This is a genomic window from Blattabacteriaceae bacterium (assembly GCA_036390115.1).
Classification (GTDB): Bacteria; Bacteroidota; Bacteroidia; order Flavobacteriales; family Blattabacteriaceae; genus DASQPV01.
In genome coordinates, this window is sequence record DASWCM010000006.1 from 1 (window position 1) to 57,671 (window position 57,671).

General features: G+C 30.7%; 44 protein-coding genes, 12 tRNA genes and 1 other RNA gene (1 of these 57 running past the window's edge). 17 read left to right on the forward strand and 40 right to left on the reverse strand.

All coding sequences use genetic code 11. From position 1 onward, the window contains the following. Window positions 1–177: 177 nt before the first annotated feature. Window positions 178–1,215, forward strand: coding sequence for a ketol-acid reductoisomerase (gene ilvC, locus VF849_01595; GenBank protein HEX9232721.1), 1,038 nt, complete (start codon window positions 178–180; stop codon window positions 1,213–1,215). Here ilvC and rpoC read toward each other — a convergent pair. The 12 genes from rpoC to VF849_01655 all read right to left on the reverse strand — a co-directional run bounded on the left by rpoC (window position 1,212) and on the right by VF849_01655 (window position 12,999). Then, entirely contained in the window at window positions 1,212–5,387 is a 4,176-nt protein-coding gene (gene rpoC / locus VF849_01600) for a DNA-directed RNA polymerase subunit beta' (protein HEX9232722.1), read from the reverse strand. The genes ilvC and rpoC overlap by 4 nt on opposite strands. Then, window positions 5,374–9,210: a DNA-directed RNA polymerase subunit beta gene (gene rpoB, locus VF849_01605; protein HEX9232723.1), complete on the reverse strand. Its 3,837-nt coding sequence runs from the start codon at window positions 9,208–9,210 to the stop codon at window positions 5,374–5,376. The genes rpoC and rpoB overlap by 14 nt, the downstream gene beginning before the upstream one ends. A gap of 2 nt (window positions 9,211–9,212) precedes the next feature. Beyond that, window positions 9,213–9,590, reverse strand: a complete 378-nt coding sequence (gene rplL, locus VF849_01610; GenBank protein ID HEX9232724.1) for a 50S ribosomal protein L7/L12 — start codon at window positions 9,588–9,590, stop codon at window positions 9,213–9,215. A gap of 3 nt (window positions 9,591–9,593) precedes the next feature. Further along, window positions 9,594–10,097, reverse strand: a complete 504-nt coding sequence (gene rplJ / locus VF849_01615; protein ID HEX9232725.1) for a 50S ribosomal protein L10 — start codon at window positions 10,095–10,097, stop codon at window positions 9,594–9,596. Further along, the gene (gene rplA, locus VF849_01620; GenBank protein HEX9232726.1) at window positions 10,097–10,765 is read right to left on the reverse strand and encodes a 50S ribosomal protein L1; all 669 of its coding nucleotides are present in this window, start codon (window positions 10,763–10,765) and stop codon (window positions 10,097–10,099) included. Before rplA ends, rplJ begins: the two co-directional genes overlap by 1 nt. A 3-nt stretch (window positions 10,766–10,768) precedes the next feature. Further along, entirely contained in the window at window positions 10,769–11,197 is a 429-nt protein-coding gene (gene rplK, locus VF849_01625; protein ID HEX9232727.1) for a 50S ribosomal protein L11, read from the reverse strand. A 205-nt stretch (window positions 11,198–11,402) separates the two neighbouring features. After that, window positions 11,403–11,475: transfer RNA gene (locus VF849_01630), tRNA-Trp, on the reverse strand. Window positions 11,476–11,481: 6 nt separating this feature from the next. Next, window positions 11,482–12,669, reverse strand: a complete 1,188-nt coding sequence (tuf, locus tag VF849_01635) for an elongation factor Tu (protein HEX9232728.1) — start codon at window positions 12,667–12,669, stop codon at window positions 11,482–11,484. A 16-nt stretch (window positions 12,670–12,685) separates the two neighbouring features. Then, window positions 12,686–12,758 (reverse strand) — tRNA-Thr (locus VF849_01640). Between the two features lie 7 nt (window positions 12,759–12,765). Then, window positions 12,766–12,838: transfer RNA gene (locus tag VF849_01645), tRNA-Gly, on the reverse strand. 1 nt (window position 12,839) lies between these two features. Beyond that, a tRNA-Tyr gene (locus VF849_01650) sits at window positions 12,840–12,921 on the reverse strand. 5 nt (window positions 12,922–12,926) lie between these two features. Then, window positions 12,927–12,999 (reverse strand) — tRNA-Thr (locus VF849_01655). 139 nt (window positions 13,000–13,138) lie between these two features. Here VF849_01655 and VF849_01660 point away from each other — a divergent pair. Both VF849_01660 and pheT read left to right on the forward strand, forming a co-directional pair. After that, a tRNA-Met gene (locus tag VF849_01660) sits at window positions 13,139–13,211 on the forward strand. Window positions 13,212–13,527: 316 nt separating this feature from the next. Beyond that, window positions 13,528–15,537 carry a phenylalanine--tRNA ligase subunit beta gene (gene pheT / locus VF849_01665; protein HEX9232729.1) on the forward strand — a complete coding sequence of 670 codons (2,010 nt, stop codon included), beginning with the start codon at window positions 13,528–13,530 and terminating at the stop codon, window positions 15,535–15,537. Between the two features lie 165 nt (window positions 15,538–15,702). Here the strand turns inward: pheT and secD are convergent, their stop codons facing one another. Genes secD through VF849_01680 form a run of 3 tightly spaced genes read right to left on the reverse strand, consistent with a single transcriptional unit; the run spans window position 15,703 to window position 20,839 of the window. Beyond that, the gene (secD, locus tag VF849_01670; GenBank protein HEX9232730.1) at window positions 15,703–18,339 is read right to left on the reverse strand and encodes a protein translocase subunit SecD; all 2,637 of its coding nucleotides are present in this window, start codon (window positions 18,337–18,339) and stop codon (window positions 15,703–15,705) included. 12 nt (window positions 18,340–18,351) lie between these two features. Further along, a complete protein-coding gene (locus VF849_01675) occupies window positions 18,352–19,662 on the reverse strand; it encodes a peptidylprolyl isomerase (GenBank protein ID HEX9232731.1) in 1,311 nt (436 codons plus the stop codon). Then, the gene (locus tag VF849_01680; protein HEX9232732.1) at window positions 19,649–20,839 is read right to left on the reverse strand and encodes a pyridoxal phosphate-dependent aminotransferase; all 1,191 of its coding nucleotides are present in this window, start codon (window positions 20,837–20,839) and stop codon (window positions 19,649–19,651) included. The genes VF849_01675 and VF849_01680 overlap by 14 nt, the downstream gene beginning before the upstream one ends. A gap of 12 nt (window positions 20,840–20,851) precedes the next feature. Between VF849_01680 and rsmG the strand changes: the two genes are divergently transcribed. Genes rsmG through truB form a run of 3 tightly spaced genes read left to right on the forward strand, consistent with a single transcriptional unit; the run spans window position 20,852 to window position 24,100 of the window. After that, a complete protein-coding gene (gene rsmG / locus VF849_01685; protein HEX9232733.1) occupies window positions 20,852–21,481 on the forward strand; it encodes a 16S rRNA (guanine(527)-N(7))-methyltransferase RsmG in 630 nt (209 codons plus the stop codon). 10 nt (window positions 21,482–21,491) lie between these two features. Next, window positions 21,492–23,396: a DNA topoisomerase subunit B gene (locus tag VF849_01690; GenBank protein HEX9232734.1), complete on the forward strand. Its 1,905-nt coding sequence runs from the start codon at window positions 21,492–21,494 to the stop codon at window positions 23,394–23,396. Further along, window positions 23,396–24,100: a tRNA pseudouridine(55) synthase TruB gene (truB, locus tag VF849_01695; GenBank protein ID HEX9232735.1), complete on the forward strand. Its 705-nt coding sequence runs from the start codon at window positions 23,396–23,398 to the stop codon at window positions 24,098–24,100. The genes VF849_01690 and truB overlap by 1 nt, the downstream gene beginning before the upstream one ends. Here the strand turns inward: truB and rpsP are convergent. Then, window positions 24,084–24,419 (reverse strand): 30S ribosomal protein S16, encoded by a 336-nt coding sequence (gene rpsP, locus VF849_01700; GenBank protein ID HEX9232736.1) that lies wholly within the window; start codon window positions 24,417–24,419, stop codon window positions 24,084–24,086. The genes truB and rpsP overlap by 17 nt on opposite strands. Window positions 24,420–24,525: 106 nt before the next feature. On the opposite strand from rpsP, the gene VF849_01705 reads away from it, so the two are divergent. From VF849_01705 to VF849_01730, 6 genes are all read left to right on the forward strand, one after another. Continuing rightward, window positions 24,526–24,596, forward strand: a tRNA-Gln gene (locus tag VF849_01705). Between the two features lie 18 nt (window positions 24,597–24,614). Next, entirely contained in the window at window positions 24,615–25,769 is a 1,155-nt protein-coding gene (locus tag VF849_01710; GenBank protein HEX9232737.1) for a cysteine desulfurase family protein, read from the forward strand. Window positions 25,770–25,802: 33 nt separating this feature from the next. Continuing rightward, window positions 25,803–26,144 (forward strand): 30S ribosomal protein S6, encoded by a 342-nt coding sequence (rpsF, locus tag VF849_01715; GenBank protein ID HEX9232738.1) that lies wholly within the window; start codon window positions 25,803–25,805, stop codon window positions 26,142–26,144. A 5-nt stretch (window positions 26,145–26,149) separates the two neighbouring features. Next, window positions 26,150–26,440: a 30S ribosomal protein S18 gene (rpsR, locus tag VF849_01720; protein HEX9232739.1), complete on the forward strand. Its 291-nt coding sequence runs from the start codon at window positions 26,150–26,152 to the stop codon at window positions 26,438–26,440. Between the two features lie 18 nt (window positions 26,441–26,458). Then, the gene (gene rplI, locus VF849_01725) at window positions 26,459–26,887 is read left to right on the forward strand and encodes a 50S ribosomal protein L9 (protein ID HEX9232740.1); all 429 of its coding nucleotides are present in this window, start codon (window positions 26,459–26,461) and stop codon (window positions 26,885–26,887) included. Next, window positions 26,871–28,397 (forward strand): glycine--tRNA ligase, encoded by a 1,527-nt coding sequence (locus tag VF849_01730; protein ID HEX9232741.1) that lies wholly within the window; start codon window positions 26,871–26,873, stop codon window positions 28,395–28,397. Before rplI ends, VF849_01730 begins: the two co-directional genes overlap by 17 nt. 2 nt (window positions 28,398–28,399) lie before the next feature. On the opposite strand, the gene VF849_01735 is transcribed toward VF849_01730, so the two are convergent. Together VF849_01735 and rnpB are read right to left on the reverse strand one after the other, a co-directional pair. Then, a tRNA-Ile gene (locus tag VF849_01735) sits at window positions 28,400–28,473 on the reverse strand. Beyond that, window positions 28,469–28,763: RNase P RNA component class A (rnpB, locus tag VF849_01740), an RNA gene on the reverse strand. The genes VF849_01735 and rnpB overlap by 5 nt, the downstream gene beginning before the upstream one ends. Window positions 28,764–28,857: 94 nt before the next feature. Here rnpB and VF849_01745 point away from each other — a divergent pair. Then, a complete protein-coding gene (locus VF849_01745; protein ID HEX9232742.1) occupies window positions 28,858–31,413 on the forward strand; it encodes a valine--tRNA ligase in 2,556 nt (851 codons plus the stop codon). On the opposite strand, the gene VF849_01750 is transcribed toward VF849_01745, so the two are convergent. Then, window positions 31,379–31,792, reverse strand: coding sequence for a nucleoside-diphosphate kinase (locus tag VF849_01750; protein ID HEX9232743.1), 414 nt, complete (start codon window positions 31,790–31,792; stop codon window positions 31,379–31,381). The genes VF849_01745 and VF849_01750 overlap by 35 nt on opposite strands. 17 nt (window positions 31,793–31,809) lie before the next feature. On the opposite strand from VF849_01750, the gene rsmH reads away from it, so the two are divergent. After that, window positions 31,810–32,709, forward strand: a complete 900-nt coding sequence (gene rsmH, locus VF849_01755) for a 16S rRNA (cytosine(1402)-N(4))-methyltransferase RsmH (protein ID HEX9232744.1) — start codon at window positions 31,810–31,812, stop codon at window positions 32,707–32,709. 207 nt (window positions 32,710–32,916) lie between these two features. On the opposite strand, the gene VF849_01760 is transcribed toward rsmH, so the two are convergent. Both VF849_01760 and gltX read right to left on the reverse strand, forming a co-directional pair. Beyond that, a complete protein-coding gene (locus tag VF849_01760; protein ID HEX9232745.1) occupies window positions 32,917–33,090 on the reverse strand; it encodes a hypothetical protein in 174 nt (57 codons plus the stop codon). Between the two features lie 1,027 nt (window positions 33,091–34,117). After that, window positions 34,118–35,647: a glutamate--tRNA ligase gene (gltX, locus tag VF849_01765; GenBank protein HEX9232746.1), complete on the reverse strand. Its 1,530-nt coding sequence runs from the start codon at window positions 35,645–35,647 to the stop codon at window positions 34,118–34,120. Between the two features lie 44 nt (window positions 35,648–35,691). Here gltX and VF849_01770 point away from each other — a divergent pair. After that, window positions 35,692–35,777 (forward strand) — tRNA-Leu (locus VF849_01770). 23 nt (window positions 35,778–35,800) lie between these two features. On the opposite strand, the gene VF849_01775 is transcribed toward VF849_01770, so the two are convergent. From VF849_01775 to proS, 12 genes are all read right to left on the reverse strand, one after another. Then, window positions 35,801–35,874 (reverse strand) — tRNA-Asp (locus VF849_01775). A gap of 6 nt (window positions 35,875–35,880) precedes the next feature. Beyond that, on the reverse strand, window positions 35,881–36,204 hold the full coding sequence (gene trxA, locus VF849_01780; protein ID HEX9232747.1) for a thioredoxin: 324 nt from the start codon (window positions 36,202–36,204) through the stop codon (window positions 35,881–35,883). Next, window positions 36,161–36,988 (reverse strand): acetylglutamate kinase, encoded by an 828-nt coding sequence (argB, locus tag VF849_01785; protein HEX9232748.1) that lies wholly within the window; start codon window positions 36,986–36,988, stop codon window positions 36,161–36,163. The genes trxA and argB overlap by 44 nt, the downstream gene beginning before the upstream one ends. Then, on the reverse strand, window positions 36,948–37,943 hold the full coding sequence (locus VF849_01790; GenBank protein HEX9232749.1) for an N-acetylornithine carbamoyltransferase: 996 nt from the start codon (window positions 37,941–37,943) through the stop codon (window positions 36,948–36,950). Before VF849_01790 ends, argB begins: the two co-directional genes overlap by 41 nt. Then, the gene (gene carB, locus VF849_01795; protein ID HEX9232750.1) at window positions 37,891–41,088 is read right to left on the reverse strand and encodes a carbamoyl-phosphate synthase (glutamine-hydrolyzing) large subunit; all 3,198 of its coding nucleotides are present in this window, start codon (window positions 41,086–41,088) and stop codon (window positions 37,891–37,893) included. Before carB ends, VF849_01790 begins: the two co-directional genes overlap by 53 nt. Continuing rightward, window positions 41,078–42,154: a glutamine-hydrolyzing carbamoyl-phosphate synthase small subunit gene (gene carA / locus VF849_01800; GenBank protein ID HEX9232751.1), complete on the reverse strand. Its 1,077-nt coding sequence runs from the start codon at window positions 42,152–42,154 to the stop codon at window positions 41,078–41,080. The genes carB and carA overlap by 11 nt, the downstream gene beginning before the upstream one ends. Before the next feature lies 1 nt (window position 42,155). After that, entirely contained in the window at window positions 42,156–43,295 is a 1,140-nt protein-coding gene (locus VF849_01805) for an aminotransferase class III-fold pyridoxal phosphate-dependent enzyme (GenBank protein ID HEX9232752.1), read from the reverse strand. A gap of 3 nt (window positions 43,296–43,298) precedes the next feature. Next, complete coding sequence (gene argC / locus VF849_01810; protein HEX9232753.1) at window positions 43,299–44,270, reverse strand: N-acetyl-gamma-glutamyl-phosphate reductase; 972 nt, start codon at window positions 44,268–44,270, stop codon at window positions 43,299–43,301. After that, the gene (locus VF849_01815) at window positions 44,267–45,982 is read right to left on the reverse strand and encodes an argininosuccinate synthase domain-containing protein (GenBank protein HEX9232754.1); all 1,716 of its coding nucleotides are present in this window, start codon (window positions 45,980–45,982) and stop codon (window positions 44,267–44,269) included. Before VF849_01815 ends, argC begins: the two co-directional genes overlap by 4 nt. A gap of 125 nt (window positions 45,983–46,107) precedes the next feature. Then, window positions 46,108–46,308, reverse strand: coding sequence for a hypothetical protein (locus VF849_01820; protein HEX9232755.1), 201 nt, complete (start codon window positions 46,306–46,308; stop codon window positions 46,108–46,110). A gap of 468 nt (window positions 46,309–46,776) precedes the next feature. Further along, entirely contained in the window at window positions 46,777–47,283 is a 507-nt protein-coding gene (ruvC, locus tag VF849_01825; GenBank protein ID HEX9232756.1) for a crossover junction endodeoxyribonuclease RuvC, read from the reverse strand. Beyond that, window positions 47,280–48,749, reverse strand: a complete 1,470-nt coding sequence (gene proS, locus VF849_01830) for a proline--tRNA ligase (protein HEX9232757.1) — start codon at window positions 48,747–48,749, stop codon at window positions 47,280–47,282. The genes ruvC and proS overlap by 4 nt, the downstream gene beginning before the upstream one ends. A gap of 35 nt (window positions 48,750–48,784) precedes the next feature. On the opposite strand from proS, the gene cysS reads away from it, so the two are divergent. Further along, entirely contained in the window at window positions 48,785–50,230 is a 1,446-nt protein-coding gene (cysS, locus tag VF849_01835) for a cysteine--tRNA ligase (GenBank protein HEX9232758.1), read from the forward strand. Between the two features lie 9 nt (window positions 50,231–50,239). Here cysS and dnaE read toward each other — a convergent pair whose 3' ends face one another. The 3 genes from dnaE to VF849_01850 all read right to left on the reverse strand — a co-directional run bounded on the left by dnaE (window position 50,240) and on the right by VF849_01850 (window position 55,005). After that, complete coding sequence (gene dnaE, locus VF849_01840; protein ID HEX9232759.1) at window positions 50,240–54,334, reverse strand: DNA polymerase III subunit alpha; 4,095 nt, start codon at window positions 54,332–54,334, stop codon at window positions 50,240–50,242. Between the two features lie 17 nt (window positions 54,335–54,351). Continuing rightward, window positions 54,352–54,425: transfer RNA gene (locus VF849_01845), tRNA-Val, on the reverse strand. A gap of 16 nt (window positions 54,426–54,441) precedes the next feature. Further along, a complete protein-coding gene (locus VF849_01850; GenBank protein ID HEX9232760.1) occupies window positions 54,442–55,005 on the reverse strand; it encodes a hypothetical protein in 564 nt (187 codons plus the stop codon). 16 nt (window positions 55,006–55,021) lie between these two features. Between VF849_01850 and smpB the strand changes: the two genes are divergently transcribed. Then, window positions 55,022–55,465, forward strand: a complete 444-nt coding sequence (gene smpB, locus VF849_01855) for an SsrA-binding protein SmpB (GenBank protein ID HEX9232761.1) — start codon at window positions 55,022–55,024, stop codon at window positions 55,463–55,465. A gap of 611 nt (window positions 55,466–56,076) precedes the next feature. Here smpB and greA read toward each other — a convergent pair. The 4 genes from greA to VF849_01875 form a co-directional block, all read right to left on the reverse strand. Next, entirely contained in the window at window positions 56,077–56,532 is a 456-nt protein-coding gene (greA, locus tag VF849_01860; protein ID HEX9232762.1) for a transcription elongation factor GreA, read from the reverse strand. After that, complete coding sequence (gene rpsT / locus VF849_01865) at window positions 56,513–56,770, reverse strand: 30S ribosomal protein S20 (protein HEX9232763.1); 258 nt, start codon at window positions 56,768–56,770, stop codon at window positions 56,513–56,515. Before rpsT ends, greA begins: the two co-directional genes overlap by 20 nt. Window positions 56,771–56,788: 18 nt before the next feature. Next, window positions 56,789–56,860, reverse strand: a tRNA-Glu gene (locus tag VF849_01870). A 5-nt stretch (window positions 56,861–56,865) separates the two neighbouring features. Then, window positions 56,866–57,671 carry the 3' portion of a 3-phosphoshikimate 1-carboxyvinyltransferase gene (locus tag VF849_01875; protein ID HEX9232764.1) on the reverse strand. Its footprint extends 430 nt past the window's final position, so only the last 806 of its 1,236 coding nucleotides appear in the window; its start codon lies off the right edge, out of view; the stop codon is at window positions 56,866–56,868.

The window sequence follows — 57,671 nt, forward strand, 5'->3', positions numbered from 1 at the left end:
TCTTTCTTAAGTTCTACTTGAAAAGGATTCGGATAACGGTGATATACCTCACCTATCGGATTTTCGTTAGCATCTAGAAAAATATGAGAAGATCCATAAAATACTTTCCTAGCAGAGTAATATGGCCTGAGCTCCTTAATGCCTTAAAAAGGATCAGAGATCATAATTATGATAAAAATGAAAATAAAATTTGGCTCTATAGAAGAGAATATCATAACTAGAAAAGAATTTTCCTTGACTAAAGCCAAAGAAATATTGAAAAATGAAACCATATCTATTTTAGGATATGGGGTACAAGGCCCAGGACAAGCACTTAATTTAAGAGATAATGGTCTATCTGTTATTATTGGGCAACGATGTAACTCCGTTTCTTGGGAAAAAGCCATACAAGATGGATGGGTAGATGGAGAAACCTTATTTACTTTAGAAGAAGCAGCAGAAAAAGGGACTATATTAATGTTTTTATTGTCAGATGCTGGCCAAATTTCTACATGGCCAAAAATTAAAAAATATTTAAAAAAAGGCAAATCCCTATATTTCTCTCATGGATTTGGTTTAACCTTTCAAGATCAAACTAACATTCTCCCCCCAAAAGATATTGATATTTTCATGGTAGCTCCAAAGGGATCTGGAACTAGTGTAAGAAATCTTTTTCTTGATGGAAAAGGAATCAATGCTAGTTATGCTATTTATCAAGATTATAGTGGAAGAGCTTTAGAGAAAACTTTAGCAATAGGGATTTCCATAGGTTCTGGATACTTATTTGAGACAAGTTTTAAGAAGGAAGTGTATTCAGATTTAACAGGGGAAAGAGGTACTTTAATGGGAGCCATTCAAGGAATTTTTGCTGCACAATATCAAGTACTGCGTGAAAATGGACATTCTCCTTCAGAAGCATTTAATGAAACGGTGGAAGAGTTTACACAGAGTCTCGTTCCATTAATTGGAGAGAATGGAATGGATGGGATGTATGCAAATTGCTCTACAACTGCACAAAGAGGAGCTCTAGATTGGTGGAAAAAATTTAGAGATGTAACTTTGCCAATTTTTAAAGAGTTATACCAATCAGTTATAAATGGAAACGAAGCACAAAGAGTTATAAAAGCCAATAGTATTCCTAATTATAGGAATCTTTTAAAGAAAGAATTAAAAGAACTAAGTGAAAGCGAATTATGGAAAACTGGATCTTTCTTATTACGGCTTAGACCCTATTAAGGGTAAATACCAGTTCCAGTAGGTGGTTTATTTCCCACAATAACATTCTCCTTTAGCCCCTTCAAATGATCAGTTTTGCAACGTACCGCTGCTTCACATAAAACTTTTGTTGTTTCTTGAAAAGAAGCAGCAGAAATAAACGATTTCTTTTGTAAAGAAGCTCGGGTAACTCCTTGCAATATTGGTTTTGCCAATGCAAGCATTGCCCTTCTAGTTTTAAGAACCTTTTTCTTTTGTAGTATTAAATACTTATTTTCTTCTTGCAATTCATAATAGTAAATCAACTGACCAACTTTAAATAATTCTGAATCTCCTGAATCTACAACAATTTTCATTTTTAAAATTTTTTCATTTTCTTCAATTAAATCATCCTTATATTCTATACTTCCCTCGATAAATTTTGTATCCCCTGAATTTATAATTTCTACTTTCCGCATCATTTGTCGTACAATGATTTCAAAATGTTTGTCATTAATTTGAACCCCTTGTAATCGATATACCTCTTTAATTTCTTGTACTAAATATTTTTGAACGGCTCTAGATCCCAAAATCTTTAGAATATCATTTACAGAAATATCTCCATCTGATAAAGGATCTCCAGCTTTTACAGAGTCATTATTCTGAACCAAAATTTGTTTGGATAGTTTAATGATATATTTTTTTACTACTCCAGTATTAGATAAAATCCTAATTTCTCTATATCCTTTATTGATTTCCCCAACCCTTACCAAGCCATCTATCTCAGAGATTACAGCTGAATTAGAAGGATTTCTAGCCTCAAACATTTCTGATAAACGAGGGAATCCTCCTGTTATATCACTTAATTTAGAGGAAGTACTGGGAACTTTAACTAATATTTTACCTTGTTTAATTTTATCTCCATTGTTTACCTGTAGATGAGCACCTCTAGGTAAGTTATAAACTTTTAATTCTTCTCCTTTATCGCCTACAATTTTCAAAGATGGAATGATGTTTTTTTGGCTGAATTCTGAAAATTCAGCAATTACTTTTTCTTTAAACCCAGTCTGTTCATCACATTCTACATTATAGGTCAATCCAGGTTCTATGCAATCATAAAATACCGTTCCAGATATTTCCGAAATAATAACTTCGTTATATGGATCCCAACTGCATATTTTTGTTCCTTTCTTGATTTGGTCTCCATGATTAACATATAAATTAGATCCGTATGGAATATTATTGGACATAATCACTTCTCCATTTTTATCAATAATCCTTAACTCAGAGGAACGAGATATTACGACTAATTTTTTAGCCCCCGATTCCTTTTTATATTCTACAGTTTGAATATCTAAAAATTCCACAACACCTGCACCTCTTGCATAAATTTTAGAGGCTTCAGAAATATTTAAGACCGAACCTCCAACATGAAAGGTTCGCAATGTTAGTTGCGTTCCAGGTTCTCCAATAGACTGAGCGGCAATAACCCCAACTGATTCACCAACTTTTACAATTTCTCCATTAGAAAGATCGCACCCATAACATTTAGCGCATATTCCTTCTTTAGAATCACAAGTTAAAGGGGATCTTACATTAAGAGAGTCAATTCCAGATTTTTCTATTTTTAGAGCAGATTCTTCGCTAATAATTTCTCCAGAATAAACTAATAAAATATTCCTTTTAGGATCATAAACATCATTTAGTGAAATTCTACCTAAAATTCTAGAAGACAACGGTTCAATAATTTCCTCGTTTTTTTTTAAAGCGTAAATTTTTATACCCATTAGAGTATGGCAATCTTTTTCTTTAATTAGAACATCTTGAGCTACATCTACTAATTTACGGGTGATATATCCAGCTTCTGCTGTTTTTAAAGCGGTATCAGCTAATCCTTTTCTAGCTCCATGTGTTGAGATAAAGTATTCCCAAATTGACAAACCTCCTAAAAAATTTGATATAATGGGATTTTCTATAATTTCTCTATTTTTAGATCCACTTTTTTGAGGTTTAGTCATTAAACCTCGCATACCGAAAATTTGTCTAATCTGTTCAGTAGATCCTCTAGCCCCAGAATCAAGCATCATATAAACGTTATTAAATCCATGTTGATCCTCTTTCATTTTTTTTCTTACCCTCTCGGTCAGAATTGAGTTAGCATTACTCCAAACATCTATCACCTTATGATAACGTTCATTGTTTGAAATAAATCCCATGTTATAATTTTTTTTTATTTCATCTACTTTAGATAAGGCTTTTTTCATTATTTTCTCTTTATCTTCTGGAATAATGACATCTCCTAAACTAAAAGATAATCCTCCCTTAAAAGAATGATAAAAACCAAGTTCTTTAATTTCATCTAAAAATTTAGATGTGGTAGAAACATCAGTTCTCTTTAGAATTTTTCCTATTATATCTCGTAAAGATTTCTTTGTCAACAATTCATTAACGAATCCTACGTTATTGGGAATGATTTTATTAAATAATACTCTTCCCGTAGTAGTTTCTACAAAATCTTTACAAACCTTAACTCTGATAGAAGCATGTAAATCGATTATTTTATTATCATAAGCAATTTGAACTTCTTCAGGTGAAGAAAATATCCAACCATTTCCTTTCAGTTTTCGTACAGACGGAGCTATTTTAGTCATAAAATAGAGACCCAAAATCATATCTTGAGAAGGAACCGTAATTGGGTCTCCATTCGATGGATTCAAAATATTCTGAGAAGATAGCATAATTAATTGAGCTTCTAATATAGCTCCAGGGGATAATGGTAAATGTACTGCCATTTGATCTCCATCAAAATCAGCATTAAAAGCTGCACAAACTAAAGGATGCAGTAATATTGCCCTTCCTTCTAAAAGAAGGGGCTGGAACGCCTGAATCCCTAATCTGTGCAAAGTAGGAGCCCTATTAAGCAAAACAGGATGTCCTTTTATGACATTTTCTAAAATTTCCCATATAAATGGTAATCTTTGATCTATAACTTTTTTTGCTGATTTTACTGTTTTAACGATTCCTCTTTCTATAATTTTACTAATTAGGAAAGGTTTATAAAGTTCTGCTGCAATTTCTTTGGGAAGTCCACATTCATGCAACTTAAGTTTAGGCCCAACGACAATAACAGAACGAGCAGAATAATCTACACGCTTTCCTAAAAGATTTTGTCTAAATCTTCCTTGTTTTCCTTTCAAAGAATCCGAAATAGATTTAAAAGGTCTATTTGCTTCAGATTTCATAGAATAAACTTTCTTAGAATTATCGAAAAGTGCATCTGCAGCCTCCTGTAACATTCTTTTTTCGTTTCTAATAATCACTTCTGGAGCCTCCATTTCTATAAGACGTTTTAACCTATTGTTTCTAATTATTAAACGTCTATAAAGGTCAATTAAATCAGATGTTGCATAACGTCCACCTTCTAAAGGAAGAATAGGCCGTAAATCAGGTGGAATAACTACCACTTTTTCAATAACCATCCAAGATGGATCTGATCCTTTATTTTTTCCTTCAATAAAAGCTTCCATAAGCTGCAAGCGTTTTAAGATTTCTTTACGACTACTTTCAGGTTTCTGATATATTTTACTACGCAGTTTTTGGTATATAGAGTCAATATCTAAACGAATTAGCAGATCTTTTAAAGATTCAGCTCCCATTTTAGCAATAAACTTTTCAGTATTGCCATCTTCTAAATATTTATTTTCTAGTGGTAAATTTTCTAAAATAGATAAATATTCTTCTTCAGTTAGAAGATCTAAATATTTTACAGGGGTGCCATCAAGTCTTTTCGCAATTCCAGGATTTATGACCAAATAACGTTCATAATATATGATCATATCTACCTTTTTTGAGGGCAGCCCAAGTAAATTTCCAATTTTGTTGGGCGAAGATCTGAAAAACCATATATGAACAACTGGAACAACTAAATTAATGTGTCCAATTCGTTCCCTACGAACCTTATTTTCAGTAACTTCTACTCCACATCTCTCACAGGTAATTCCTTTAAATCTAATCCTTTTATACCTCCCGCAATAACATTCATAATTATTAATAGGCCCGAAAATTTTTTCGCAGAACAACCCTCCAATTTCAGGTTTATGAGTGCGATAATTAATAGTTTCAGGTTTAAGAACTTCACCATTGGATTCTTGTAAAATAGATTCTGTAGATGCGAGCCCAATAGTAATACTTCTGAATTTTTTATTTATTTTCATCTTCGTCAAAAGAAACATTAAAACCTAATCCTTTAAGCTCATTACATACTACTTTAAAAGATTCAGGAATACCTGGGTCTGGAATTTCTTCACCTTTAACAATAGATTCATAAGTCTTTGAACGACCAGGAATATCATCCGATTTAACTGTAAGCATTTCGTGTAAAATATTACTAGCTCCAAAAGCTTCAAGAGCCCAAACTTCCATTTCACCAAATCTCTGTCCTCCTAATTGAGCTTTTCCACCCAAAGGTTGCTGGGTAATAAGGGAATAAGGTCCAATTGACCTTGCGTGCATTTTATCATCCACCATATGACCAAGTTTAAGCATGTAAATAACCCCAACAGTTATAGTTTGGTCAAATCTTTCTCCAGTTTCTCCATCAAAAAGATGAACTTTTCCCAAACGTGGAATTCCTGCTTGATCTGTACATTTATTAATTTTCTCCAGGTTAGCTCCTTCGAAAATAGGAGAAGAAAACTTTATTCCTAATTTATCTCCTGCCCATCCTAAAATAGTTTCATATATTTGCCCTATATTCATTCTAGATGGAACTCCTAACGGGTTTAAAACCATGTCAACCTTACTGCCATCTTCTAAGAAAGGCATATCTTCATCTCGAACAATATAAGCAACCACCCCTTTGTTCCCATGCCTTCCTGACATTTTATCCCCTACTTTCAATTTTCTCTTTTTAGCAATAGAAATTTTAGCAACTTCTCTAATTCCAGAAGGTAATTCATCCCCTAAAATAATAGAAATTTTTTCCTTTTTAAAATTTTTGTGCAAATCTATCATTTTTATTCTGTAATTATGCAAAATTTTTTCTATTAGTGAATTTTTCTTTTCATCAAATGTCCAATTTTCCTTTATGGACGAATATTCCTGTATACTATTTAATAGATCTTGGGAAAAGTTTTTTCCAAATGGAAAGATTTCTTTTCCTCTTTCAAATAACTCGGAAACTCCTTGAGAAATTTCATTATTCACTAAAACTAAAAGTTTTTGAATGAGTTTATCTCTCAATTTAGAGAAATAATTTTTATATTTTATTTCAATATTTTTTACTTCTTTTTTCTCCCAATCAATAGATTTATTATTTGGATTTTTACTATAAAAAAGTTTGGTATCAATTACCACTCCATCTAGAGTTTGGTCTGCTCTTAAAGAAGTATCTTTAACAGATACGGACTTTTCTCCGAAAATTATTCTAAGAAGTTTTCTTTCTGGGGAAGAAGAATAATCAGATCCTATTTTAGGGGTTATCTTTCCAACCAGAATATAACCTGGTTTTACTTCAGCGCCAATTCGTATAATTCCATTTTCATCTAGATTTTTTATCATATATTCGTGTACATTAGGCAGGTAACTGGTGAATTCTTCCATTCCAGATCTAGTATCTCTTAATTCTAAGGAATATTCCTCAATATGAATTGACGTAAACCAATCTTCCCTAACTACCTTTTCAGAAATTACGATAGCATCTTCAAAATTATATCCTTTAAAAGGCATGAAAGCCACTTTTAAATTCCGACCTAAAGCTAATTCTTTCTTATCAGTGGAATATCCACTACAAAGTATTTCTCCTTTTTTTACTTTCATTCCACTCTTAACTAAAGGTTTTATCGTTATACAAGTATTTTGATTAGTTTTTCTAAATTTAATGAGGTTATATATTTTTACTTCTGGATCTGGATCAAAAAGTACGAATTTTTCTTCTTCACTTTGTTCATAACGAATGTGAATTTGATTTGCGTCAACATATTCAATAATTCCATCTTTTTCAGCCCTAATAAACACACGAGAATCTTTGACCACATCTTTTTCTATTCCAGTTCCAACAATAGGGGCTTTAGGTTTTAACAAAGGAACGGCTTGTCTCATCATATTAGATCCCATTAAAGCTCTATTAGCATCATTGTGTTCAATAAATGGAATAAGTGAAGCTGATATTGAAGCAATTTGATTTGAAGCAATATCCATGTAATTTACCTCTTCTGGTTTTACTTTAATAAAATCCCCATTTTTTCTAGAAAAAACTATATCAGAAGTAATACAACCATAAGAATTTATCGGAGTCTTTACTTGAGCAATTACTTTTCCGTATTCTTCTTCAGCTTCCAAGGAAGCTGGTTTTTCCAAAAAATTTACTTTTCCATCTACAACCCTCCAATATAGAGTTTCTATAAATCCCATGTCATTGACTTTAGCGAAAGTAGAAAGGGAGGATATTAGCCCTATATTTGGTCCTTCAGGACTCTCTATTGGGCATAAACGTGCATACTGAGAGTAGTTAACGTCCCTGACTTCAAACCCAGCTCGTTCTCTAGATAATCCTCCAGGGCCTAGAGAGGATAATCTTCTTTTATGAGTCATCTCAGATAGAATATTAGTTTGATCCATTAACTGAGAAAGTGGATTGGTTCCAAAAAAAGCGTTAATTTTCGACGAAAAAATTTTAGGATTGATTAGCTCTGTGGGAGTAAACCCCTCCTTATCTAGAAGATTCATTTTTTCTCTAATTCCTATTGTGCTTATAGGAAGCACAATCCTAAATAAATGATCAAGTTGTTCCCCTGTAGTTCTTACTCTCCGATTAGAAAGATGATCTACATCATCTATTTCTCTTTTAGAGTTAAATAAATCATTTAAATAATGGATTATGGCAATAATATCCTCTTTTGTAAGAATATGGCAATTTCGATCAATATTTACCTTTAAACGTCTATTTAGCCTATCTCTTCCAACAGCTCCTAAAGAATATCTTGAAAAGAAAAGCTTTTCTATAACACTAAGAGCAGTTTCTTCATCCGTAGGTTCAGAGTTCTTTAACTGCTTATATAAGTATTTCAAAGCTTCTTTTTTAGAAGAAGTCTGATCTCTTTGAAGAGTATTATAAATTATAGAATAATCCTTTTTATCTACTCTATATAGAATAACGCTACTAATCCCCATTTCTAGAATTTTATCAATATGTTCTTGTTCTATTAGAGTATTTCTCTCCAAAATTATTTCATTGCGCTCTACATAAAATAACTCTCCAGTATCTTCGGAAACAAAAGACTCATACCAGGTTTTCAATAGACGAGAAGCAAGAATTCTATTAAGAATTTTATGAATATTCGAATTGGTTATTTGGAAATTTTCAGCTAAATGAAATAACTCCAATATGTCTTTATCTTTTTCATATCCAAATGAACGTAAAAGTGTTGTAATAGGGAGTTTTTTCTTTCTATCAATATAAGCATATAGAACGTTATTAATGTCAGTAGAAAATTCTATCCATAATCCCTTTAATGGAATAACCCTTGCAGTATATAACTGTTTTCCATTTGAATGATAAGATTTTCCAAAAAAAATTCCTGGAGAACGATGTAGTTGTGAAACAATAATTCTTTCAGATCCGTTAAAAATAAAAGATCCAGTTGGTGTCATGTAGGGAAAGGTTCCTACATAAACTTCCTGACAAATTGTTTCGAAATATTTTTCAATATCCGTACGGTATAATTTTAGCTTAGCTTTTAATGATACACTGTATGTAATCCCTCTTTCAATACACTCTTTTATAGAAAATAGAGGAGGATCTATAGAATAATCTAAAAATTCCAAAACGTAATTATTTTTTCTATCCGAAATAGGAAAAATTTCCGTAAATACTTTATACAAAACTTCATTTTTCCTATTTAAGGGGGTAGGATTTAATTGGAACAATTTTTGGTATGATTCCAGCTTAATCCTAAGAAAGTCTGGATATTCTACGTTTTTTTTTACTGAAGAGAAACTACTCCTTTCCATATTATTTTTTCTAAAAATGTTTTTCATAATTATAGGAATAATACTTCAGCTCCAGCTTCTTCAAGCTTCTTTTTTATTTTTTCAGCTTCTTCTTTGCCTACGTCATTTTTGACAACTCCATTTGGAGCAGATTCCACTAAATCCTTAGATTCTGTTAGGGTTTTTCCAGTAATTTCTTTAACTAATTTTATCAATTTTAGCTTGGAAACCCCAATTGATTTAATTACTATATCGAAAACAGATTTTTCCACCACTTTTTGGTCAACTTTTTTTTCTGAGGAAGTTCCTGGAAAAACGTAGTTTGCAGGTTCAATCCCATATTTTTTTTTTAAAAAATTGATCAATTCATTTACCTCTTTTACGGTTAAATTTACTAATTTTTCTGCTAATTTATCTATTTCTTCCATTATTTAATTTTTTAAACTAAATGTGCTATCTAGAAAATGAAGAATACGAGATACTCCAGATTGTAGGATAGAAAGTAAGCTTTTTAAAGGGGTTTGTAAAAAATGAAGGGCTTCTTTGAGTAATTCCTCCCTGGATTTAATGTTAGCCAATACTTCAAAATTTTCATCTCCAATAAAAAAGGATTCCTCCACATACGCCCCTTTTAAAAAAAGTTTGGTACGAAAATTTTTCATTATTCTTATTGTTTTATTCCCAGGTTCAGCCGTAATCAAAGCTGTTCCTCCCTTAAGTAGATTATAAAACGGATGAAAATTTTTTTTCATCGCTTTTTTTAGTAAGGTATTTTTTACGAACTGTATCTTTCCTTGAGCCTCAAGTAAGCTTTTTCTTAAATGAAAAACTTCTTTAGCATTTAATCCAGAAATATCTACCAGATAAATAGATTTTTTTTCAGAAAAAATCGTTTCCAACGATTCTATTAACTCTTTTTTTTTCTTTCTTGTCATTATATCTTTTTTGGATCTATCGATATTCCTGGCCCCATCGTATTTGATAAATAAATACTCTTTATGGGTTTCAAACTATTTAAAGTGTGAATTAATGCTTGCGCATTCTCTTGAATTTCTTTAGGAGAAAAAGAAACTTTTCCAATGCTTGCATTAACTATTCCATATCTATCTGATAGGAAATCTATTTTTCCAGATTTTATTTCTCTAATAGCCTTTCCAGGATAAAGTGTCACAGTTCCTGACTTAGTATTTGGCATTAACCCCCTAGGTCCAAGAATTCGCCCCAATATTCCTAACTTGGGCATAAGGGATGGAACTGTGACAATTATATCGAAATCTACCCATCCTTCTCTAATTTTAGAGAGGTATTCTTCTAAACCTACATAATCAGCTCCAGATTCTTTAGCTTCCTTGTTTTTTTCTGGAGGAACCAAGGCTAATATAACTATTCTCTTTCCTTTGCCATTGGGTAAAAAAACAACTCCACTAATCATATGATTAGTTTTTTTTGTATCAAAAACTAAACGAACGGATAGATCGACTGAAGCATTAAATCTCACAAAAGACGTTTTTTTAACTAATTTAGATGCTTCTTCAAGATTATATTGCTTATAAAAATCTATCTTTTTACGGATTTCCTTTTGCTTTTTAGATATCTTTTTCACGTTTTAGTTTATATCAATCCCCATGGATCTAGCTGTACCTTTTATCATAGACATAGCTGATTTAAGTGTAAAACAATTTAAATCAGACATTTTTATTTCTGCAATTTTTTTTACTTTATTCCAGTCAATTTCCCCTATTTTAAACCTATTAGGCTCTTTAGAGCCTTTCTTAAGTTTTACTGCTTCTTTTAGAAGCAGTGATACTGGAGGTTTTTTTATTACAAAATCAAAAGATTTATCATCATAAATAAAAATTACGACAGGACATATTTGTCCTTTTCTCTCTTTAGTACGACAATTGAATTGTTTACAAAATTCCATTATATTCACTCCAGAACTTCCCAAAATAGGCCCAACTGGAGGAGAAGGATTCGCTGATCCTCCAATTATTTTTTCTATCCTAAGCCTTTTTATTACTTTTTTAAAAGTCATTTTTGTTAAAAAAGTTTTTGGAGAATCCAGATAAATATTTCATCTATAAAATGTAAGATAAAAGAGAAAAAAATTGTATAAATAGATATTTTTAAAACAAAATAATATAATTTATTCCATTTTGGCAAAGTTACATTTTCGATGAATTCTTCATATATTCCTAATATGAAGTTTTTTATTTTTCTCATAAAAGATGGAATAAATGCACGGGTGGCAAGATTCGAACTTACGTTTTCCAGTTTTGGAGACTGGAGCTTTACCAACTAAGCTACACCCGTTATTAACTATTTCAAAATTTTTGTTACCTGTCCAGCTCCCACAGTACGGCCACCTTCCCGTATAGCAAATCTAAGTCCTTCATTTAGTGCAACAGTATGGTGTAATCTTACCTCAATTGAGAGATTATCCCCAGGCAGAACCATTTCTACTCCTTTGGGTAGAGTTACTTCTCCAGTAACATCCGTTGTTCTAAAATAAAATTGAGGTCTATAATTGTTATGAAATGGAGTATGACGCCCACCTTCTTCTTTGGTAAGAATATAAACTTCTGCGATGAATAGGCAATGAGGTGTTATAGATCCAGGTGCTGTTAAAACCATTCCACGACAAACTTGTTCTTTATTTACTCCACGTAATAGGAGCCCTACATTATCTCCAGCTTGAGCATTTTCTAGAATTTTTCTATGCATTTCTATTCCTGTAACTGTAGTAGATAATTTTTCTGCATTCAAACCAATAATCTCTACGGAATCCCCTATTTTACAGATGCCGTTTTCCACTCTTCCAGTACATACTGTGCCCCTTCCTGTTATAGTAAATACATCTTCTACAGGCAACAAGAAAGGTTTATCTATGTTTCTAACTGGTTCAGGCATGTAATCATCAACTGACTGAACAAGTTCCCAAATTTTTTCTTTCCATTTAGGATCTCCATTAAGAGCGCCTAAAGCAGATCCTTTAATTATTGGTACATTATCTCCATCATAATCATATCTGGATAACAATTCTCGTATTTCCATTTCTACCAATTCCAGAATTTCTGGATCATTTACCATGTCTGTTTTATTGATAAAAGGAATAATTGCAGGAACTCCAACTTGACGAGCAAGCAATATATGCTCTCTTGTTTGAGGCATTGGGCCATCAGTAGCTGATACTACAAGTATTGCTCCATCCATTTGAGCTGCACCTGTCACCATATTCTTTATATAATCTGCATGACCTGGGCAATCTACATGAGTATAATGACGTTTTTTTGTTTCGAATTCTATATGAGTCGTATTTATCGTAATTCCTCTAGCTTTTTCTTCTGGAGCGTTATCAATTTCTTCAAAACTCTTTGCTTGCGCTAATCCTTCTTCAGCTAAAACCACAGTAATAGCAGTTGCCGTTGTGGATTTTCCATGATCTACATGTCCTATGCCCCCTGTAGTAAAATTTGGCTTATTTCGTTTAAAAATTTCCTTTGCCATAATAGAATCTTTATTAAGCCAATGACGGGAATTGAACCCGTGCCCGCTTTCTTACCAAGAAAGCGCTCTACCATCTGAGCTACATCGGCTATACAGAGCGGGAGACGGGAATTGAACCCGCAACTTTCAACTTGGAAGGTTGACGCTCTACCATCTGAGCTACTCCCGCATAGGGAGAGCAGGATTCGAACCTGCGAAGATGTTGTCAATAGATTTACAGTCTACCCTCGTTAGCCACTTGAGTACCTCCCCAAATGAGCCGATGGAAGGTATCGAACCCTCGACACCGAGATTACAAATCACGTGCTTTACCAACTAAGCTACATCGGCTATCATCTTTTTACTAGCAATTTTGGATAAAAACATGTAGGGTATAAAAAAATAAATAATTTTTGATTCTATAATAATATAATTTTATATTTTTAATAAATATATAATAATTTTTTAAATTATTGAATATTTAATAAATGGCGTGGTAGCTCAGATGGTAGAGCGTCAGATTCATAACCTGGAGGTCGGTGGTTCGATACCACCTCACGCTACTATTAAAAGCTCCTTAAATTTAAACGATTAGCCCAGAAAAATAAGAAGGAAAAAATGCTAGAAAGCTAACAAAATGCTGACTCTTCTAGTATAAAGGTACTAAATATAATCAGAAATATCAATTTCAAAAATCAAAATTATTCTTTAAAAATAGAAGATTTATGTTTTTCATATTGAAGTAATTTAAACGCCTAAGCTACAAATTTCTGATATAAAAAGATCAAGTATTGATATTACTGAACCAAATAGAGCAGGTTTTTTAACTTATGCTCGTTATTCTTATTTACCTAAATCCTTTTGATTAATTAATCATTTATGATGAAAATATCTTATAAATGGCTAAAAAATTATCTAAAAAGTAGTTTAGATATTCAAAAAATATCAGAAGTTTTAACTTCCATTGGATTATATGTGGAAAGAATCGAAGAAAATGAAAATATAGAAATTGAATTTACCCCTAATTGCTTTTACGCAATGAGCCATTACGGAATAGCTAGAGATCTTTATATTGCTTTAACATTTAGAGGATTTAAAGTTAAATTAATAAAACCTCCAATAATTGATTGGAAAATGGATAAAAAATATGATTTCAGCGTTTTCTTGGAAGAAGAAAGAAAATGTTTCCGATATTCTGGTATGGTATTTACCGAAATAAAAGTAACTTCCTCTCCAAAATGGATGCAGAATTATTTGAAATCTATTGGATCAATTCCTATTAACAATATTATTGATATTACAAATTTTGTAATGCATGAAATAGGACAACCACTACAAGCCTTTGATGCAGACCGAATAAAAAGTAGAAAGATTAGGATTAAAAACCCCAAAAAAAAGGTCTTATTCGAAACGTTTGATGGATCTATAAAAAAATTGGATCCAGATGACTTAGTCATTTTTGATAGACAAACTCCTATATGTATTGCTGGAATACTTGAAAGTGCCCATTATTCTGTGGGACCTAGAAGTCAAAATATCTTTATTGAGAGTGCTTATTTTGATCCAATAAGTATTCGTAAAAGTACTAAAAAACACGGATTAAATACTGAATATTCTTTTCGCTTTGAACGAGGAGTAGATCCAGAGAATACTGTTTACGCTCTTTTAAGAGCTGCTTTAATGATACAGGAATTTGGAAAAGGAAAAATTTCGTCAGAAATTATTGATATAAATCCGTATATTGTCCCTAACTTTGAAGTTATTTTTCGACCTAAAAAAATAAATTCTATTATTGGGGGTAAACTTTCTGAAAAAGAAACAAAAAAAATTTTAAAACTTCTAGAAATACAAATTCTTTCAGAATGTGGAAATTTATGGAATCTTTCAATTCCACCTTATCGTTTACATCTTCGATCTGAAGAAGATCTTATAGAAGAAATCCTTCGTATTTATGGATATAATCGTATTCCAAATTCTGAAAAAAAAAATTTTTCAATATCAATAAAAGATCTTTCAAAAGATATTGAAGGGAATGTTTCTAAATTATTAATTTCACATGGTTTTTACGAAAGTATAAACCTGTCTTTTACAAAAAATGAAACTTCAAAGTACATGGAAAAGAAAGGAGTGATAAAAATTGCGAACCCTTTGAATAAAGATATTTCTATAATGCGCTTATCTCTATTATTTGGTCTTATTGAAAATCTTGCCAATAACTTTGGCAGAAAAAATATGAACTTAAAATTTTTTGAATGGGGGAAAATTTATAAAAAAGAAAAAAATAAATATTTAGAAGAACCAAGACTTGGGCTTCTTTTTGCTGGAAGAAATATTGATTATTCTTTTTCTCTAATGAAAGGAATTGTCGAACAAATACTTAAGATGGGGGGGCTGTATAAGAACTTAACCCAGATGATTATTTCAGATCATTTATTTTTTGATAAAAGTATTTTAATAAAAAAAAAAGAACTTCCTATAGTAGAAATCGGTAAAGTCAATAAGCACTTAGTGAAAAAAGTACATTTAAAAGTTTTTTATTCAGAATTTTTTTGGAAAAATTTTATGCTACTTCTGAAGAAAAGAAGAGTTTTCTTCAAAAAACCTACAAAATATCCATTAGCAAAAAGAGATTTGTCTTTCTTTATAGACCATAGAATTTCTTTTGAAGAAGTTATTCAAGTTGTTAGATCAGAGGAAAAAAACCTTATTAAGAAAATAGAGGTTTTTGATGTTTATAAAGGAGAACAAGTACCAAAAGGTAAAAAATCTTATGCTTTAAGATTTTACATGGGAGATGAAAGGAAAACTTTGACAAACAGTCTAATTAATGATACAATGGAAAAATTCCAAGATAAATTTCTAAAAAAATTAGGCGCAGAATTTAGATAAAATACTATTATCTATTCTTTGTATATCTCTTCTTTGATTTATTGAATAGCTTTTTGAAGATATGTCCCTCACAGCCCAAGGCTTAGAGCAATTTATGGTATTTTTTTTGTACAAAGATTAAAACAGCAAAAAATATAATAATGAAAGTATACTCACATTTTATTATTATTTACATAACTCATATATTAGTGTGGGAGATATAAATATTGAAGAATACGGAGCAACGACAAGACCCAAAAAAATAGCAAACATAAAGTTTCGTATTGGCTTTACTCCAAATAGGAAAATAATAAATAGAACAAAGATTCTCATTAAGGAGGTTTTAATGGTTCTACTTAAAGTTCTGCAAATTGCTTGATTGACTATATCATGAAAAGATCTATTTTTCAACATGGACTCTCTTATAATCCTATTATATACAATTACTTTATCATTTATTGAATAAATAATGATAGTGAACATTGCGGCAATAAAAGATTGATCCATCTCTAAAGAGAAAGGTAAAAATCTATAAAAAATTGAAAAAAATCCTAAAACTACAATAGAATCGTGAAAAAGAGAAATAACTGCAGCTAGACTGAATTCCCATCTTTCAAATAGTATGAATAGGTACGAAAAAATTCCAAGTAAAGAAAATAAAACGAACAAAAAAGCTTTTTTACTAAGATACTTTGCGATACAAACTTTTATAGTATATAAAATACCAAAAGATTTTTTAGTGTTTTTAAAGTTTTCGAAACTAAAATCTATTGGTAAATACGGCCTAAATACGGTATAAAGTTTTTTCGAAATTTCTTCCTCAACTTTAGGGCCCTCTTTATATTTTGTCGTTATTTTTAATTTATTTTTTCTTCCAATATAGAAAATTTCTGGAATAGAATAAAACCCATTTTCAGATTCAGAAAAAAAACTCGATAATTTATCAGAAATTTTTTCCAAATTTACTGATTGATTAAGCCGAACGATATAAGTTCTTCCACCATCCACTCCTAAATTTAATCCTCGAATAGCTAAAGAGTAAAAACTGATCCCTAGTAAAATTAGGGAAAATAGGTAAGCGAAAATTCGATTAGAGAGAAAATTCCATTGAATCTTTTCTATAAAATATTCAGTTCTTAGACTAGAAAAATAAATATATTTATTTATAGTAAAGTGATTTTCGATAAACCATATATAAATACATAGAGAGGAAAATATAGAAGTAAAACTTCCAATAATCGACGTTGTCGCAAATACTTTTATAGGCCCTTTTACCAAAAAGAATAAAATAATTCCAGTAAAAAGTGTGGTAATTTGTCTATCTATGATAGTTCTAAGGTTAGAACTATTATTTATTCCTTTTTTAATATACTCCTTTATGCTTTCGTAAAGGAAAATATTTTCATCCACATATTTTGCTATGGTTAGCATTATCCCTGTTAAACCAGGCAATGTGAGAACCCCTCCAATAGAAATTAGAATACCGAAAATAAATAGTATATTAAAAATTAATGCAAGATTTGCATAGAATCCTGCAGTTCTGTAAAAACAGATCATACAGAAGAAAACGAATACTAAAGCTAGTAAAGAAGCGTTTAAAAAACTTTTAATCGCTCTATTACCTAGAGACGGGCCTATCATTTCTGATATAATAATTTGCATTTTTGTAGGTAACCTACCTGAATTTAAAACATTCACTAGATCATTAGCCATTTGTATATTGAAATTTCCAGAAATTTGTGAATGTCCATTCGAAATAACGTAGTTAACCTTTGGAGCCGCATAAACTAAATCATCTAAAACTAGAGCGATGTTCTTTCCTAGAGCTTTTCTAGTTAAGTTTTTCCAGAGAAAAGTACCTTTTTTATTCATCGTAATCTTTAGTATTATTTCATTAAATAATCCTAAAGATATATTTGCCTTAGTTATTACCTCACCTTCTACTGGAGAAGTACCGTCAAATTCTGTTTTAATTGCGTATAATCCAATAAAATTTCCTTTTCTTGATTTTAAACCATTAGCAGACCACAAAAATTTAACATGCTTTAAATCTGGAGGTAAAAAAAATCTAGCCTTAGAACTGTTTAAAATTTTACTTACAATAATCGTATCTTTTATGTCAACCAAACCTATTAAGTTTTCATCTATATGAGAACTTTTTATATGATATCCTAATAGAGAAGAGTTTTTTTTTAAAATATAGTCTAAACTTCGAATATATGGGGTAACCCGTTTATTACGGAAAACTTCAAAAAATTGGAGTTTGGCTGGGATCTGCAATAATTTTTTTATACGTTCTACATCCCTTACAAAAGGAAACTCTACCAAAATACATACTGAGTTTTCTATGCGTTGAATTTTAGCCTGAATACCAAACCTATCCATTCTATATTGAAGAACCTTTGACGCAACGTCTATATACTCATCTACTTTTTTTCTTATTACCTTTTCAACTTCTTTGTCTGTACTATCAGAATTAATTTCATTAAGCAATTTACCGAAAATTTCTGAGAGACAGGATTTTTTAAGCTTTTTTTTTAAATACTGAAAAAACAAAGAAAGATACCCCAATGATGGGACTTTTTTATCGGCTTCTTTAAGAGAAGCTAAGAAAATGTTATTTTGATAATTCTCAGAAAGATTAGGATAAAGATTCACCAAAAGATCTCGTTCAGAGATTCGCAAAATAATATTAATTCCTCCTTTTAGATCCAACCCTAGGTTTAAATACCTTCTATCCTGTTTGTAAGTTAAACTTACGTAATACAAAGAAATTAACAAAAGAGTAATAGATACAAATGCCACAAACCCTTTTACTCGCATATAACTATCTTTTTATAGCCTGAAAGGCTTTTCCTGGAAACATTCTTGAAAGTTCTCACCTATTCCAATAAAAATATCAGGAATATGAAAATTAACCCATTTTGTAAGTTCTTTTGTAGATTTTTCCATACTAACCAAGTTTTTTAAAAAATGATATTCATTTTCAATAGTAGGTTTATGTGCTGGAATCCTTCTTAAAACTTTCAAAAGAAAATAAGCTTTTTTTCCTTTGATTTCATCTTCAAAAGTGGATGAAATACCTCCATTTTTTACATGAATCAATGCTGAATAGGAATTTTTCGATAATTTATTTTTATCCAGAGATAATTTAAAGTCATCTTCTATGGAATATTTCTCTATAGCTTCTTCAAAGCTTATTTTCTTTTTATAAAGAAACTCTCTAATTGAGTCAGCGAATTTTTTTGTTTTATCCATTTCTTCTTTTGTAGAATTTTTTTTAATCAAAATATTACGGTAATCAATCCTATTTTTTCTTAGTTTTTCCAATTTAACAATTTGAAACCCAAATTCAGATTCAAAAGGTTCGGATATTTCCCCTTCTTTTAAAGAAGAGAGCACTCGATATAGTGTTGAGCTCATATTACTCGTATTCATATTTTTTATCAATCCCCCCTTAAAAGCTGTAGAATTATCTTGGGAATAAGCAATTGCTTCTACTTCAAAAGTAGAACCTTTTTCTATGTATTTTTTTATTTTTTCAAGCTTATTCATAATTTCTTTCCTATGTGAACTTTTTAACTTCGGATAAAAAACTATTCGATAAAAATCAAATTTTTCTGGAAAAATAGGGAGTTTTTCTTTATGTTTTTTGCAAAATTCTTGTACTTCTAATGGACCTACATTAACATTAGAATAAATTTTTTCTTGAAAAAACTGTTTTATTAGTTCGTTATTTCTTACATTCTCAGTATACTCTTCACAGAGTGCTTTAAAAGAATTTTTATCATATTTCTTTAAAAGATTTTTCATTCCCCCTACTTGAATAACAAGCTCTTTTAAAATTTTTTTAACTCGTAAACGTATTTGATCAACAGAAATTCTTTTAGAAAGATTTTTATCTTTTTTTGCATTATATAATAAAACATTACTTTTGATCAGTTCTTTTAAAACTTCACATGAAGTTAATTTTTTCTCCGTATTGAGTATATTTTCTCTAACATCAGATTCTGAAATAATTTGATCCCCAATAATGGCAGCAACCCCGTCAATTTTTTGTTTTTGTTGAGCATTTAATGCATGAAAAACTATAAAAAATACTAGAAAAAATAAAGTTTTGTTTTTCATTTTTTTAATTTTTTCCATAAAAAAGATTTTTCATTCTTCTAAATGCATCCAGCAGCTTGCTTTCTGACATCGCATAAGAAATGCGCAAATGCTTTTCTTTTCCAAAAGAGGATCCTCCAATCGTCAAAACTTTAATTTTTTCTAGTAAAATCAGAGCTAAATCATCAGAATTTTTTATTAAAGTTCTAGAAATATTTCTGTGTAGAAGATTCGAAACATCAGGAAAAACATAAAAAGTTCCTTTTGGAATATTGGACTGAAATCCAGTAATTTTATCTATAAATTCCAAGACTAAATTTCTGCGTTTTTTTAATGATACAATCATAGATATAGATTTTATACGAGCTGCTAAAGCTGCAATAGCAGCTCTCTGCGAAAGAGAATTAGCTCCTGAAGTCATTTGCCCTTGAACTTTTTCGCAAGCTTGGGCTATCCATTCAGGGGCTCCAATATATCCTATCCTCCAGCCAGTCATCGAGAAGGCTTTAGAAATCCCATTACTTGTAATAGTTTGGTCGTAAACCTCTGGAATAGAGGCAATACTTGCATGGGATTTATAACAAATGTGTTCATAAATCTCGTCTGAGACTATCATTATATTTTTATGTTTGCTTAATATCTTAGCTAAAGCTTTTAATTCGCTTTTAGAATAAACACCTCCAGATGGATTAGATGGAGAACTAAAAATAAAAGCTCTTGTTTTAGAGTTTATAGATTTTTCTAATTGTATGGCTGTAACTTTGAAATTTTTTTTTCTATCTGTATGAATTATTACAGGTTTCGCCTCGCAAAGTTTTATCATTTCGTAATAACTTACCCAATACGGAGCTGGAATTATTACTTCGTCTTCTGGATTAAGAATTGAGAGAAAAATATTTATAATTGACTGTTTTACCCCTGTTGATACGACAATTTGAGAAGGGTTATAATTTAATTCGTTATCCCGTTTAAATTTTTTGCATATGGTTTCACGTAAATCGTAATATCCTGATATTGGAGAATATTTATGATATCCATCATCTATAGCTTTTTTAGCTGCGTGAAGAACAAATCCTGGTGGATTAAAGTCAGGTTCTCCTATGCCTAGATTTATAATGTTTTTGTATCCTTTGTTTATAAGATTTCTAGCTATGTTGGCCATATAAAGAGTTTTTGAAAAACTCATATTTTTTAAACGATAGGAAATATTTTTCATATTGAATATACAATGAAATTAATTCAGAAATATTTTCCAAAACTTAATTCAAGGCAACTTGAACAGTTTTCTAAAATGAAAGAGATATACTCTTACTGGAATAAGAAAATTAATTTAATTTCAAGAAAATCCTTCGATTATTTTTATCAAAATCATGTTTTGCATTCACTAGGAATAGCTAAAATTGTTTCTATTATGCCTGGTTCTAATATTATGGATGTTGGAACGGGAGGTGGTTTTCCAGGAGTGCCTCTAGCTATTTTATTTCCAGATAGCAATTTTCTTATGGTAGATTACAGAGAGAAGAAAATAAAAGCGACAAAAAGCATATCTAAAGAGTTATTTATAAATAATATTCGGACTCTTTGTATAAGAGCTGAAAAAACAAAAGGAAAATTTGACTTTATTTTAAATAGAGCTGGAACAAAAATTCCTCGTTTATATGCTTGGGTTAAAGGAAAATTTATCAATAAATCCAAGCATGCCATACCTAATGGCATTTTTTATCTAAAAGGAGGGCATTTATCTGAAGAACTTAGCCTATTCCCTAAGGCAATAGAATTTCCTTTAATGAACTACTTTAAAAGAGCTTTTTTTTATGGAAAAAAGGTCGTATATTTACCGTGCGCAAAAAATTTTTAATAATCCTAATATGAATACATATACAGCGGATAACATTCTCTACCTAGATGGCATTGAGCATATTCGTACTAGACCTTCAATGTACATAGGGGATACTGGACTAAAAGGATTTCATCATCTAGTTTACGAAGTTGTGGATAATTCTATGGACGAGGCTTTAACAGGTTTTTGTAACGAAATTAATGTTATTATCAATTCAGATAAATCTATCACTGTAATTGATAATGGAAGAGGAATTCCAGTAGATTTCCACAAAAAAGAAGGGTGCTCTGCGTTAGAGGTTGTAATGACTAAGATTGGAGCTGGGGGAAAATTTGACAAAAGGTCTTATAAAATTTCTGGAGGACTTCACGGTATAGGAATTTCTTGTGTTAATGCTCTATCCAGTATACTTTTTGGAAAAGTTTTTCGAGAGGGGAAAGTTTTTTTCCAAGAATATTCAAGAGGTAAGGCTGTTAGCAAGGTAGAACAGATAAGTCAAAGCAATAAACCTAAAAAAAGTGGTACTGAAATAACTTTTCAGGCAGATGAAAACATTTTTAAAAATGTTTCATACAGTTATGAAACTATTGCCATACGATTGCGTGAGTTATCTTTCTTAGAGCGAGGAATTTCCATAAATCTTATTGACGAAAGAAAAATTTCTGAATGTGGAATTCCTAGAATGGAAAAATTTTTTTCTGAAGGAGGATTGAAAGATTTTATTTTCTTTTTAGACAAGAAAAAAATTCCCATCATCCCAGATGTCATATATTTTTCTGGTAAAAAAGAAAAGGTATCTGTTGAAGTAGCTATGCGATATAACCACTCTTTCGATGAAAACATCCATTCTTACGTTAATAACATTAAGACCAATGAAGGGGGAACACATTTAACTGGATTTAGACGAGCACTTACTAGAACTTTTAAAAAATATAGTTTCTTGAATAGAGTGGAATTTACTGGGGAGGACTTTAGAGAGGGGATTACTGCTATTGTTTCAGTAAAAATTTCCCATCCTCAATTTGAAGGGCAAACGAAAACTAAACTTGGAAACCCTGAAGTAACTGGTGTAGTAGAAAAAATCGTAGGAAATTCCCTAAGGAAATTTATTGAGGAAAATCCTAGATTTTCTAGAAAAATTCTGGAAAAAGTACTTTTAGCGTCTAAAGCTAGACTAGCAGCTAAAAAGGCTAGAGAAAAAAAAAATAATTCAATAACTAACAATTCTATTAGTTTTCCGCTAAAATTAGCGGATTGTTCTTTAAATAATCCAGAAAAATGTGAAATTTATCTGGTTGAAGGTGACTCTGCTGGAGGGACAGCAAAACAAGGAAGAGATAGAAATTTTCAAGCAATTTTGCCCCTAAAAGGCAAAATATTAAATGTGGAGAAGTCTCTACAATACAGGGTATTTGAGAATGAAGAAATACGAAATATTTTTTACGCCCTAGGCGTAGGAATAAAAACAGATAATAAAGAACTGAATTTAGAAAGACTGCGTTATCATAAAATTATAATTATGACTGATGCAGATACAGACGGTAGTCACATTTCTACACTGATTTTAACATTTTTTTTTCGATATATGAGAGCTTTGATTGAGAAAGGTTACATTTATATAGCAACTCCCCCTCTATACATGATAAAAACAGGAAATAGAAAAGTCTTTGCTTGGAGTGATAGAGAGAGAGAAAAACTCATATACGAAGGAAAAAAGGGGATAATCGTTCAACGATATAAAGGATTGGGAGAAATGACAGCAAAGCAATTATGGGATACTACTATGAATCCAGAAAATAGAACCTTACGTAAAGTAAATATAGAAAACTTGGTAGACACAGATCGTATTTTTTCTTTGTTAATGGGAGATAATGTTCCATCAAGAAAAAAATTTATAGAAATGAACGCACTTAATGCAACAATTGACACCTAATGTCTTTGATTTTTTTAATTGATAAACCCTTAGGGTGGACATCTTTTTATGTTGTAAACATTATTAGATGGAAGATTAAACATTTTTTTAAAATAGAAAAAGTAAAAGTTGGCCATGCTGGAACACTTGATCCACAAGCTGTCGGTATTCTTATTATATGCATTGGTGTAGCTACTAAAAAAATAAATCTCTATCAAGAGAAAGAAAAAATATATACTGGAATGATGAAATTGGGAGTAACAACTCCTTCTCTAGATACAGAGACTTCTGAAGATGAAATTTTAGAGACTAATGAAATTTTAAAGCACGTTACTTCAGAAAATATTAAAAAAAAACAAAAAAAATTTATAGGGGACATCTATCAAATCCCCCCTATATTTTCTGCTCTAAAAAAAAATGGAGAAAAGCTATATAAGCTAGCTAGAAAAGTAAAATTTGTAAAAATCCATAACAGGAAAGTAAAAATCCATAATTTTGAAATTACCGATATAAATTTACCTTTTCTTAACTTCAGAATAAGTTGTGGAAAAGGGGTGTATATACGAAAATTAGCTAAAGACTTTGGAAGCTTACTTAAGAGTAAAAGTTATCTTTGTTCCTTAAGAAGGAAAAGAATCGGTGAATTATCAGTATATGATGCCTATATACTAGAAGAGTATTATCAGAATAAAAATTTACCTTTTCTCTTTAATCCATATTTTTAAGCCACTCTTTGTATCTACGTTCTGCCTCATTTTCAGAAAATAAACCTTTCTTTACCCACATTAATAAGTGTTTTCTTAACATAACTCCTTTATTGGAAAGAATAGAACGAGCTGCCTTCGTTGGTTTAGCTCCTTTTTGTAGCCAAGAAAGAGTAGCATCTGTATCCAAGGTGATAGAAGGAGGATCAGAATGTGGATTGTATATCCCTAATTTTTTAATAAATCTCCCATTTCTAGGAGAACGAGAATCAGAAACGACAACAGTATAGAAAGCTCTTCCCTTTCTTCCTCGTCTTTGAAAACGAATTTTTACAGACATAAACGATTTTATATTTTAGATAAACAAATTAATAAAAAAAAATTAAAAAAAAAAATTTTTTAAAATTACCGATCATTTTTATATTAGATTCATTATTATCTAGATTAGACACGTGGTGTAAGGGTAGCACAGCAGACTTTGGTTTTGTTAGTTGGGGTTCAAATCCCTACGTGTCTGCTTTGATACTTAATATCAATGAGTAAAATCTATCTAGATAACGCGGCAAGTACTCCAATAAGGCAAGAGGTAATCAAAATTATGAATGAGGTTTTAAAAACCTATATAGGGAATCCTTCTTCTTCGCATCATTTAGGACGAAGAAATAAGGCTCTTATAGAAAGATCAAGAATATCTATTGCTCGTTCAATCCATGCACTTCCTTCAGAAATTATTTTCACTTCTGGAGGAACAGAAGCTAATAATCTCGTTTTACGCTCGGCAATAAGAGATTTAAAAGTAAAACGTATTTTAAGTTCGCCAATTGAACATAAATCAGTTTTAGAAACTGTTTTAGATATAGCTCGATGTTCAAAAATTGTTATAGAATTAATAAAATTAGAAGAAAAAGGATCAATTGACAGAGAAGATCTAGAGAGAAAATTAAAAAATAATTCTAGAACTACAATAGTTAGCTTAATGCATGCTAACAATGAAATTGGTAATCTATCAGATATAGAAGAAATAGGATTTATTTGCAAAAAATATGGATCTTATTTTCATTCCGACATAGTCCAAACAGTTGGACATTACCCTATGAATATAAAAAATATACCCTTAGATTTTGCAACAGCAAGCGCTCACAAATTTTACGGGCCTTTGGGAATTGGGTTTGTTTTTATTCGTAAAGGCCTCTTGGTTAATCCATTCTTAACGGGGGGGGCGCAAGAAAAGAATCTACGAGCTGGTACAGAAAACATTTGCGGTATTGTAGGCATGGCTAAGGCGCTTGAATTAGCTTATTCCTCTCTAAATGAAGAAAAAGGAAAGATAGAAACATTAAAAAAATATTGCATTTCAGAACTTAAAAGAGTAATCCCTGAAATAAAATTCAATGGGTTATCAGATTTTTTGGATAAAAGCTTATATACAATATTGAACATATCAATTCCAGTTAAAAATAATATTCTAAGTTTTTTTTTTGACCTAAAAGGTATTGCACTTTCGCAAGGAAGTGCCTGTGCAGCTACTACTAGCTCACATGTTATTGAAGCGGTTTCAGGTAAAGATTCCTCGAGTTATCTTAGAATATCATTTGGAATCTTTAATAAGATGAAAGATATTGATGCTCTTATAGCAGCTTTGATAGAAATAAAAAAAAATATAGGGAAAACTTTTTGGGTAAAAATTTGAGGTTAAGAGACTTATAAAAAAAAAATGTATAGAATGTTTAGCTTCTATGAAACTATTATAATAGTTACTCCTGTATTATCAGAAAAACAAGTAAAAGATCTCGTAAAAGAGTACGAAGAACTGATTCTAAAGAGTGGAGGGAGAATTATTCATCAAGAACATTGGGGAATGAAAAAACTTGCTTATCCTATAAGCAAAAAAAAGATGGCTAATTACCATTTATATGAGTATTCTATAAATACAAAAGAGATAACCAATATCCACCTTAGACTTAGACGTGAGAACCGAATTCTCAGGTTCCTAATTGTTAAAATGAATAAAGATGCTAGAAACTATGCAGAAATACGAAGAAATAAAAAACAATATAAAAATTAAACTGTATGTTAGAAAAAAACAATCAAAAGACTGAAGAAAGTGAGATAAAATTTCTCACTCCCTTAAATTTGGAGGTAAAAACTAAAAAAAAATACTGCTTTTTCAAAAAGTTTGGGATTAAATATATAGACTATAAAGATCCAAATTTTTTGATAAAATTTCTAAATGCACAAGGAAAAATATTGCCTAGAAGGATTACAGGGACTTCGAAGAAAAATCAACGAAAACTCAGCATCTCCATAAAAAGAGCCAGATATCTTGGTTTTCTTCCATTCATAACGGATGATCTTCGTTGATCATAAAAAACTTTGCTTATGAAAATTATTCTTAAAAAGGACGTAAAAACCCTTGGATTTAAAAATGATTTGTTATTAAACGTAAAGCCAGGATTCGCTAGAAATTACCTACTTCCTAATGGAGTAGCTTTGATAGCTACTCCTGGAATTATTAAAGAGCATAGAGAAATTTTAAAACAAAGGTCTAAAAAAGAAGAATTTTTACTAAAAAAAGCAAAGGAAATAGCATATAAAATTAAACGTATATATGTTAGCTTGCTAGTTAAAAAGGCTCTAGAAAATAGAGATTTAGCAAAATTTTTTAAAAAAATAGGTTTTCCTATAGAAGAGGAATTTGTTAAAATCATGGGGAAGATAAAAACTGCAGGAAAATATAAAGCCATTGTAAGATTCCATCGTAAAGTGGAAGTTAAAATATCATTTAACGTTTATGAAAAAAATCAATAACGATCATTTAAAAAATGTTATTGCTCATGCAAAATCTTATGGATTTGTGTTTCCATCAAGCGAAATTTATGATGGAATGAATGCAGTATATGATTATGGTCCATATGGTATAGGATTAAAGAATAACATAAAGGAATTCTGGTGGAAGTCGATGGTTCAATTGCGTGAAAATATTGTGGGAATTGATTCAGCCATTCTTATGAATCCACATATATGGAAGTCATCTGGACATGTGGATGCATTTAACGATTTGATGGTTTACAATAAAGATAGTAAACGACGATATCGCGTGGATGTTTTGATAGAAAACTATATAGAAAAAATACAAAATAAAATAAAGAAAGAATTATATAAAGCTAAAAAATGTTCAGGATTATTTTTTAATGAAAAAAAATTTCTAACCACAGATCCTAAAGTAAAATATTATAGAGATCAGGAAAAAAAAATTATTATGCGAATGGCTAGGTCCTTCGAGAAGAATGACTTGAAGGATCTTCAAGTCTTGATTGAAGAACTAAATATAAGGGATCCGGAAACAGGTTCTAGAAATTGGGAGGAGATTCGTAAGTTTAATTTGATGTTTAAAATTGGAGGAACTAAAGAAGGAATTTACTTAAGGCCAGAAACTGCGCAAGGTATTTTTGTTAATTTTTCTCAGGTACAAAAAAGCGCAAGAATGAAACTCCCTTTTGGTATCGCTCAAATTGGTAAATCCTTTCGAAATGAAATCATTGCAAGAACATTTATTTTTAGAATGCGTGAATTTGAACAGATGGAAATGCAGTTTTTCGTATCTCCAGGGGAGGAAATTAAATGGTATGAATATTGGAAAAACACTAGAATGAAATGGCATCTAACTTTAGGATTCGGAAAAGATAAATATCGTTTTTTGGATCATAAAAAACTAGCGCATTATGCGAATACTGCTAGTGATATCGAATTTAGTTTCCCGTTTGGATTTAGAGAACTCGAGGGAATTCATTCCAGAACGGATTTTGATTTGAAAAACCACGAAAAACATTCTAGAAAAAATTTAAAATATTTTGATAACATTAAAAATCAAAATTATCTACCTTCTGTAATAGAAACTTCTCTAGGCCTAGATAGGATGTTCTTATCTGTTTTTTCTTCTTCTCTTAAAGAAGAGAATACTAAAAATAGTAAACGTCTTTTCCTTAAACTACACCCGAGCCTAGCTCCAGTAAAAGCAGCTGTTTTACCTTTAGTGAAAAAAGATGGCCTTGCTGAAATGGCTAAAAAAATTTTCCATACACTTAAAACTGATCACCAAATAACTTACGATGAAAATGAATCTATAGGAAAACGGTACCGTCGCCAAGATTCTATCGGTACTCCGATTTGTATCACAATTGATTATGAGAGTTTTCAAGATGAAAGTATCACCGTAAGATTTAGAGATGATATGAAACAAAAGAGACTTTTTATTAAAGAACTAACCGATTTTTTGAATATAGAAACTGGAATAACAAGTTTATTGAAAAATCTCTAAAGTGGTCCCAGCTAGATTCGAACCAGCGACCTCCTGATTATGAGTCAGATGCTCTAACCGTCTGAGCTATGGGACCTATAAGACTATAAGCTGGATTCTGTCATCGAGCTTTATCATTTCTCTTTGATAAGAATTACTTCTTACCTACCAGCTGCTTACCCCTTGACAAAAACAGCTAGGCTACCTACAATGCCAGTATACTGGCATTACACCACGCAGAGTTTACCTGATTTCACTACAGCCTAACTGTATTTTCTTTCTGTTGCACTAGTCCTCGCTTTTAGCGTTCGGTAATTATCCGATGCTTCGGCACTCTGGTGCCCAGACTTTCCTCATTTAACTTTATGCGATAAAGCGTCCTTATTTTCTTATAATATAATAAATAATAGTATGTTCTCTATTTGATTAAATGCTAAGCTTTTTTATTAGGTTTTTTAATGGCATGTTACTAACATTTTAAATGAAAATTACTGCAAAGTACAATTCAAAGTATGTGGAAGAAAAGCATTATAAGGAATGGATACAATCAGGTTTTTTTAATTCAAAACCTGATAAAAGAAAGCCTTATACATTGGTTATTCCTCCTCCAAATGTTACAGGAAGACTTCACATGGGGCATATGCTAAACAATACCATACAAGATGTCTTAGCCAGAAGAGCGCGATTGCGTAACTACAATGTTTGTTGGGTTCCAGGAACTGATCATGCAGCTATTGCTACAGAGAATAAAGTGGTAAATCAACTAAAAAAAGAAGGTATTTCTAAAGAATATTTAGGAAGAAAAGCTTTTCTAGCTAGAGTTTGGAATTGGACAAATAAACATCGAAATATCATTTTCGACCAATTAAAAAGACTAGGATGCTCCTGTGATTGGAGAAGAAGTAGATTTACACTAGATTCAAGGTTTTCTGAATCAGTTACTAAGGCTTTCATAGCTCTTTATAAAAAAGGATTAATATATAGAGCATATAGAATGATACATTGGGACCCTGAAGTAAAAACTACTCTCTCAGATGAAGAAATCTTTTATGAAGAACGTTTTGGTAAACTTTATTACCTCAAATATTTTATTGAAAATACAGAAGAATTTATTCTAGTGGCTACTACACGTCCAGAATCCATTACTGGAGATTCTGCTATTTGCGTTAATCCTAACGATCAACGTTATTTTCATTTTAAAAATCGTAGAGCGATTATTCCCATCTTAGGAAGATTAATCCCTATTATTGAAGATGAATATGTAAAAATGAGTTTTGGTACGGGATGTTTGAAGGTAACTCCATCTCAGAATTTTACTGATAAAGCATTAGCTGAAAAACATGATTTAGAATTTATAAAAGGGGGTAAATACAAACGAAGGGCAATCATAAAAGATCTAGAGAAAATGGGAGCTCTAGTAAGAATGGAAAAACATTCTCATAAAATAGGAATTTCAGAACGTAGTAGTTCTATTATTGAACCTAGACTGTCTATGCAATGGTTTCTTCAAGTAAAACCATTAGCGAAAAATGCTTTGAAAGCTGTGAAAAAAGGAGAAATTAAATTTTTTCCAGAAGAATTAAAAAATGTATACAGATATTGGATGGAAAACTTAAAAGATTGGAATATTTCTAGGCAACTCTGGTGGGGCCACAGAATTCCAGTTTACTATTATGATAATGCTTTTGTTGTAGCAAGGAATACTGAAGCAGCTAGTATAAAAACTAACAACCTTAAACAGGATACTGATGTTCTAGATACTTGGTTTTCTTCTTGGCTTTGGTCAATATCTATTTTTGATAGGACAGACATTTTATATTATTATCCAACACAAGATTTGGTTACCGCTCCAGATATTTTATTTTTTTGGGTAGCCAGAATGATTATGGCTGGGTATTCTTTTTTAGGAGAAAAGCCTTTTAATAAGGTTTATTTTACAGGAATTGTTAGAGACAATCAACGTAAAAAAATGTCTAAATCACTAGGAAACTCCCCAGAGTCTGTTGATTTAATAAATCAATATGGGGCAGATGGAGTTCGTGCAGGATTACTATTAAGTACTAAAGCAGGGGATGATTTGCGTTTCAGCGAAATTCTCTGTATACAAGGTCGTAATTTTTCGAACAAGATATGGAATGCATTTAGATTAATTAAACAATGGGAGGAATCTTTAGTGGATAATCATATATATTCGTCTTCCATACTAGCTGTTGACTGGTTTAGTCATCGATTCTATCAAGCTCTTGAAGAGATAGAGAAATCTTTTGAAGATAATAAGATTTCTGAAGCATTAATGAGTTTATACAAACTGATTAGAGAGGACTTTTGTTCTTATTTTCTAGAACTCGTAAAACCAGATAAAGGTAAAAATATTGGGCTGGAAGTGTTTTCAAAAACCGTTGAATTTTTTGAAAATTTGCTGAAGCTTTTACATCCCTTTATGCCTTTTATCACAGAGGAAATTTGGCAAAATCTCAAGATTAGATCAGCTGAAGCTAAGGAATATTTAATGGTTTATGATTGGCCGAAAAAAAAAAATTATCAAACAAAGATATTAGAAGATTTCGAAAATTATGCTAAAATTATCAAGAAAATTAGATTTTTGAGAAAATATAATAAAATATCTCAAAAAGAGCAATTAGATCTGTTTATTTTAACTAAAAAACCAAGGAGGAATCTATCCATTATTAAAAAATTAGGAGTAATCTCTAAAATAGAATACGTTAATAAGAAACCTATCTATGAAACTATTTCGTTCTTTTTGGTATCTGATGAATACCATCTAAAAAAAATCTTTAAACGGAAAATAGATTTTTCATCTGAAAAAGATAAATTAGAAAAAGACCTTCATCATTATAGAAACTTATTAGAAAGAAGTAGAAAAAATATTTCTAACAAAAAATTTATTCTTTTTGCTCCAAAAGAAATTATAGAAAGAGAAAAAAAAAAAGAATTTGACATTCTTGAAAAAATTCGTTGGATAGAGAATCATCTTCATATGATTAAAAGCAATTTAGTTCAAAAAAACAAAAATTAATTTCCCTAAAAGCGCTTACATCGCTATCAGATCCATGAATAGCATTACGCTTTAAAGATTTAGCATAAGATTTTCGAATGGTTCCTTCTTTTGCTTTTTTGAAATTTGTATCTCCAATAAGCAATCTAAAATCTGAAACCGCTTTGTTTTTTTCCAAAACAGCTGCAATTATTGGATGGTTACTCATAAACTCAACCAATGAGTCAAAAAAAGACTTATATTTATGAACAGAATAAAATTCTTGGGCATCTTTTTTGGAAAACATCATCATTTTTAGAGCACGAATCTTAAATCCAGAATATCTTATTTGATCTAAAATAAGATATTCATAGCAGTTTTTAACAGCATCAGGTTTAATTATAGCAAGCGTAAATTTCATAAATACTTTCATTGAAAATGAAAAAAAAAATATATCACAAACCTGTACTAATAAATTCAAGCACAGAAAATTTGGTTTTTAATCCGAATGGAACATATATTGATGTTACATTTGGGGGAGGGGGACATTCTAGGGCAATTTTGGAAAAATTAACCAAAAAGGGTAGGCTATTAGCCTTTGATCAAGATGAAGAAGCTATAAAAAAAAACCCAATTAAAGACAAAAGATTAAAAATTTTTAATAAAAATTTTAGATTTATAAAAGATGTTTTGAACCTTAAAAAAATAAATAACGTATCAGGTGTTATAATTGATTTAGGAGTTTCTTGGCACCAAATTGACTCCGCCTATCGTGGTTTTTCTACTCGTTTTAATTATCCTCTTGATATGAGAATGAACTTGCGTTCTAAATATTCAGCTAAAGAAATACTGAAATATTATTCAGAGAAAAAATTAAGTGAAGTTTTCTATAAATATGGAGAATTTAAAAACAGCAAGTTTATTGCTAAAAGAATAGTAAAAAAACGTGCAAAAAAAAACATAGAAACTTCATTTGATTTAATGGAGTTATTTAAAGAAATTAAAAAGCAAAAATTTTTTGCTCGACTTTTCCAAGCACTTAGAATAGAAGTAAACGATGAAATCAACGCTTTAAAAGAACTATTGACTCAATCTAGTTCTTTTTTGAGTAAAGAAGGAAGGATCTCTGTAATTTCCTATCACTCACTTGAAGACCGTTTGGTTAAACGTTTTTTCAAAACAGGATCGTTTGAAGGTTTTTTAGAAAAAGATTTTTTCGGAAAAAAAAATATTCATTTAGAATCTATTTATTCCAAAGCTATTACTCCAAATAATGAGGAAATAACAAGGAATAAACGCGCAAGAAGTGCTCGATTGAGAATAGCCAAAAAACTATAGCAATTCCTTAATCTTCTGCAAAGAAAGCATTTACTCTATTCATTACTAGCGAACATTTGTTCCGTCATATTACACGACGTTTATCCTTTACAGATGGGATACTTTGGCATAAACAAAAAGCATCGCAGATGACAAGTTACTACGCAAGCTCCACAACAAGGCAAGAACGAAAGCCTTATACTCTTCTAAATAAGAATAGAATTTTCATCAATAGTTTTCCCACTTACGTAAATAAATAGTCATAATTCTATCAAAAGCAGAACGTACAAGATCTTTAATAACTGTAAAAGACTTGGTTGTAATTGACAAGTCTGAGCCATGTGCTTGTCCATTTCTATAAAGAGCCGCATATTCCTTCCGTTCATTTAGATAATCGAGCATTTATAAAAATGAACTTTCAGAGTAAATTTTCTATACAGAATAGGTTTAAAATCTCCCAGATTATTCTGGACCATTTTGCCTCAAATTTTGAGAATAAAGCTTAAATATTTTTTCATAGAAAAGTATTATTTATATGAACGAGTGTAAGAGTTTATTTATAAGCCCAGGCTGAAACATTAGCATAATTAGCATCATCTCTTACCTTAAATGGCACTTACGGGCCTATATATGCTTTTTCTTCATCTCTACACCTAACTTTATCTCCACACCTTTTTCATTACGAGACATACCACACATTACTAAAGCTTTGTGAAAATAATCTACAGTACTTTTCTCTACCGTATAGCAGCCTCAGATTTATTAAATTCAGGATTATTTACTGACCTGTGCTAATAAGCTAAATAATCAGCAATAGTATATTAGCTTCTCCAATTTAACAACCCTCATACCAAGTATAACGTGGATAAATTTTCATTGGATTATTGGAAGTTGGTAATCTTTTCAGAAATCTTAAAGAGATTTACGTATTTATCTTCTATAACCTTACCACCTAAAAGAGTACAAGCTCTACATATAATGGCTGATGAAAAAACGCCTTACAGCCTATAGGCTAGATTTCTTGGAATGGAACAAGATTTACAAAATATAAAATGTAGTATAAACTGGATTCTTAAATAAACTTATGACCAATTGATAGTTGTTTATTTTTCCATATTTATCGTTTTTCAAAGGAATAGTAAAAATGTAGGATTAAAAAAATAAGAATTACCTGGTACTAGCATTATCCCATTTTGTATAATTTACCCTCTTTTTTTTTAAAAAAAGAAGAAAATGTGGAGAATAAAAAAAATGCTAACAGAGAGAAACAAAAGCCATAAAAAGCCCTATTCTATACGAAAAATAGTGAACATATAAATGCACAACCAAAAAAAATCATTAAAAAAAAACAGTAAATGCCATCAAAATTCTTCCACCAATAGAAGAAATTTGTATAAACTCATAATTATGGAGAAATTTAAAAAAAAAATTAAACACGAGCATTACATGCTCTATAAAAACACTCTACTCTACTAAGCGTTTCTCTCTTTCCTATCATTTCCATTAGAAAAAAAATGCCAACTCCCCGCAAACTTCCAACTAAGGCAAGTCTCAATTTTTTTTGAAAAAAAACAGAACTTATGTTATGTTGTTTTGAAAAATCCTTTATTTTTATCTTTAAAGAAGATTCTTTAAAATCTTCTACAGATTCCAAGAGTTTTTTTAAATCTTTTACGATAAAGCAGTATCTGCTTGATCTAATTTTTTGTAGATAACATTTATCATAGCTTTTAGGGCATATGAAAAAATACGATGATTGTTCCCAAATTTCATTAATAAAACAAACTCTTTTTCTTACAGATTCTAGAACCTTTCGTATATAATTTTCATCATATAAAATATGATGTTTTTCAATATTTTTTCGAAAAAGAGCACTTATTTCGTAAAGTGTTTTTTTTTTCAAATATTGGTGATTGAACCATCTAGCTTTTTCTAGACTGAGATAGACACTGGATTTTCCAACTTTTTCCAGAGAAAATTTTCTGACTAAGTCATTCATTAGAAAAAATTCTTCCACTCCTCCTGGATTCCATCCTAAAAAAGCAAGCATATTGATAATAGCTTCTGGGAAGTAACCATATTCTCTATATCCACGTAGAACTATACCAGTTTCAGGGTCTCTCCATTGAATAGGAAATATAGGGAATTTTCCTTTATCACGTTTACTTAGCTTTCCTTTTCCTCTTGGATTTAAAATCAATGGTAAATGAACAAATTTTGGAATTTCCCATCCAAATGATCTATATAAAAGACAATGAAATCCCATTGAAGGTAACCATTCTTCTCCCCTAATAACATGGGATATATGCATTAAATGATCATCAATAACATTAGCCAAATGATAACTAGGCATTCCATCGGATTTAAGAAGAATTTTATCATCTAGGGTAGATGTGTTTATATGAATCTTTCCTCGTACTTCATCATATATTTCCAAACATTCGTTTTTGTAAGGGGTTTTAAAACGTATTACGTAAGGCTTTTCTAATCTACGATGCACTTCCTTGTATGAAAGCGAAAGGGAATTTTCCATTTTTTCTCTAATTATAGAATTGTAAAGAAATTTTTCTCCATTCTTTTGAAATTTATTTCTAATCTTCTCAAGAGTTTCATTTGAATCAAAAGCATAGTAAGCAAAACCTTTTTTTAGAAGTTGGCTTGCTTGATAAATATAAATATATTTCCTCTCTGATTGTCTATACGGACCATGGCTTACTCTAAAAAATGGACATTCATCAGGTCTTATTCCACACCATTCAAGAACCTGAGATATGTATGATTCAGATTCTGGAACGAATCTTTCTGTATCTGTATCCTCTATTCGCAAAACGAAACTTCCTTGGTTTTTTATAGCAAACAGGTAGTTATACAGAGCCGTACGAAGCCCCCCTAAGTGTAAAGGTCCAGTAGGACTTGGGGCGAATCGTACTCTTACTTTTTTCAGTAATTTTTTCCTCATACTAATTTGATTAATGATTTATCTTTTATTATATTTTATTTAATGCCTGTGTGGTGAAATTGGTAGACACGCTAGATTCAAAATCTTGTAGCCTTTATGGGCTATACGGGTTCGAATCCCGTCATAGGTACACTGTAACTTTGTAACTTTAATCGATCTGGACGGGTTTCGAACCCGTGACCTCGCATGTGACAAACGCGTATTCTAACCAACTGAACTACCAGACCTAATCTTTAAAAAAAATCTTCTTCAAAAACATTTTCTAATTTAGATTCCAGAATACTTTTTTTTGCGTATCCTATATGTCTATATATTTCTTTTCCACTTTTAAAAAAAACTAGAGTAGGGATACTTCGTATATTGAATTCTTTAGCAATTTCAGGATGTTTCTCCACATTAACTTTTACAATAAAAGCTTTTCCTTTATATTTTTCTGCTAATTCGTCTATCTCTGCCGAGATAGCTAAGCAAGGACCACACCAAGGTGCCCAAAAATCTACTAGAACAGGAGTTTTAGATTGGAAAAAAACTTTTTTTAAATTTATTTCTTTTGCCATATTTTTCTTTTTTTAATGTTAAAATTGTTCCATATTTTTTTTTCTCTATAAAAAGACCTATTTTTACGAGAGTAACTCCAGCTTTTAAAGCTAAAAAAGCACTTTCTAATTTAGTAATCATGCCATCTGCAATTACTTTCTTTTTTTTCAATTCTTGGTAGGTCTTTTCATCCATTTTATGAATAAATGAATTATCATTTTTTAGATCAAGTAAAACACCTTTTTTTTCAAATACAAAGTGTAAACTAACCTTATGATGCGAAATTAGAGATTCTGCCACATTTGCAGCAATATTATCTGCGTTGGTATTTAGCAAACCACCATTTCCATCATGGGTAATTGAACACATAACAGGAATAAATCCCTTTTCAAGAAGAAAATTTAGAAAAGGAAGGTTTAAACTTTTTTTACTTAAATTTCCTACATTCCCATACCCATAATTTCTTTCCCTTAAAGAAGGTCTAAAAGCTTTAATAAAATTTCCATCTGCTCCAGAAAATCCTAACGCAAGACAACCTAAAGATTGTAGAAAACACACTATTTTTTTATTAATAAGTCCAGCATATATCATAGTGACAACGTCAAGTGTTATATCATCCGTAATTCGTCTTCCATTAAAGAAATAAGAATAAACGCCTAATATTTCAGAAACTTTTCCACAAATTTTTCCACCTCCATGAATTAATATTTTACCTCCATCAAGCTTATGAAAAGCTGTTAAAGAATCCTTTAACAGATCTACATTATCGATAATATTTCCTCCTATTTTTATTAAATGAATCACTTAATATTTTTTTGAGAATTTCAATGAAAACTGTTTGTGTAGAAAAAATTCTGTTTTCAGCTTGTTGAAAAACAAGAGAATTTTTTCCGTCTAGTACAGAATCTTCCACCACTATTCCTCTTCGGACGGGAAGACAATGCATAAACTTCCCGTTATTAGTTAAACTCATTTTTTCTTTTGTAATTCTCCAATTAGTATCTTGAGAAAGTATTTTTCCGTATGATAAATAACTGCTCCAATTTTTAGCATAAATAAAATCAGCCCCTTCAAAAGCTTCCTTTTGATCATAAGTTATTTTTGCCATTTTACTAAAACGTTTATCTAGTTCATACTCTTTTGGATGAGTAATAACTAAATCAACTTTCGAAAGTTCGGATACCCATTGCAGAAAAGAATTAGGGACTGAATGAGGTAAAACTCTTACATGTGGAGCCCAACTTAATACAACCTTAATCCTTTTTTTTTTAGTCGGACGGAATTCTTCAATGGTAATTACATCAGCTAAGGATTGCAGAGGATGCAAAGTTGCACTCTCTAGACTAACTACAGGTACTCTAGAATAATTTTTTATTTTTTTTAAAAAAAGTTCTTTGGAATCATAAGATCTATCTAAAAATTTTGGAAAAGTTCGTACTCCTAAAATATCACAATAAAGACTCATTACGTAGATAGCTTCTTTAATGTGTTCTTGACTTTTTTCCATAACAGTTCCATCATTCATTTCTATTTTCCAAGAATCATTCTCTGTATTTAAGATCCAAATATTGACTCCTAAATTAAAAGCAGCCTTTTGACTACTTAAACGAGTACGTAAGCTTGGATTAAAAAAAACTAAACCTATAGTTTTTTTTTCTCCTATTTTTTGGAAATAATAAGGATTTTTTTTTAAATACTTAACCTTTTCAATGAGGATCCGTAAATCCTCTACATCTTCTATACTTAGAAATTGGTTCATTGTAAGTATCTAAAGATACTGGATAAAGATCATCTATCGATAGTTTGCAAAAAGCATTTATAAAAGTTTTTGCTAAACAGCAATCAGTTATTAAAGGAATGTTTAAGTCTATTGCAGCCCTACGAATGACATAATCATCATCTAAATTTATTAATTTTTTAGAAATGTTAATAACAACGTCCAATTTTTCTACTTTCATAATATATTTCGACCCATGTATAAAAATGGATTTTATCCCTTGTTTATACAATAAATTCCAATACTTCCATGTAGCAAATAGAGCATAGATTTTTAATGCTTCAATTTCGAAAAATAAGGCATTAATGAAAATGTTTTTTTCATTAATTCGGTATCCAGCCGAAAACATCGCTTTCATTAAAGCTTCTTCTAAGCTTATACCAATACTTGCCACTTCTCCAGTTGAAGTCATCTCAACTCCGAGAATGGGATCAGATCCATGTAGGCGAGAAAAAGAAAATTGAGAAGCTTTCACCCCCAAAAAACTCATATTTAAATTTTTATTTTTCCAAAAAAGTTTTTTACCAAAAATAGCCTTTGTAGCTAAATCGATCATGTTAATATTCGAAACTTTTGAAACTAAAGGGAAGCTTCTCGATGCCCTTAAATTACACTCTATTACTTGAATATGATTATTTTCAAGTAAAAATTGGATATTAAAAGGACCAGAAATATTAAAATGTTTAGCAATTTTTTGAGATAGTCTTTCTATTTTTTTTCTAGAAAAGAACCCAATATTTTTTGGTGGATAAATTAAAGTAGCGTCACCTGAATGGATTCCAGCAAATTCCACATGTTCAGAAATTGCATAAAAAAAAATTTTACCAAAAGCAGCAACTGCGTCAAATTCAATTTCTTTAGCATTTTCAATAAATTTGCTTAAAACTATAGTATGTTCTGTAGCTATTTTTCCATATTTTTTAATATAAAAATTAAAATAATCATAATTGTAAACTACTTGCATTGATGCACCTGAAAGAACATAAGAAGGACGTAGTAGAACTGGAAATCCAACTTTTTTAGTAAAATCTTCAGCATAAGAAAAATCAGAGAATTCTTGCCAAAGTGGCTGACTAATTCCTAGAATATCTAAAGACTTAGAAAAAATATGTCTGTTTTCCACCTTATCAATAGAAATAGGAGAAGTGCCTAATACAGGAATACCGCTTTTATAGAGTTTTAAAGCTAAATTATTGGTAATTTGTCCTCCCATAGAGGCTATTATTCCTAAAGGTTTTTCTAGTTCTAGAATATCTAAAATACGTTCAATACTAAGCTCTTCAAAATAAAGCCTATCACATTTGTCAAAATCAGTACTAACTGTTTCTGGATTATAGTTTATCATCAAAGATTGATATCCTATTTCTTTAATAGTTTCTAGTGTTTTAACACTACACCAATCAAATTCCACGCTGCTACCAATGCGATATACACCTGATCCTAAAATTAGTATGGATTTTCTATTGCAGATTACATCATGTTTAGCTGCGTGATAGCTTAGATAAAGGTAATTCGTATTTGCAGGATATTCAGCAGCCAATGTATCAACTCTGCGTATAAAAGGAATAATTGATAGAGATTTTCTATTTTTTCTTATATATTTTGATACTCTCTGGAAATCTTCTTCAACCACAAAAAAACTTGCAATCTGTTCATCTGAAAACCCTTGCTTTTTAGATTCTATTAAAGATTTATATGGAATTTTAGACCAATTTCCATAAGAAATAAAATTATTTTTTGTTAGGAATAAACTTTCTAATCTTTTCAAGAACCAAGGGTTTATCATTGTAAGATGATGAATTTCCTCAATAGTAAATCCAGCATAAAAAGCTGATTCTATTACTTGAATACGTTTATCTGTTGGGTTTTTCAGCATTTCCTCAATCATTTCATGGGTAGTTAAAAAAAGCTTTTTCGGGTTAATAAAACCTAGGAGGCCTAGATCAAGCATCCGAAGACCTTTTTGTAAAGCTTCTTCAAAAGATCCACCGAGAGACATTACCTCTCCAACACTTTTCATGCTGCTACTAATTTTTTGGTAAACACTATCAAATTTTTTAAGGTCCCAACGGGGTAATTTACAAACGATATAATCTAAAGCTGGTTCAAAAAAAGCTGAAGTTATTCCAGTAATAATATTATTAAGCTTATGTAAGCCATAACCTAATGCAAGCTTAGAGGCTATAAAAGCTAATGGATAAGCAGTTGCTTTAGAGGCAAGGGCACTTGAACGAGAAAGACGTGCATTAACTTCAATGACGCGGTAATCTACTGAATTTGGAGATAAAGCAAACTGGACATTACACTCTCCAATAATACCAAAATGACGAATAATTCGAGTAGAAATATCTCTTAGATTATAAGATTCGGAATTACTCAAAGTCTGAGAAGGTGCCACAACAACGCTTTCTCCAGTATGAACCCCAATTGGGTCAATATTTTCCATATTACAAACAGCAATACAATTATCGAAACGATCACGAATAACTTCATATTCTATTTCTTTCCATCCTTTAAGAGATTCCTCTAGAATAATTTTATTCGTATACGAAAAAGCTTTTACAGCTATAAATTTTAGTTCATTAATATCATACGCAAATCCACTTCCTAAGCCCCCCAAAGCATAAGAAGAACGAACTATCATGGGAAATCCCACTTCTTCAGCTTTTTTCATAGCTTTTTCAATAGAATCCACTGCTACACTTATTGCATTTTTTATTCCAAGAGTTTGGAGCTCTTTACGAAAAAGAGCCCTGTCTTCACTTCTAACAATAGACTGAATTGGAGTTCCTAATACTTTTAGTTTATATTTTTCAATAATTCCTTTTTTATAGAGTTCGAGCCCACAACTCAAGGCCGTTTGGCCACCAAACGCCAATATTAAACCATCAGGGGTTTCTTTTTGTATAACCTGTTCTACAAAATAAGCATGTATAGGTAAAAGATAAACCTTATCGGCTATTCCTTCGGAAGTTTGGACTGTGGCAACATTAGGATTAATTAGGACGGTAAAAATTCCTTCCTCTCTAATGGCTTTTAATGCTTGAGTTCCAGAGTAATCAAATTCACCAGCTTCTCCAATTTTCAATGCACCTGAACCTATTAGAAGAACTTTCTTAATTTTCATTGGATCCTTTAATTAGATCAATAAAATAATCAAACAAAAATTCAGTATCATTTGTACCTCCAAAAGCTTCAGGGTGAAATTGCACAGAAAAAAAAGGGGTTTTTGTATGTATAATACCCTCGCAACTTTGATCATTTAGATTTTTGAAGAATATTTTCCATTGATCAGGAATTATTTTGGAATCAATCACATAACCATGGTTTTGTGAGGTTATGTACGCTTTATTGGTAGCACTCAATATTACTGGTTGATTATAGCTTCTATGACCATATTTAAGTTTTCTCGTTATAGAGCCTGTGGATACACCGAGTAGTTGATTACCAAGGCAAATGCCAAAAACAGGCTTATTCCATCTTAATGCTTTTCTAAGATGTAGAATAGTTTCTTGGTACTCATTAGGATTTCCAGGTCCATTGGAAAGAAAGATTCCGTCATAATATTTTTCCTTAGTAAAATCATAATTACAAGGTACACGAATAATTGAACAATTTCGTATAAGCAAACATCGTAGAATGTTATTTTTTACTCCACAATCAACCAGTAATATTTTGTATCGACCATTTCCATAAATAATTTTTTCTTTAATGGATATCTTCTCATTTTCTTTGCTGGAATCGAAAAAGGTAATGTTTTTCTCAAAACAGAAGATTTTTCCAAGCATAGTCCCTCGTTTTCTAAGTATTTTTGTTAAGCATCTAGTATCCAATCCATAAAGACCTGGAACTTTATATTCTTTTAACCAATTGGATAGATTTTTAAACATTTTCCCATTAATATGGGAATAATCTGAAACAATCAAACCTGAAACATGAACTTTATTTGATTCATAAAATCTAGAGATCAATTTTTTGGATAAGGGAGAACTAGGTACCCCATAGTTTCCTATACTAGGATAAGTAAAAAGTAAGATTTGACCAAAATAGGAAGGATCTGTTAAGCTTTCCACATATCCAGTCATAGGAGTATTAAAAACTACTTCACCATAAGAAGATATAGGAGCGCCTAAATGATATGCTTCATATTTTTCTCCATTTTCTATATGAAGAAAAGCAATTTTTTTTTTCATTTTAGGATTCCAAAGAACGGACCAGTTTTTTTATAAATAATTTTACATTATCTTTTGTTAGATTTAGGGGAGGGAATAATCTTAAAACGTAAGGATCATAAGAAAATCCAACAAATACTTTTTCCTGATTTATCAGAACTTCTATTAATTTTTTTACAGGGAAATTAAACCGTAATCCTATCATGAATCCCCGACCTCTTATTTCCTCAATATGAGGAATATCTTGCAAGTGTTTCAATAATTCTTCTCCGATTATTTTAACGTTTTTTAAAAGGTTTTCGTTTTTAATAACTTCCAAAACAGAAATAGCAGCTACACAAGCTAAATAATTTCCTCCAAAAGTACTGCCTAACATTCCATTAAATTCTTCAAATTTTGGGTTGATAAGGACCCCACCAATCGGAAACCCATTTCCCATACCTTTAGCTAAAGATATAAGATCTGGATTTACTCCAGATCGCTGATGTGCAAAAAAATCTCCAGTTCTGCCATATCCACTTTGGATTTCATCCAGTATGAAAACGGTTTCATAATATCTGCACATATTTTGTATTTCACGTAAAAAAAAATCTCCAGGATCAATTATTCCAGAGATTCCTTGTATTCCTTCAGTAATAAGAGCACAAACGTTCCTTTTTCTTAATTCTTTTTCCACAGATAACAAATCTTTATAGTTTAAAAAAACTACTTCATGCTTAGAATTGAATGGGGCTAAAATTTTTGTATTGTCCGTAATAGATGTTGAGCCGCTTGTTCGACCATGAAAAGAACCCTTAAAAGCTATGATCTTTTTTTTTCTGTTATGAAACGAAGCAATTTTAAGAGCATTTTCTATAGATTCAGTACCAGAATTGCATAAAAAAAGTTTATAATCTTCATAACCAGATACATCACAAAGTAATTCTGATAATCTTTCCTGATTAGAGATGTTAACATAATTTGAATAGAAAGTAATTTTATTTATTTGGTCCTGTAAAGCTTTTATATAATGTGAATGTAAGTGCCCAATTGAAACCACAGCATGTCCACCATAAAAATCTAAATACCTTTGTCCATTTTCGTCAAATAAGTGGAACCCAGAACCTTTTATTAATTCTATAGGAATAGAATTATAAACGTTGAATAATCTTTGGTGGATCATGTTCTAAAATAGTGAAGGTTTTAATTTGAGGCCACAATCCTCTTCCCATCCTTGCATGATGTTCATGTTTTGTACAGCTTGACCTGAAGAACCTTTTAAAAGGTTATCAATTATGGATGTTATGATAATTTTTCCATTTTTCAAAGATAAATGTAAAAAACATTTATTAGTGCCTATTACCTGCTTTAAATCTAGTTCTCTTTCTGAGAGAGAAACAAATGGATGTTTTTTATAATAACTCTGATATAGATCTTTATTCTCATCTAGAGAATAAAGGGAATCGGTATAAACTGTTGAAATAATTCCTCTAGAAAAATTACCTCTATAAGGCACTAGAAAAATTTCTTTCTGAAAAGATTTTTGGTATCGATGAATTACTTCTCTAATCTCATTTAAATGATGATGGATAAAAATATTGTAAGAGGAAATGTTATTATTTCTCCAGCTAAAATGAATTTTTTCATTTAGAGCCTTTCCTGCTCCAGTAGATCCAGTAATAGCACTTATATGAATATCACTTTTCAAACATTGAGCATAGGCTAGAGGCAAAATCGCTATCTGAATAGCTGTTGCAAAACAACCAGGATTTGCAACAGATATAGCCTTTCTAATTATAGACCTTTGTTGTTCTGGTAATCCATAGATAAATGATCGCATTCCAAATGCAGAATGTTCGATTAATCTAAAATCATTACTTAAATCTATCACATTTGAGCGATCAGCTATATTTTTTATAGCTTCTCTGGAAGTTCCAGGATGGAGGCATAGAAAAACGACATCAACATCTTCATCTAATTTTTTAGTGAATTTAATTTCAGTTTCCCCAAGTAAATCAAAGTGAACTGAATAAAGAGGATTTTCGAACTCCCTAACACTTACTACGCTAGTGAGATCCACTCTTGGATGAGATAAGAGTAACCTAATCAATTCTCCAGCAGTATAACCTGCTCCTCCTATAATGCCAGTTTTAATCATTTAATGCTGTGATAAATTTTCATCTGATTTCCAAAAATTTTGGTGAACCCTTTCACATCTTTTTCAGACCATTCATAGTTCATTTCTCCATACTGTGCAACTTTAGATTGCATCATGTCAAATTCAGAACAAATACCAACTAATTCAAATCTATATGGATGTAAAAGTACAGTTACTTTTCCGCTTACTCTTTTTTGACTATTCTGTAGAAAAGCTTCAATATTTCTCATTACTGGATCTAGATATTGGGCTTCATGCAATAAAGTTCCATAGGAATTAGCTAATTGATCTTTCCAATATATTTGCCATTTTGTCAAAACATGCTTTTCAATAAATTGATGAGCTTTAATAATAATTAAAGCTGCTGGAGCTTCGAAGGCTACTTTACCTTTAATACCAAGAATAGTATCTCCTACATGAAACTCTCTTCCTATAGCGAAGGAAGAAGAAATTTCTCCTAATTTAAGAATGTTTTCCACAGGATTTCCCTCCCTTTTATTAAGAGAGACAAACTCTCCTTTTTCAAATCCTAATTCTATTTTCTCCTTATTAGTTTTCCTTAAAGGAGTCGGATAAGCTTCTTCTGGAATATTTTTACTCGAATTGAGAGTTTCAGCTCCCCCTATGCTAGTTCCCCAAATACCCTTATTTATAGAATATTTGGATTTCTCTCTGGCGATTTCTAGACCTTTTTTTTGCAGATATTTTATTTCTTCTTTTCTAGAAAGTTTGTTCTCTCTTATGGGAGAAAGAATAACTTTCTCTGGACAAAGTATTTGAAAAGCTAAATCGAAGCGGATTTGATCATTCCCAGCTCCAGTACTTCCATGTGCAATAGCGTTAGCTTTTATAGAATTAGCGTATTCTGCAATTTTTATGGCTTGGAAAAATCTTTCTGAACTAACTGAAAGTGGATATGTATTATTTTTTAATACATTGCCAAATATTAGGTATTTTACACCTCTACAATAATACTCTTTGGTTGCTTCAATGTTTTGGTGATATTTAGCTCCTATTTGGAACGCTCTATTTTCAATGTTTTTTAGTTCTTCTTTAGAAAACCCTCCAGTATTAACCATAGCAGTATGCACTTCATATCCTTCTTCAAGGAGAAATTTCAAGCAGTACGAAGTATCTAATCCCCCACTATAAGCTAAGACTACCTTATTTTCTCTCTTTTCTTCCTTATTTTTAGGATTATATAATAAGCCTGTGCATAAACACATTCTTTTTTTATTTCGCAGGAGTATGTCATAATTTGTGCAACTTTTACATCCTTTCCAAAAATTTTCATCTTGTGTAAGCTGGTTAAATGATACAGGAACAAAACCTAATTCCGTATTTATTTTAAATACAGAGGAATTCGTGGTTATGCTAAATATTTTAGCTTTCGGAAATTTTTTTATAGAAAGTTTAAAAATTTCATATTTAATGGATTTTGCTAATCCTTTATGTCTGAATGGAGGAAATACGATTAGTCCAGAATTCGCTACAAATTGTTTTTTCTGAAAGACTTCAATATAACCGAATCCAGCAATCTGCTTATCATAAAAAGCCATTACCGCATCCCCATTTATTATTTTAGTTTTAATATATTCAGGATCTCTTTTAGAGATTCCTGTACCTCTTATCCTTGCAGAATCCTTTATTTGCGAACATATTAAAGAAATATATTTAGAATCATCAGGGGTGGCTATTCTTATTTCTACCATAAATTAGTTAATTTTAAAAAATACAAATATTCGTCTAATTTTTTTTTTATATGAATAAACTGAAACCTAAGGTTTTTTATTTTTTCGTTTGAATAAAGCCCTTTATATGGAAATTTCTGAATTTTCTACAAGAGAGAGAGTAGCTTTTTTAGATAAAGTAGGGAGTTCTTTGCTGTATGAAAAAAATCCTTCAAGGAAATATTTTCACTGTTGAGAATATAACGTTCAACAAAATGATTTTCCTCCATTAATTGGATACAACATTTAGCAACATCCATAGCAGATACGAAACTATTCATTCCCTTTAAACGAAGATCTTTTTTCATTTATACACAACCAAAGAAAAATGGATCTAGGATAATACTTGGTAAACAATTACCACGTTTAAGCCTTCACAAACTTCCATTTAAGAAAAAAATTAGATTTCCCATAATAAGAATGCTCATCTTACTCAAAAGAAAAAAAAAAGAATCTTCTGTTATGAATCTAAGGTTAATGTGGAACTTATATAACAAAATTTTTTTACCCCATTATTTAGGCAAATGTTAGACGTTCCTTCTATGTTTATTTTCTCTAAAAGTTCGATGTCTTTTTTATATTTAGAAAAAGCTATGATCTCTTATGCGTGAGACCCATTAATGCCTGAACCCATTCAACTTTTTCCAAAAATTTATTTAAAAGAAAATTATCTAAACAGGTATTTTTTTTTTCTTTAAAGCGCGATATTCCTTTTTGGAGAAGATTTAACAAAATATAACTACCTACAGAACTTTCTACTACCGTAACAAAGACCATTATCCTTCAATTCTTCGAAGAGGATAATTTTTATTTAGAAAATGACATATAGCGACAGAAAGCCCGTCGCTAGCATCAAAATTTTTTTGAGGAAAATTTTCCCCTTTAAAAAAAAACTTTAACATTTCATAAACTTGTTTTTTGGAAGCATCTCCTCTTCCAGAGAGTGCCATTTTTACTGTTCTAGGGGAATATTCAACAACTGACAAATTTCTATATAAACCTGCAGCAATCACTACAGCCTGGGCACGTACGAGTTTCAACATAGATTGAATATTTTCTCCTAAAAATGGAGCTTCAATAGCTAACTCATTAGGATGAAAAGCATCTATTAGGGAAAGAGTTTTTTCGAAAATTTTTTTTAACCTAGAATTAGGTTTTGTTAATCTACCTAAAAAAAGTTCTTCAATAAGAAGTAATTCAATTTTTTTATTAACTTTAATTAATCCAAATCCAATCACGTAGTGACTGGGATCAATGCCTAAAATGATCTCTTTTCTTCTCAATAAGCTCTAGCAAAAAGGACCCTTTGTTTCGAAATGTTCCCTGAATAAATACAATGCCCAGATTCTTTTGGCATTCCGATCGGAATGCAACGAATAGTTGCTCCAGTTTCTAATTTTATTTTTCTCTCGGTTGTGTAACTTCCATCCCAATGAGCTAAAAGTAACCCTCCTTTTTCCTCTAGAATTTTTTTGAATTCTTCATAATTATTCACACATCTTATAGATCTCTCTCTCCGAGAGAAAGCTCTCTGATAGAGATCTTTTTGTATCCGTTTTAGAACATCAGGAATATATGTGTCTAAACATTCTAGAGATAATTTTTTTTTTTGCAAAGTATCTCGGCGGAAAAGTTCAACTGTTCCTTTTTCCAAATCTTTGGGACCAATTACGACTCGTAATGGAATTCCTTTCATATCATATTCGTTAAATTTCCATCCTGGACTATAAGAATTTCTGTCATCTATGAGGACGCTAATCTTTTGATATTTAAGTAAAGACTTTATGGAATAAACTATGCGAGAGATTTCTTTTAACTGGAAACAGTTTTTATAAACTGGGATAATAACCACCTTAATAGGAGCTAAACTAGGAGGCAAAACGAGACCTTTATCATCCGAATGAGTCATTATTAGGGCCCCTATTAAACGAGTAGATACACCCCAAGATGTAGCCCAAGCATATTCTTTTATACCATATTTATTGATAAATTTTACATTAAAGGACCTAGAAAAATTTTGTCCTAAAAAATGGGAAGTTGCAGCTTGCAAAGCTTTATTATCTTGCATAATCGTTTCAAGACAATAAGTTTCTTCAGCTCCAGAAAAACGTTCTAAAGGGGTTTTAATTCCTTTAATTACTGGAATAGCCAGGAAATTTTCTATAAAATCTTTATAGATTTCGAGTATTTTTTGAGCTTCTCTGATAGCTTCTTCTCTAGAAGAATGAGCCGTGTGGCCTTCTTGCCAAAGAAATTCAGAAGTTCTTAAAAAGAAGCGTGGTTTCATTTCCCAACGCACAACATTGGTCCATTGATTGAGCAAGATGGGTAAATCTCGATAGGATTTAATCCAACGTCTGTAAGTGTTCCAAATAATAGATTCTGAAGTAGGTCTCACCACAAGTTCTTCTTCAAGCTTAGAATTCGGGTCGATAATTATTTCGCTTTTATTTTTTTTTAACCTATAATGAGTAACTATAGCACACTCTTTAGAAAAACCTTTTGCATGAGCAGCTTCCTTTAAAAAATTGGATTTAGGAATAAATAAAGGGAAATAGACATTTTCATGTCCTGTGGATTTTAACCTTTTGTCAAGTTCATCTTGAATTTTTTCCCATATGTTAAGTCCGTATGGTTTAATAATCATACATCCTCGTATACCAGAATTTTCTGCTAAACCAGATGCAGAAACCAGGTCATTATACCACTTAGAATAATTTTCAGAACGGGGGGTAATCATAAAAGTCAATAAATTTGGCTGAGCCACCACAAAATTTTAAAATTATGGAAAAAATTCAAAAGAATCATTTAAAAATCTACAATTCGCTTAGTGGAAAGAAGGAATCATTTAAACCAAAAAATTATGATTACGTCAAAATGTATGTTTGTGGTCCAACTGTTTACGGTTATATCCATTTAGGAAATTGTAGAACATTTATTTTCTTTGATCTTGTATTCAGATATCTTAAACATTTGGGATATAAAGTACGTTATGTACGTAACATAACTGATGTAGGACATCTGGAAAATGACTCAGATTATGGAGAAGACAAAATTGCTAAAAAGTCTAAGATGGAAAAACTTGAAATAATGGAAATTATTCAAAAATATAGTATGGATTTTTATCAAAATTTAAGTTTTTTTAATGTGCTGCCTCCTAGCATAGAACCCTATGCTAGGAGTCATATCATGGAACAAATTGAATGGATAAAAAAGCTTCTGGAAAAAGAACTGGCATATGAAGTAAACGGTTCAGTTTATTTCGAAATAAAGGCTTATGAAAGATGGTATCACTATGGAGTTTTAAGTAAGAGAAAAAAAGAAATTACTAAAAGTCGTTTGTCTTTAAGAAAACAAGAAGAAAAGTTCAATACTGAAGATTTTGCGCTGTGGAAAAAAGCCAACTCAAAATATAGTATGAGTTGGCCTTCCCCTTGGGGGTTGGGATTCCCAGGATGGCATACAGAATGTGCTGTAATGAGTACAAAATATTTAGGAGAAAGTTTTGATATCCATGGGGGAGGAATGGATTTAAAGTTCCCGCATCATGAATGCGAAATAGCTCAAATACAAGGACTTTATGGTAAGTCTCCAGTAAAATATTGGATGCACACCAACTTGCTAACTATCAAAGGACAAAAAATGAGCAAGAAAACTGGGAATATATTCCTTCCTAAAACTCTCTTTAAAAGAATTCATCCTAGTATTATTCGTTTTTTTCTTCTAAAAACTCATTACCGAACCCAATTAGATTTTTCTTATGATACCCTTTTTTCTGCAGAAAGGTCTTATTATAGACTGAGAGACTCATTTAAAGTTTTGAAAAACTTGCCAAGTGGCAAAAAATCTACTTTTGATGTTCACTCTTGGAGTGAAAAATGTTATAAAGCAATAGATGATGATTTTAATAGTCCAATGCTAATTATGCTTCTTTTTGAAGCAGTTAGTAACATAGAGAAAAAACCAGAACTCGTAGAAGAGGACTTAATTCTCTTAAAAAAAACAATGAATGACTTTTTTTTTAAAGTTCTAGGTTTAGAACTGATAGATGAAAATCATCCTATAATTTACGATTATTCCAAAAATTTAATTGAACTAATCATTCAAGTTAGAAATAGGGCAAGATTTGAAAAAAAATGGGATTTATCAGATTATATACGTTTTGAGATGTCTCGTTTGGGAATTCGTTTGAAAGATGGGAAAGAAAGCACACAAGTTGAAATTGTGTAGAGAAGAAGACTATTCAATAAATGGAGTAATTCCCAGGTCATATTTTAATTTTCTTAAAAAAATACTATCTATTTTCAAACCCTTCTTAGAAATGAACATTAATTTTATTTTTTTACTATTAATTTTTATGGAAAATTTTTTATTTCCGTTTTTTATTATAGTTTTTAACTGCGTTATCATACCTTCATTAAGTTTATCCACATTTATTAGAATCATTAAACTATTTGTCATATTTTCTAATACAGACTGCAAAAGCTGTATATGAAGGATTCTAAAATAAATTTCCCCATTTTGTTTTTGTATTGGAATAGTCTTAAGGTGAATAAGAGCATTTTTCTTAATAAGAGGTATATATTTTAAATATTCTTCTCCAAAAAGACGGAACTCTCTGCATCCTTTATGATCTTCTAAAGAAAATAGACCATATCTATTACCAGTTTTATTAGATATTTTCTTTTCGCAATTTTGAATAATTCCACAGACATTAAGTAATTTACCAATTAAATTATTTTTATTCTGATTTCTCTCACACAAAGAGACATAATTTTTTATTTCATACTCTATTGGATTAGAAGTAATATAAATACCTAAAACTTCTTTTTCTTTGGTTAATTTTATTATTTTAGGCCAAGGTTTGCAATATGGCAAAATTGGCTCTGAATTTTTTTTAAGAGAATTCTTCCTATTTTTTATCCCAAATATGATAATTTTTTCTAGTGTTTTTTCTTCATGAAAATATTGTGCACAGTTAATATTTTCAAAACAATCAAAAGCTCCTGCTAAAATAAAATTTTCCAAAACTTTTTTACTTAAATATATTCGCTTAACAAAATCGAATATTGAAGTATATACACCGTTTTTTTTTCTTTCCTGGACTATTTCCGATAGGACTGATCTTCCTATACCTTTAATAGCTCCCATGCCAAAACGAATTTCTCCATGTTTGGTAACTGTAAAAGCATAATCACTTTCATTGATATCAGGTCTTAAAACGGGGATTCCCAACCTTCTACATTCTTCCATAAAAAGAGTTATTTCTTTTAGGTTGTTCAAATTATTACTCAATACAGAAGCCATGTATTCTTCTGGAAAATGTGCTTTTAAATAAGCTGTCTCGAAAGCAATATAAGCGTAACAAGTGGAATGAGATTTATTGAAGGCATAATAGGAGAAGTATTCCCAATCTTTCCAAATTTTCTCTAAAATTTTTTGAGGATAACCTTTTCTTTTTGCTCCCTCAATAAATCGTTCTTTCATTTTGTCCAGTATGTTTTTTTGTTTTTTCCCTATAGCTTTTCGTAAAAGGTCTGCTTGACCTTTGCTAAACTCGGCAAGTTTCTCAGCTAGAAGCATAACTTGTTCTTGATAAATAGTAATACCGTAAGTATTACTTAAGAATTCTTCCATTGCAAGAAGATCATAAGTTATCGGCTCCAATCCGTGTTTTCTTGCTATAAAATTTGGAATATATTGCATAGGACCTGGGCGATATAATGCATTCATGGCAATCAGGTCATCAAATGTATCAGGCTTAAGTTTTCTAAGATACTTTCGCATTCCGATAGATTCGTATTGGAAAACTGCTACAGTTTCCCCTTTTTTAAAAAGTTTGTAAGTTTCTATATCATCTAAAGGAAAATAATCTAATTCAGGATTATTTTTTTTTATTAGGTTCAAAGCATCTTTAATAATAGTTAAAGTTTTTAATCCAAGAAAGTCCATTTTAAGAAGTCCTACACTTTCTACAACTTCGTTATCAAATTGAGTAACTAGCAAGTCAGAATCCTTAGATACTGGGATAAGTTCTCTTATATCTGAAGGTGCAATAATAATACCACAAGCATGTATTCCTGTATTTCGGATAGATCCTTCAATAATCTTAGCTTGACGAAGTGTTAAAGCTTCTAATCCAGAATTTTCGTAGATTTTTCTAATCTTTATGACATTTTTTATTTCACTCTTAAAGAGGTTTAGAGAATAAATATTTTCTGATTCTGAAAATAGCCTTTTTAAGGAAATATTTGGGATCATTTTGGTTATTCTATCTACATCAGATAAAGGCAACCCTAGAACTCGTGCAGTATCTCGTATCGATAATTTTGATGCCATAGTACCATACGTCATAATATGAGCCACTTGAGCAGTACCATATTTTTCTACAACCCATTTGATAATTTTATCTCGGCCTCTATCATCAAAATCTATATCAATATCTGGCATCGAAACCCTATCTGGATTCAAAAAACGCTCGAAAAGTAAACCGTATTTAATTGGATCTATATCCGTAATCCCTATACAGTAAGCAACTACGGATCCAGCAACAGATCCTCTTCCAGGACCTACAGAAACGCCCATTTTTCTAGCTTGAGATGTAAAATCCTGTACTATAAGAAAATAACCTGGATAACCAGTTTTTTTGATAATATCTAACTCTAAGTCTATACGAGTTTTTATAGAACTAGTAATTTTACCGTAACGGTACTTAATACTCTTATAAGCAAGGTGTTTCAAAAAAGCGTTAGGGTCTTTAAAAGATTTTGTCATTTGGAACTTAGGAAGTAAAATATTCTGCAAAATATCATAGTCCTCTACCTTTTCAACAAGCTCCTCTAAATAATTGAAAGATTCAGGAACATCTGAAAAAATATTTTCTATTTGTTTTGATGTTTTTAAAAAGAATTCCTTATTTGTGAATCCAAATCTAAACCCTTTACCCTTTCCTATAGGTGTAGACAATTTTTCTCCTTTGCGTACGCAAAGTAAAATATCTTGCGCATCAGAATCTTTTTTTTCAATATAAAAAATATTATTTTGCGCAAGATATTTTACTTTATATTTTTTTGCTAATTTAAGTAAAATTTTATTAACGTAATCTTCTTCTTCAGAACCATGTCTAAGTAATTCTACATAAAAATCTGACCCGAAACATTCGTGCCACCATGAAAAAACTTTTTCTGCCTCTATAGAACCTCTATTCAAGATTGTAGATGGAATTTCAGAATTTATATCTCCACTAAGAGCTATAAGTTCTTCTTTGTAAATTTTAATAATGCTTTTGCTAACCTTGGGGATTCCAAAGGAATACCCATCTGTAAATCCATAAGAACTGATCTTTGATAAGTTCTGAAATCCTCTTTTATTTTTAGCTAAAAGTACTTGAGGATAATATTTTTCTGAATTTTTTATTTCTATAAAAACTTCACACCCAACAACTCCTTTAATGTTTCTCTTCCCATACTTTTTAGATTTTTCATTATACTTATTTATTTCAGTATTAGCTAATCGAATAGATTCCATAAAATAAGCAACACCCATCATATTTCCATAATCTGTAATTCCTACAGCTGGCATATTTTGTTCAACTGCTCTGTTAACTAAGGATCTTACATCTATAGTAGAACACAGAATCGAAAAACAAGTATGATTATGCAAGTGAGAAAAATTCTTTGCGTATAGAAGTTCATTAGATGTTTCAGATTCTATTTTTATTTCCCTTTTAAAAAAGATAGGGAAGAAGGAAGAATCAATAAATTCTTTTTGCTTTTTTTTAAATTTTTCAAGCAATTTAATACCAAATACTACGAAAGATAGAACTCCTATGCGGATTAGTTCAAAAAAACATTTTGAGGTAGCCGTTACATCATGAATAGCGTTATGGGTTAAAGAAAGTTCCTTTCTGAAAAGTTTTTGATAAAGTTCTTTAAGAGTAGGCCATTTATTCCTTCTCAAACTAGGAATAGCCTTTTTAGTATCAATGAGGATTTTCTTAAAAATGGAAGTTTTAATATTTTTTCTAAAAAATTCACTATAAACAACATTTATATCAAATTCTATATTGTGCCCAATAATAAATTTACTCTTTTCTAGAGTTTGCTCTAAACAATTTAAAACAAAAAAAAGATCTTCCCCCTCTGACTTAGCTTTTTCAGTCGTTATCCCATGTATTTTTGTAGAATTAAAAGGAATGTCAAAACCTGAAGGTTTAACAAAAAAATTCTTAAACTCAACTAGTCCTCCAAAAGGATTATAACATTGCCAAGCAATTTGTACTATACGAGTATTTTTAGGTAAACCTGTAGTTTCAGTATCTAAAATAACATACATAAGAAAAAACAGTGAAGTGGACATTATCGGATTCGAACCGATGCCCCTACTCTGTCAAAGTAAGACTCTAAACCATCTGAGCTAAATGTCCCATCTTTTAATCACTTTTATAAGCTTTGATAAAACGAGCAACCACCTACCATTTTTGTGTACAATACTATTAGTATAGGCTTTCCTTTGCTTTTTTTAGCTATTTCCCATGAGTTAATAACGCATGAAATGTCATGTGCTTGAAGTTCTTCGATGACCTCCCACCCAAAAAATTTTTCTTTTACTGTTCTATCATTTATTCCATTGCGATAAGCAATATCGATTACTGCTGCCTCCCAAATTTTCCCTTCATTTAACCCATGTAAGCTGTATTGATTTAGTTTTTTAGCTAATGACGCACCTACAGAGCCTTGTCCTCGAATTGCACAAGATGCCTTTAATTTTCTATTCAGTTCTCTTATAGAGAAAAATCCTATCAATGCGCTATAATATACTGGGTAAATATGAAGGAATACTCCTTTCATACAAAAAATATTTGGATTCTGTCTAAGAACTTGCCAATACATAGCAATAAAGTATTCCACACATACTAAAGCCCATACAGTATGTCCTGAATTAGAACGTAAGATATCTCTTCTTATTTGTGTACTAACTCTATTAAGTTGTTTAATTTCTGACATTAATTTAAGAAAAATTATGAAGAAAATAAAAAATACATTGAAAATCTGTATAAATAATAGAAAAGCTTCTTTTGAATATGAATTCATTGAAGAATATATTGCTGGTATCCAATTATTAGGAACTGAAATAAAATCCATTAGACAAAATAAAGCAAGTCTTTCCGAAAGCTTTTGTAAAATTAAAAATGGGGAATTGTATGCTATTAATATATACATTTCAGAGTATAGAGCTGATGTAAATCATCTACCTAATAGAGATAGAAAACTTCTTTTGAAGAAAAAGGAATTAATAAAAATTAGTAAAAAATCAGAAAAGTCTGGACTAACAATTATTCCGAATAAATTATTTATCAATCAAAAAGGATATGCTAAACTTCAAATATTCCTGGCAAAAGGTAGAAAAATATATGATAAACGGGAAGTTATCAAGAAAAGAGAAAATGAACGTCACTCGTTCTAGATTTTGTCATTATAAGAAATGTTAATACTTAACTCATATAAAAGAAGAATAGGGAAAGCATGTTTTCTATATGTACGCAAAAAATTTTTATTAATTAATCCAATTTTAGAAAAAAAATAGACAAAAATTGGTAGAAGTACCATCTAAAGTGTAGATTGTATAATGGTATTAACATCATAGGATAAATCAAAAACGTTTTTTAAAATAGGACTTCCTTTGAATACATAGGCAAATTGAATGGTCATTGGAGAGAGAACGAAATATCCAAAAAGTATGCCAAACAATAAGAGTAAAGAAGTTGTTCTAAAAATTTTTAGAACAAAACTTTTTTCTTTCTACCTGGTTCAATAAACCTCCATACTCCTTTAAATTGACCAAAAAGCCATCTGTTTTGAAGATGCAAATCCTCAGGCAATATAAATTTTTTTTCAATATCCTAAAAAAACGATAAGTAACAAACTTAGATTTAGCTGGTGCCAAAATAATCTTATCGAAGAAGAGTTCTTTATTTAACAGTCATGCCTAATAGACAGCGAATAATACGCTTTCTAAGAACTTCGATATGAGACATAAAAGACATTAAGGACATTTTTTAAAAATTACGTAGATCCTTAACAAAAAATCTCTAGGATTTCATACTCGTCCTCCATTAGGTGAGCTATATCCCCAACTTTCTTACCCAATAGGCCTGAATAAATGGGAGAATTTACCGAAATTATCCCAATTTTAAGATTAGACTCCTCTTCTGGAACTAAGGTGTAAATAACCTTACACCCATAATTAAGCTTTTTTATTTTTATCCTAGATAGGATAGAAACCTTGGATTCATCCATTTTATAAACGTCTATAATCTTTGCTTTAGCAAGGCTTTTTTTTAGTGAAGCAATACGTGCTTCTAAAAATTCTTGATCTTCTTTAGCTGCATCATATTCAGCGTTTTCTGAAATATCTCCTTTATCCCTAGCTTCAGTTATTTTTATGGAAATATTTCCACGCTCTATATTCTCTAATTTTTCAATTTCTTCTTTAAGTTTTTTAACTCCTTCCTTAGTTACATATTTTTTCATTATTTTTTGACACTATGTAAAATAATTGTTTTTTCATCCTTCCAGCCTTCTTCTTATGAAGAACTTTTCTTTTAGATAGTTTATCTATCATAGAAATTGTTTTTCGAAAACAATAATCCAAGTTATTCCTATTTTCCTCTTTTTTAAGTTTTTTTATTGCTGTTCGTATAGATTTAAAATAATATCTGTTTCGAACACGAATTTTTTTATTTTTTAAAACTGAAGAATTATTTGCCATTACAAAAATGTATTAAAGCAGCCCATAGGGGAATCGAACCCCTCTTTTCAGAATGAAAATCTGATGTCCTAACCAATAGACGAATGGGCCAAGATTTAATTACCAAACCCAAAATAACGCAAATCATTCCAAAAATGGGTATATGATTTTTCAACTACTTCAGGTTTTCCTATATTAATAGACTCTCTAAGAGAGAAAGGAGCAAACGACATAGCTATTCTATGATCCTCGTAAGTTTTTATTAAAAAAAGATTTTCTTTCTTGAATTCAAAACCAAGAATTTGGAAGGAATTTTCGGTAAAAATAGATAGGACGCCTAGCTTAAATAGCTCCTTTTGCAAGGCTTTAAGCCTATTAGTTTCTTTAATTTTTAGTGTTTCAAGGCCTATTAAAACACATTTTCTGCGTAAAATAGCACAAGTAACTGCAATAGTTTGAGCAATATCAGGCATAGAATTTAGGTTTAGTTCTAAAAAAGTATGGAGAAAGTTATTTATTTTACTACTTAATATCATTTTGCCATTCGTGAAAATGGTATTTATTCCGAAATATTTTTTATATATTTTTGCAACAAAACTATCTCCTTGATAGCTTTTTTCTTCATAGGAACTCATTCTAATTTTGCCTTGTTTATAAATAGCAGACAAAGCATAGTAATAGGATGCAGAACTCCAATCAGACTCTACAGAAAAAACTTTCCGATTCAGTTTTTTAGTGGTATTTATACAAATAAAGTTTTTCATCCAATAGATTTTTATCCCAGTTTTCTTCAAAAGATTCAAAGTCATTTGAACATAAGGGTATGAAGTTATCTTTTCCAGAGAAAATAAAAGTTTTAATCCCTTTTCCAGGCGCGAACCTATTAACATAAGTGCGCTTATATATTGGCTGCTAATTTTAG

Bases quoted from the DNA above. Each gene is read 5' to 3' on its own strand.
- rplI (HEX9232740.1), top strand. From the start codon at position 26,459: ATGAAAATTATTCTTAAAAAGGACGTAAAAACCCTTGGATTTAAAAAT.
- VF849_01730 (HEX9232741.1), top strand. From the start codon at position 26,871: ATGAAAAAAATCAATAACGATCATTTAAAAAATGTTATTGCTCATGCA.
- argC (HEX9232753.1), bottom strand. From the start codon at position 44,270: ATGATTAAAACTGGCATTATAGGAGGAGCAGGTTATACTGCTGGAGAA.
- VF849_01820 (HEX9232755.1), bottom strand. From the start codon at position 46,308: ATGAAAAAAGATCTTCGTTTAAAGGGAATGAATAGTTTCGTATCTGCT.
- tuf (HEX9232728.1), bottom strand. From the start codon at position 12,669: ATGGCAAAGGAAATTTTTAAACGAAATAAGCCAAATTTTACTACAGGG.
- VF849_01790 (HEX9232749.1), bottom strand. From the start codon at position 37,943: ATGAACCAATTTCTAAGTATAGAAGATGTAGAGGATTTACGGATCCTC.
- truB (HEX9232735.1), top strand. From the start codon at position 23,396: ATGTCTTTGATTTTTTTAATTGATAAACCCTTAGGGTGGACATCTTTT.
- trxA (HEX9232747.1), bottom strand. From the start codon at position 36,204: ATGGCAAAAGAAATAAATTTAAAAAAAGTTTTTTTCCAATCTAAAACT.
- rpoB (HEX9232723.1), bottom strand. From the start codon at position 9,210: ATGAAAAACATTTTTAGAAAAAATAATATGGAAAGGAGTAGTTTCTCT.
- ilvC (HEX9232721.1), top strand. From the start codon at position 178: ATGAAAATAAAATTTGGCTCTATAGAAGAGAATATCATAACTAGAAAA.
- rpoC (HEX9232722.1), bottom strand. From the start codon at position 5,387: ATGAAAATAAATAAAAAATTCAGAAGTATTACTATTGGGCTCGCATCT.
- VF849_01690 (HEX9232734.1), top strand. From the start codon at position 21,492: ATGAATACATATACAGCGGATAACATTCTCTACCTAGATGGCATTGAG.
- VF849_01760 (HEX9232745.1), bottom strand. From the start codon at position 33,090: ATGCTCGATTATCTAAATGAACGGAAGGAATATGCGGCTCTTTATAGA.
- rplL (HEX9232724.1), bottom strand. From the start codon at position 9,590: ATGGAAGAAATAGATAAATTAGCAGAAAAATTAGTAAATTTAACCGTA.
- dnaE (HEX9232759.1), bottom strand. From the start codon at position 54,334: ATGTATGTTATTTTAGATACTGAAACTACAGGTTTACCTAAAAATACT.
- VF849_01680 (HEX9232732.1), bottom strand. From the start codon at position 20,839: ATGAAAAATATTTCCTATCGTTTAAAAAATATGAGTTTTTCAAAAACT.
- carB (HEX9232750.1), bottom strand. From the start codon at position 41,088: ATGAAAATTAAGAAAGTTCTTCTAATAGGTTCAGGTGCATTGAAAATT.
- VF849_01710 (HEX9232737.1), top strand. From the start codon at position 24,615: ATGAGTAAAATCTATCTAGATAACGCGGCAAGTACTCCAATAAGGCAA.
- rpsP (HEX9232736.1), bottom strand. From the start codon at position 24,419: ATGTCTGTAAAAATTCGTTTTCAAAGACGAGGAAGAAAGGGAAGAGCT.
- secD (HEX9232730.1), bottom strand. From the start codon at position 18,339: ATGCGAGTAAAAGGGTTTGTGGCATTTGTATCTATTACTCTTTTGTTA.
- VF849_01675 (HEX9232731.1), bottom strand. From the start codon at position 19,662: ATGGAAAAAATTAAAAAAATGAAAAACAAAACTTTATTTTTTCTAGTA.
- rsmH (HEX9232744.1), top strand. From the start codon at position 31,810: ATGAAAAAAAAAATATATCACAAACCTGTACTAATAAATTCAAGCACA.
- carA (HEX9232751.1), bottom strand. From the start codon at position 42,154: ATGAAAAAAAAAATTGCTTTTCTTCATATAGAAAATGGAGAAAAATAT.
- rpsF (HEX9232738.1), top strand. From the start codon at position 25,803: ATGTTTAGCTTCTATGAAACTATTATAATAGTTACTCCTGTATTATCA.
- rpsR (HEX9232739.1), top strand. From the start codon at position 26,150: ATGTTAGAAAAAAACAATCAAAAGACTGAAGAAAGTGAGATAAAATTT.
- rplK (HEX9232727.1), bottom strand. From the start codon at position 11,197: ATGACTTTTAAAAAAGTAATAAAAAGGCTTAGGATAGAAAAAATAATT.
- VF849_01850 (HEX9232760.1), bottom strand. From the start codon at position 55,005: ATGTCAGAAATTAAACAACTTAATAGAGTTAGTACACAAATAAGAAGA.
- VF849_01750 (HEX9232743.1), bottom strand. From the start codon at position 31,792: ATGAAATTTACGCTTGCTATAATTAAACCTGATGCTGTTAAAAACTGC.
- cysS (HEX9232758.1), top strand. From the start codon at position 48,785: ATGGAAAAAATTCAAAAGAATCATTTAAAAATCTACAATTCGCTTAGT.
- smpB (HEX9232761.1), top strand. From the start codon at position 55,022: ATGAAGAAAATAAAAAATACATTGAAAATCTGTATAAATAATAGAAAA.
- rsmG (HEX9232733.1), top strand. From the start codon at position 20,852: ATGAAATTAATTCAGAAATATTTTCCAAAACTTAATTCAAGGCAACTT.
- rplJ (HEX9232725.1), bottom strand. From the start codon at position 10,097: ATGACAAGAAAGAAAAAAAAAGAGTTAATAGAATCGTTGGAAACGATT.
- pheT (HEX9232729.1), top strand. From the start codon at position 13,528: ATGATGAAAATATCTTATAAATGGCTAAAAAATTATCTAAAAAGTAGT.
- greA (HEX9232762.1), bottom strand. From the start codon at position 56,532: ATGAAAAAATATGTAACTAAGGAAGGAGTTAAAAAACTTAAAGAAGAA.
- VF849_01805 (HEX9232752.1), bottom strand. From the start codon at position 43,295: ATGATCCACCAAAGATTATTCAACGTTTATAATTCTATTCCTATAGAA.
- VF849_01745 (HEX9232742.1), top strand. From the start codon at position 28,858: ATGAAAATTACTGCAAAGTACAATTCAAAGTATGTGGAAGAAAAGCAT.
- VF849_01815 (HEX9232754.1), bottom strand. From the start codon at position 45,982: ATGGTAGAAATAAGAATAGCCACCCCTGATGATTCTAAATATATTTCT.
- gltX (HEX9232746.1), bottom strand. From the start codon at position 35,647: ATGAGGAAAAAATTACTGAAAAAAGTAAGAGTACGATTCGCCCCAAGT.
- rpsT (HEX9232763.1), bottom strand. From the start codon at position 56,770: ATGGCAAATAATTCTTCAGTTTTAAAAAATAAAAAAATTCGTGTTCGA.